Below are 57671 nucleotides of genomic sequence, written 5' to 3'. Positions count from 1 at the left end.
TCATGCCCAGGATTTAAGGTTACAATTAAAAGCTGATCAGTATCAAGATGCTGGAGATTATTCATCCAATAACTAACCGAGACCTTTGGATTACTATGATTTTTATTCTCTGAAAGATAAACCCAACTAGCCCAACACTTCTTTCGTTTAGGCATAAAACTAAGATCGTCGTGCAAAACTACGCGATTAGACTGATATCGAAACGCTGAAAGAATTTCTTTTTCTTCACCGCTCGGGTTCTCAATCATGGCAAGAGCATGATCAGCATGACAAGCAAAAACAACCTCATGATAATTTTCCTGATTTCCATGAATATCTTTGATTACGACATAATCCTTGTCACGCCATACTTGTTTCACTCCATGATTAATACGGATACGTTCTTTAAATTTATCTATTATAAGTTTTATATATTCATTACTTCCATTTTTAATAGTGTACCATTGCAGGTGATCATTAACGCTTAAAAGGCCATGATTATCAAAAAAACGTATAAAAGTACAAGCCGGAAAGTTAAGCATTTCAGAAAGTGGTACGCTCCAAATCGCACCACCCATAGCCAAAAGAAAATAATATCGAAACCACAGACCCACTTTTAAGTTATCAAGGCAATTCTCTAAAGTAAAGGACGGATCTTTTCCAAGATACTGCTTAGCATACGCATTGAACTTGAGAATATCAAAAAGCATTTTCCAAAAAGACGGACTGAAAAAATTCATTTTTTGTGTAAAAATATTATATAGATTTTGCGTGCCATATTCGAGCCAACCATTATCAATACTTACACTAAAAGACATATTGCTTTTTAAAACCGGAACCGACAGATACTCAAAAAGGCGAGTAAGAAGAGGATAATTGATCTTGTTGAATACAATAAAACCTGTATCTACGGAAATAGGTCCATTTTTTGTCATGACTTCTACAGTACGACTATGTCCACCGATATAAGAATTTTTTTCGTATATAGTAATATCATGATAAGGATGCAAAAGCATGGCTGCTCCAAGTCCAGAGATGCCAGTTCCAATAATAGCAATTTTTTTTCGAGTTAAATATACCAACAACTCCCTCCTCTTTAATTGCTTTAGAATCTAAATATTCACATACAACTTACTTAAATCTTAATTATTAATAAGCTTAAAAAGCAATCCTTATTCTTAATCCCGGATATAAATCTTCAAGTTTAATTGTAGTAGCTTGATGTTGTTTAACCACAGCCATGACTAGGCTTAGACCATCACCAAGAACGCTATGGCTGGCATTAACGTAATAAAAACGCTTAAAAACTTTTTCTTTGTCCTCCTCAAGAATTCCAATCCCTGATCTTCTATCACCACTATAAGCAGATAAGATTCTTGAAAAGATTGTAACGTTTGATAAGTTTATGCGAGGCTGCTTTGATGACTGCAATTAAGATTGGTCAACGGGAAGAAAATACTGGAAAGCAGATTGTAGTTATTTCGTTTTCTGAACGGTATCTTTTAACAGCTTTATTCGAAGGCATAGACAATTGATCTTGGCAGTAATTACTAGTGAAAATAGAGTCGGGTTATCAATTTAAAAAATTGTTCATCAGAGATTAATTTAGTGTGCGATAGACAATCTTGATATTTTTTTTAAAAGAGAAACATATTATACTTTCAAATACTTCGAAGGTAGAGGTTGATAACTCTGGTACGTGATGCTCAAGTGCCCATGATACCTAAGGTGTTTTATTGTTTAAACGTATTTTATTAAATGAGAAATATTACATGAAAAAATCGTATTTATTATTATATCCTATCTGTTTTTTGTTTTCAATTGCAGCTTCTTCTGTACCTCCAGAAGTTATTGTATATGCTAAACAAAAAGAAACAGGAAGTATTTTTAGTCCACACAAGTTTACTTATACAAAAGATTTCGATGTCACTGTAGTTAACTTTTCTCAAGGAGAGATTGATCTCTCTAAGTATTGTTTTAAAGCCATGCTAGGAATGAAAGAATTCAATGTAGATACTATTGATGAAAAATTAGCCTCTAAAAAACTAAAAAATGGCGAACGCCTTAGAGGAGTTGTCGTGTTTTCATCCAATAATAGCGACGTTACACAAGCAAACATAGTTCAATTAACAGACAAATGTAAAAAAAATTAATACAGAACGCAGCCATACGGCTGCGTTTAAAACATAATAACATTCAAGATTTTTCACTAATGAAAACTCTCAACTATCCTCTTCAAGTTAGAAGTTATTGTGCTTTCAATATCATAGCCATATCAGAAAAAGCATCAGAAGAAAGATCTTGATTAGGCAATTGTTTTAAAAATTCATAGATAACAGGTACCTGTTGAACTGCTATATCAAGATCCAAATCAACTCCAGAGCGATATCCCCCTACAAGGCGAAAATCCCGTGTCTCCTCAAATCGAGAAATAAGTAACTTTAGACGAGAAACAAGTTGTGATTCCTCTAAATTCCACACCTTATGTGCTAATCGGGAAATAGAAGCGAGTGGATCTACAGGAGGATAACGCCCCTCTTCTGCTAGAGAACGCTTTAAAACAATATGACCATCAAGAATACCACGTACACTATCAGAAATTGGGTCATTGTGATTATCTCCATCAACTAAAATGGAAACGATTGCTGTAATATTCCCTTTACCCTCTATTCCAGGTCCAGTTCTCTCTAAAAGACGGGATAATTCAGTAAATACTGAAGGGGGGTATCCTCGAGCTACAGGTAATTCACCAGAACTCATTGCAAGCTCACGGATAGCATGAGAAAATCTTGTAATACTGTCTATAATTAATAATACATTATCTCCTTGAGAACAAAAATATTCAGCAATCGTGACTGAAGTAAGTGGAGCCATTCTACGAAGAATAGGACTCTCATCACCAGTTGCAACGACTATTACAAAGTTTTCCAGATCATTCCCAAGAACATCTTCTATAAATTCACGAACCTCACGACCACGTTCACCTACAAGAGCAATAACAATCTTATCAAAAGTATTGACATGCACGAGCATTGATAACAAAGTCGACTTTCCAACTCCCGAGCCAGAAAAAACACCAAGGCGTTGTCCATGACAAAAAGGAGTAAAAATATCGATAACACGTATTCCTGTTTTAAATCCTCTCTCTACTCGCTGTCGATTCATTGAAAGTGGAGCATTGGAAGAAATTGACATAATTGACCTTCCTTTTTCCAAAGCAGGTCTACCATCAATAGCTTCACCTAATGCATTGATAACACGACCACACCAGGAACTGGTTGGAGCAATCTTAAAAGGTCCCTGAAATAATACTAAATCACCCAGACTTATTGGTTTACTAACCTCCAGAGGACATACGCAAATAAAATCCAACTCAACACGCATTACCTGACCTAAATTGTTAAATTCACGTCCTTTATGAACTACAAAATCGCCTAGACATACATGTTTTGATAAACCTGATACTGTATAATACCCAGATAAAATACTCCGAACATATCCCCCATGAATAAGAACTTTTTGAGCATATTCTTCAGTTAAGCGTGCTAATTGATTCAATTTCCCTTTCGGCACTACAACACCTCACCTATCTTCCTTAACAATTTTTCTTTTTATCTATCAGCTGGAAAAAATCTTGATGGCTTCTAATAATGAGCTTTCACTATTGTTAATTACTGAACTTATGTTTTCAAATTCATTTTGTATGCGAATAAGTTTACTTATCTCATGAATAGAATTAGTGTTTGACTGTTCTATGTATCCTTGCTTCACTGAAATATATGAGCGTTCTAAAACCTGCAATGGTTCTTCTTTAGGAACAAAACCACTGTTGTTATGACGGATAAACCCTCCTGATAAATCAGCAGAATAAAATCCAAGTACTCCAACGTTTTTTCCACTTTGATAAAGTGTTCCATCAGAATAAACTTCAAAGTTTTTATCTTTTTGATGAAGATGAATAGGCATATTCGTGATATCAAGAACTGGATACCCTGCCAATGAAACGAGCTCTCCATTTTTTTCAATCTTGAAACGCCCGTCACGCGTTAAAATCATACCCTGTGGACTTTGGAGCGCAAACCAGACATTACCTTTCAAGGCAAAATCTAATGGATTCCCAGTTTTTATAATATCCCCTGTATGGGTAGAAAGATACTCACTCCCTTGAGACACAAAAGAAATCTTGGTGCCCACATTATTTTTCATGTCTTGAAGAACTTCCATGAATTTTACCTGAGTAGTATGAAAGCCTGCTGTACTCATATTCGCTACGTTATCTGCAATTGTAGTCAATCGACGCTCTAACGCTATCTGCGCAGAAAGCGAAACATTAAGAGCTGCTTGCATTATTTTCTCCCAACGCTATATAAAAATTATAATGTAATATATTAAAACTTGCGCAAAACTTTTAATCCCTAAAATTCAAGATTTTTTTTGATAGGTTCACACAAGCCTTAAATTGTAAGCTTTTCAATGTCGAAGAAATGTTTCGAGTTTTATGGATTGTAAATGAATATCATCATAGGATTATTTGTAACGATTGGGTGTATCCTTGGTGGATTTATGGCGATGGGGGGGAATATAGCCGTACTCATACAACCATTTGAATTTTTGATTATTGGAGGCGCAGGAATTGGTGGTTTCATCATGGCAAATCCAATGAAAGTTATAAAAGATTCCGGAAAAGCCTTACTAGAAATTTTTACGCATAGTGTTCCTAAAGAAAGACACTATCTTGATCTGTTAAGAGTCCTTTACTCTTTAATGAATGATTTGCGATCAAAGCCTCTCCATGAAGTTGAATTTAATATAGATCATCCAAATGAATCGCCTGTTTTTAAATCCACACCTACAGTAATTAATAACAAAGAATTGATGACTTTCATATGTGATTATGTACGGATAATCATGATCGGGAATGCCCGTAGTTATGAAATTGAGGCCTTAATGGACGAAGAAATCAATACTATCATCCATGAAAAGTTGAAGCCATACTATGCTATCTTGGCCATGGGAGAATCATTTCCCGCTATAGGTATCGTTGGTGCCGTTCTTGGAATTGTGAAAGCTATGGCAAACATCAACCAATCCCCACAAATTTTAGGAGGATTAATTGGAGCATCTTTAACGGGAACAATGCTTGGTATTGTTCTATCTTATTCGATATGTAACCCTCTCGTATCCCAAATAAAAATTGTACGCTCTAAACAGTATCGACTTTATTTCATTATTAAACAGACATTAATTGCTTATATGAATGGTTCAATGCCACAGCTAGCAATTGAATATGGGCGCAAGACAATTGCATTAGATGAACGTCCTTCTATTGATGCCGTTGAAATGGAAATGCTGAATTTTAATGAAAACAAGAAAGTATCGTAGCAGCCATGCATAGAAAAAATTCTTGCAATGATGTTATATCTGTTTCTCCGATCTTGTTGGCTCGTCTTACTGGAAAGATTGGGGACAAGAAAATTATTGAAAAAAAATCTTTAGAATTTGGACAACTGTATAAGCATTATTTACCTAAAGTTTTAAAAAAAGAAACCGATATACATATCGAATTAGCCTACATTGGCTATAAGTCTGGAAAGTTTCACGAACTTATTTCTTTTCTCGAAGGAAATTTTTCTCTATGCACTGTATCCCAACCTAATTGCTTTTCTTATTTAATGATTGCCTGTGGTAATCATTTCATCATAGCGTTACTCGAAAAGCTCTTAAGTGCAGAACAAAGCACTATTGAAACTCTACCAAATCGCCCTCTTTCAATTATTGAAACAGATTTAGCAAAACTAATATTAAATAAAATGTCTAGTGTTCTAAGTTTATGCACCAGTCAATTAACAGATCTCAAGTATCACTTCGAAGGCTCTGCTACTTTTAAGGATCTTATCCAGAAAGAAAATCAGGAACATAACGAATTTTCAGCAGCAATTAATATGGAGATAATATTAGATGGAATACGGACACCCTTCATATTAATTATTCCACAAGAAAAATTGCTAAAAATTTCCTTAACATCATTTAATTCAAATCAACAAAAAATAAATCATAAAACAAAATTGAGCAATCAATTTATAAAACAAGTCAATCAACTTGATGTGTATATAGAAGCACGAATAGAACTACAGACAATTACACCTAGAAATATTTTACACTTATCCGTAGGTGACGTCATTCCTTTTATGGATAAAGATGATGTCAGTGTAATTATAAATGCAAATGGAAAAGAAATATACAGTTGTGAACTTGGACGCACAGGAGACAATTATACAGTTCGCATAAAAAATAAAATTAGCCTTGATGAAAAAACATAAAGACAGCTTTTGCTATAAAATCTCTCTAATAGTTCTCTGAAAAGTTTTAAATAGAAAGTTAAACTTATGGTTATTAACAAAACTCCCCATAATTCTTTAGATGAAAATCCAACAAATTCCGAAAAAGATTTGAATGATATGCGTACTCCTTTAGAACAACAAGAAAAAATAGATACAAATATGCCTTCTCTTGAATTAAGCGCAGAACATAAACTTAAAGAATTTAATGCTCAAAACAACAAAGATTTTAATAAAGATAGCTCTCCTGTGCCAGAAACACCTCTACCTCTCAATAGCTTATCTAACTCCAATCTTGAAATGATAATGGATATTCCTATAAACATGCAAATTATACTTGGTTCATGTCGCATGCAAATTTCTAGCCTCATGAATTTGTCTGAAGGAGCTATTATAACTCTTGATAAACGTATTGATGAACCAGTTGATATTGCTGTCAATGATCGAAAAATTGCAAAAGGAGAAATTACAATTTTAGAAAATAATGACGCACATTTTGGAATAAAATTAATAGAAATTTTAAACAGTAATTAAAAAAACCTATACCTCTCTTTACTAAGACATTTAATATTTATAGGTAGAGCGCTTTATAAGAATTTTTTCTTTTATAGCGCTATAATCAAGAAAAGGAAGCCACGATGGCCTTTAGTGATTTCTACAAAGAAAACTCACAAAGACCTTTAAATCAAATAGATAAAGCAACAGCCATTCTTTTAACAATGTCCAAGGAAACGTCTGTGCAGCTATTAAAACATTTTAGCAAGGATGAATTACAGGCAATCATTAATTCAGCTCAATCTCTGCCTGAAATTCCACCCGACGAACTCATGCACATTGTGAATGAATTTGAAAACCTGTTTATAGAAGGAATTGGTCTGACAGAAAATGCTAAAACTATAGAAAGTATACTAAAAGAGGGTTTAAGCAAAAATGAGGTAGATAATCTACTGAGACAACAAGAATCTGTTGAAACTTCTGAAGTCTCAGTATGGTATCGTCTTAAAACAGTTAATCCTGTTTTAATAGGAAAATTCCTACTTAATGAGCATCCTCAAACTGCTGCCTATATACTTTCTATGCTTCCGAGTGATCTCGGAGCTAAGGTTTTCCTACAATTTCCAGATACAAAACATGCTGATATCATGAAACGTACTGTTAATCTTAGAGAAGTCAGTCCTTATGCAGTAAAAATTATTGAAAATCGTATTTCAAAAATACTTTTAGAAGTTGAGGCTAATTCTGGCACTAGTGGATCTGAAAAAATTGCTAATATTATTAATGAACTTGAAAAATCACAGGTTGACACTTTACTGAAATCATTAGAAACTCTTAGTAAAGAAGCATTTGATAAAGTTCGCCCTAAAGTTTTTCTTTTTGAAGATCTCATTACGATACCTTCACCTAGTTTATCAACTTTACTCAATAACATTCCAATTGAAACTCTAATAACAGCTCTTTACAGCACTTCAACGGAGCTCCGAGAATATATACTTAACTCTACAAGTATACGTCAACGCCGTATTATTGAATCTGAGATCTCCATCAATACGCAATATGTTAATCCACAAGCAATATCTATTGCACAACGTATCATTTTACAGGAAGCAATACGCCTTGAAAAAGAAGGAAAATTTGAAATGAAAAAACAATAAAATAAAAACTTAATTCTAGAAAATTATCTTTACAGATTTTTAAAAGGAAATCCTAGTGTCTGAGGACAATAATAAAGATAATAAAACAGAAGCTCCTTCTACAACAAAAGTTCAGGATGCTATTGATAAAGGAAATGTGCCTATCTCACGTGAGTTAGCACTCTTTACTTCAGTATTAGGTTTCCTGATATATTTATCATTTTTTATTCCTTCAAGCATCATTAATCTTGCAGTAGATTTACGTAGTTTTTTTGAAAAATCAGAGCAATGGGAATTAAACAATAACGCAGATGTATTAGCTATTCTCATGAAACTTACTCTGAATTCTTCAAAACTAGTTATTCCTTGTTTTCTGTTACTAATGATATTCAATATTAGTGCTTACTTAATTCAAAAGTGTCCTTCTGTAAATTTTGACAAGTTAAAACCTAGTCTTAATAAACTATCAATCTATAAAGGTTGGAAACGGATCTACAGTATTAATAATCTCATTGATTTTACAAAAATATTCTTAAAAATAATTGTTATTAGTATCTTTATTACACTATCATTAAAAGACAACTTTTCTCAGATACCGGGTTTTATGTCCTCGGATCCTTTTTGGATTTTGAAAGAAGTGTATATAATAATACAAGAGATTTTAATTGTAATATTACTATTTATGGCTTGTCTAACTGCTCTTGATTTATATTGGACATACTATAATTGGTATTCTCAATTAAAAATGAGTAAAGAAGAAATCAAAGAAGAAACAAAACTACATCAAGGGAACCCTTTAGTTAAAAGTCGCCAACGATCTATTGCGTTTAATAGAGCAAAAAACAGAATGATAAAAGCGGTATCAAGCGCAACACTTGTTATTACTAACCCAACTCACTACTCTTTAGCACTGCGTTATAAACGCGAAGAAAACGATGCACCCGTGATGCTTGCTAAAGGTAAAAATCTAATAGCTCTGAAAATTAGAGAAGTTGCCGAACAAAATAACATACCTATATTTGAAGACCCTATTTTAGCACGATCTTTATTTAAACAAGTGCCCATTAACAAAGCAATTCCACCAGTCTTTTATAAGGCTGTCGCACAATTGATTCATAAGATTTACTCTAAAAAATTAAATTAAACTATCTGATAATAAAAATTATTATCAGATGAATACACGGCATCTTTACTTGATAAAACCTGTACACCTCCTAGTATATATAACCAAGCTTCATAGCTTTAGCAATTGCTTGCACACGATTAACAGCATCAAGTTTAACTGTCGCTGAACCAAGATACACATTAACGGTATGTATAGATAAATCTAATTTATCGGCAATTTCTTCACTTATATATCCATCACCTGCTAACTGTAAGCAAGCAATCTCACGATCTGTTAAATTTCTATTTGACATAGTACGTCGTTTAGAAAATTCCAGAAAATCTATCATCATCTGGAAACATTCTCCATGTGCCTCAATAATGACTTCGTTACTCAGTTTAATGTGATCTGCAGTGAATACAATATATCCATTTCCAGACAAAAAACCTAAACGCACAGGAAAAGCAATGCCAGAAACAGGCAGAATTCCCCCCTCTAAGTTCATAGAAAAATGCTCAGGTAATTTAGAAAATTTTGTTTCCTTTATCTTACTCCAAGTTATAGGCAAAAGCTCACGGTCAAAATGAAGAAGAAGTTGATCTCCATAAGCTTCAACTAAAATATCTGGAATGTTCTCTTTTGATGAATCATAATTTCCAAGCTCACGAATAAGACGTTGACGCCTTGGGACATTATGAACATATTGAATCGTATAAAGAATAAAGTTAGATGCACGTATCTTCTTTTGTAAAAGAGTTAACCTTGAAAAAACATCTAGTTGACTTGATAATCTTTTTCCTGTACTTGTGTCACTAGTAGGTACTTTTGATTCAGTAGATTGTTGTTGTGTCATATACTCCTCTTCAAACAATATTATTACGAACCGCATAGGCTATAGCATTAGATCGAGTCTTTGTAGCTGTTTTTCTCATAACGCTTGCAATGTAATTGTTAACAGTATTACGAGAAATCCCAAGTATTAGTGCTATCTCTTCACTAGTTTTACCCTCAGCAATCCAAATCAAACAATCTATCTCACGTCCAGTGAGTTCAAAATCTTTATCCAAACGTATATCACAATTCTTGAATATATTAGCTTGATACGCTGCCAATAAACCTACTTCCCACAATCGTTCTTGTAAAATAATATGTCCTTTAGGAAATAATAATATAAGGCCAATACGTACCCGCTCTACATCAAATGTCAGAGCACAATAACGTCTATCTATACATGAAGGTGGATTTGCATTCTCTGGAAGAGTATAAAAAAATGGACGGAATAATGCACCTGATCTCTGTAAAGAACCAATATCTCCTTGACCCATTCCGCCAAACGCCATACACTTTACCAAATCAAATGGACAATCAGAACTAACAACAGAATCAAGTTTCTGCTCTTGAAATGGCTGCCATTTAACTAATAAAAAATAACTTGCCCCAACGTACTCAGTAAGAGCATACATCCATGTTTGCCAACAATCTGTGTGATCAAGAGAAATCATCCGAGCAACTAAATCTCTACGTGTTGGAAGAGTTGCTGGTACAGTTGACTGATGAACTGCATTTATATTCAAATCAATATTTACGTGCCGCCCTGCGAAACCCATTAGAAGTCATCCTCGACGGTATAAAAAATATTTAGTACAAATTTTGGAACAATGCATATATGTATAAACTACTAAATTTTTATATATGTTATTAAAAAATACACTAATTTCTATTTTAAAAACCTATAGTATACCATCTATCTTATAATTTAACAACAAATTTATTTAAATACTAAATAAAGACCATAATAAAAAATAATATGCTCTAAAAAAAACAGAACTTTTTAAAATTCATTCTATACACTTCATACTTACGATTGATTCAAGGAATCATATTTCAAACTATCTGTTTCAGATCGAACCCATTTACGCAAAATTTTTGCAAAACGTTCTTCATTAAGATCAACCATATATGAAAGACGATACCCAGGACCTTCTTTAATATTACCCTTTATATCATCATTAGGATTATTGTTGCCTTTGACAGAAAAATCATCCCTTGAAGAACGAACTTTCTCTATAGCATCAGCACCTTCTAAAATATCTGAAGAAACCTTTGTTGGTACACTAAGAATAGTATCACTTGAAAACCCTGGGTGATTATTTTTATTAAGAGCTTGCACCAACGGACGTATAGCAAACCAAATAATTAAAAAAACAATGATCAAAAAAACTGTATAGTGAATAATAGTTGTGAAATGCTGAGACAAAATATCTATAATTTTTATTTCTGTGGACGTTTCGTTTAACAGCTGATCTTCTATAAAATCCATTGGTGTTATTGTTACAACATCACCTCGATTAACATTAAGACCAGAAGCAGAAGAAACAACTTGGCGAATATTATCAATATAAGAATCAATCTGAGTACGATCTATTTCTTTCCCCAAGATTTCTATAAGTCTCTTATTATTGATTACAACGGCAATAGATAATCTCTCTAATTTATAACCGCTATGTACTGTAGAAATATTCTTTGTATTAATTTCATAATTACTTTGCTCTTCTTTTTTGTCAGAATGCTCTGTAGAATGAGTACCCGCTGCATGATCTTCAGATGTATGAGGTATATTTTGCTCAACAGTAACTGCACTATCTTGTGGATGCGTTTCCACTTTCTGAATGTTTTTAGAAACATGCACAGAACGCTCTACACGAGAATCAGGATCATATATTGTTTCTTGAATTTTCTGAGTATCTGTATTTAATTCAGCTATTACTGTAGAACGGAAATTACCAATCCCAAGGAAAGGAGCCAAAGCTTTATCAATATTAATACCAATTTCATGTTGAACAGATTGAATAATATTGAATGAATGCGTAAATTTATTTTTATCTGTATCATCACCAGATAATAAAAGCTGTCCTGTAGAATCGAGAACAGTAACCCCACTAACATCAAGACCAGGAACAGCAGAAGCAACAAGATACCGAATTGCTGAAGCTGATTTATGGATAACAGAACTGGAAGCTCTAATCATTACGGAAGCTGTTGGCTTTGCATGTGTATATCGGAAATTTCCTGTATTAGACATAACAATGTGTACACGAGCCGCTGTAATTCCAGAAATAGACTGAATTGTACGGGCAATTTCCCCCTCTAGAGCACGTACTCGTGTTATCTCTTGCATAAAAGAAGTAAGTCCGAAAGAATTTACCTTATCAAAAAGCTCATAACCAGAACTAGAATTACTTGGCAATCCATGAGAAGCTAAAAGAAGACGCGCTTTATTAATCATATCCGACGGCACCATAATACTTGACCCATCATTACCAGGACGAAAACCTATATTAGCCTCAGATAGAGCTCTAGATATTTGATTAAAATCAGAACTCTCAAGCTTAATATAAAGACTTTCATATAGCGGCTCGTTAAAAAATACCTTACCAAGCAAGAGAAAACTTGCAGAGGCTACAATGAGCCCAGCTAATATTGCTATACGAATCCAACTTAACGATATGAAGTTTCTTAAAACTTTTATTTGACTTAAAATGTCCACTTTTTTTTGCAGCCAAAAAATAAAATATAATACTTTTTTCAAAGTATTAGCTTAAGCTTGTGCGAATATTGTATGAATATTTTTATTTATTAACAAAATACCCTAATGGTTTATCAAAAAATCAAGTCAATTGTATATTGATCTCAATACTAAAAATGAGCAGTATTCAATGTAAAAGATATATAAAAATTATCATATAACTAAATTTAATCATATGATTTTGATTATAAATCAATCATTTACCATTTAAAACTCTATACTTTTCAGCATTCTACAGGTACGTCATATTGATTATGGTTCAAAAAACATGATCAATTATTCAAAAAGAATGCCATTCTTTTTTGTCTCTATCCTGCATCTCTCGTTACCAAACTCATCTATCACTGCAGAACTCGTCAAAAAAACGAATAGAGATATCATAACAAAAAAGATATAACTGTTTCAGAATATAACACTATAATCAATTTGCTTAAAAGGACTTAGACAATCAGTCCCTTCAATCTACGAGATATTGAAAAAATAAACACCTCTCAGATCAATACCAAGAAGCAACATAAGTAGAAGCTCATATCCACAGGGCAATTTTTTCTAACCATGACACGTAAATCTCCTGCGAATATCTTTTATCAAACTTCTTTTAGGAGAGTCCAAGACGTCAGGAAAAAACTTTTTAGAGTTAAAGCTGTATTAACGGATATATGAAAAAAAGTGCTAATAGCATTTAGTAATCTTACAGATGTGCAATATTTATTACTGTATCGCATCCGACATAATTATATTATTAATCAGATTTATCTACTAGATTATTTAAGTCTATTATCATATTTTTAGGCAAAAAAGTTTTAAGGAACTGATATGCGAAAGATTAAAACTATAGCAATTCAGATGAATCATGTTTCATCTATTAATATAGATACTGATGCAACATTTGCTATAGGATTAGAAGCGCAAACGCGCGGTTATCAATTGTTTCACTATACACCTGATCAACTTTTTATGCGCAATAACAAGATTTATGCTCACGCTGAACCAATGATCCTACGAGATATCAAAGATAATCATTATGAACTGGGTGAAGCGGAAATCATTGATTTATCAAAAATAGATGTCGTTCTAATACGTCAAGATCCTCCTTTTAACATGGCATATATTACCTGCACCTATTTATTGGAACGACTTCATCCTCAGACTCTTGTCCTTAATAATCCTTTCTGGATACGTAATTCTCCTGAAAAACTTTTTGTTTTTGAATTTTCTGACTTAATGCCTCCAACATTGATCTCACGTAATATCGATGAGATTATGAAGTTTCGCGTAGAAATAGGTGATATTATTCTAAAGCCCCTATATGGCAATGGTGGGCATGGTGTATTATACCTCTCCAAGGAAGATCGCAACTTTGCCTCTTTGACAGAACTTATGCTAACAATATCCCAAGAACCTTTTATTGTACAAGCATACCTGCCTCAAATACATGAAGGAGACACGCGTATTCTACTTTTAGACGGGGAACCTGTCGGTGCTATTAATCGAGTACATGCTGAACACGATAATCGCTCTAATATTCATGCTGGGGGACGGGCAGAACCAAAAGAAATAACCTCTCAAGAACAAGAAATATGCCGACGTATTGGTGCAAGTTTACGTGAACGTGGCTTATTTTTTACAGGTATCGATGTAATAGGTGGATATCTCACTGAAATCAATGTTACTTCACCAACTTGTATTCGTGAGGTTCAAAAATTCGGAGGGAACGATATTGCTTCTTTATTCTGGAACTCTGTTGAAAATAAACTATAAAATATATAAGCCCAAAATAAAAATATTAAAATATATTATCACAGGTCTTTATTACTTAAAAAATTCTCTTATTCTAGATAATTACGACATCTTTAAAAATGGGAATATAAATTTACTGTTAACTCTATCCCTTATCAATACAGCTTAAGATATAAAAACACAATATTTTCATTAAGTATCACGCCAAGTGAAATATAATTTTAAATGACAGACTTTACTGCAGATTCAGTATCATAATCAACCGATAAGCGAAGGTCCCGCAATGATTTAACTCTAGCAATAGACTCCTGATATACAGGATGTGCTTTAAATTCTTTTAAAGCTTGTTGATCATAAAATTCTCCATAAACTATAAAGTCTATTTCTTTACTCCATTGATCAACTCGAAGATTAATCCCTATCTCTAAAAGATGTGCGTGTGGAATAGTAGTAAGGATTGACAGTCCAGAAAGTACAGATTGATGATGTTCAATTGGCGCAGTAAAAAAAACAATATGACGAATCAGCTTATGTTCCTTTTTTAATAAAATCTATTTATAGTGCTTAAGTAATTTTATATTATATATTTAAAGGCATTTCTTAATAACTAATTTCAGTTGATATACGTTAATTTATTAATTAAAACAATCACATACCATTGAAAAAATAATTTAGCTATAAATATTTATATATCAATCAATATCATATTTTATTACTTAAAAAATACATCACTTCCTTTCGTTGTCTAGTACTATTGGCTGAGATAGAAGATAATTAATCATTCCAGCATAAACCATTTTTAAAAATAAAAACTATGGAATCTATTTCTGTTTCTGTAAAAAGAGATTATTACAATAAAATATACTTATAGTATAAAGTTGTTATTAGCATTAACTCAATATTAATACTTACTCTATTTCAAATATGTATTTGATTTAATCAATAGCTTATTGAAAACCCAATGTAGGCTACAAAGATAAAAATTTATTGAAAGACCCAAAGGTAAAATATTTAGGGTTAAATTTGGGTTGCTCATTGAGATCATTAAGAAGCTGTCATTAAATTACTGAAAAATAAATTGTATATTTATTTTTTATGCAACATCAATTAATGGTACGGTTGAGTGGAATTGAACCACTGACCTCAGGTGCCACAAACCTGCGCTCTAACCAACTGAGCTACAACCGCATGATACAACATAGATCTTTTAGATTAAGACAGTTAAATTAATTCTGCAAGCTAATTCAGTTTACAAAATATAAAAACCCTTTATTTCTTCCTGAAGAAAATGACGTTAACCTTATTGCTTAATTAAATAAACCTTAGCAATAACAATGCTGGATTCAAAACAATATAACTATTATCTATTTAATATATTTAAAGAACAGTTAAATTAATCTTACTTTTCGTTTCACTTTAACCAAAAGAGTACAAAAATTCCTATGATGAAACACCCTTTCATAGATATCACTGTACATCCATTGATACGCAAGTCTTTTGTAGAAGGGAAAGCCGTTGCTTTATTGTCTAAAGACATGAGAAATCTTCTTTGGACAAATGGAATAGCTGCTAATTTATTTGGGTATTCGTCAATTTATAATTTTTTAAATAAAGGCCTAAATCATACCAGTGTTTATTTCAGACAACTACAAACAGCCGTTAATCAACTTAAAAAACCAGGAGATTTACGCAATTTTATAATGTTAATTGCTTTTAACTTTCAAAACTTTCTTATACAAGTTACTGTTGAAATGATATCTCTAAAAGAACATGAAGTGGTCATTCTCTTAGTAGCATCTCTAGAAAATTCAATTTTTCCTAAAATTACACAAGAACAACATATGATTTTAGGTCTTGATAATTCCAATATCAATGTTATTGCTCTTGGAAATGAAGGTCAGATTATAGCTGCATCTCCTCATTTCATAAAACTCAAAGTGAATTCAGAAGCAACACAGTTAATGGCTATGTGCTCAGAAAAACGTTCCAGACGATTAATAAAACAACCAATTCTCATACAAAATAACATAATGGAATTACCACTTTCTTCTGAAACTGAAACTAATCCTCTTCATTCTTTAAAAGAACTCACAAAAGAAATTTCTATATCTAGTCTCGAAAACTTCGATACTGGAAATAAAGATAATTTACAAACACAAATAACAGGAATGAATGACCAAGAACAAACCCCAGAGACTCTCTCAGAAGAGATAAAAATGCAATCACAACAATCTACTGAATTTGAATCAATGAAAATAAATACAATTGATCACCTAAACCAAGAAATAGATAATAAAACGCCTTTTACCTTCAATGCACAACCAAGAGTAGTTAGATTCGTATGGAAAGTTAATGCACAAACATGCTTCTGTGAAATTTCAAAAGAACTCCCTGAAACAATTGGCCCATATGCCGCAAGTATTATTGGCATTAATTTCAATGACTTAAATGTTATTCTAAATTTAGATCCTGAAGGACACATTCCTGAATTATTAAAACAGCAAAATACATGGTCAATAGAAAACACATATTGGCCTATAGAAAATACTGACCTAAAAGTTCCGATAGATTTTGCTGCTCTTCCAACATACACGCGCGACCGTAAATTTGATGGCTTTAGAGGCTTTGGCATTATCCGAATTTCTGAAGCCATCACTGATTCACTCAAAACTGGTCTTATGATAAACAATATTTTTAATTCTCTTGCAGAGAAAATAAAAGTAAAATATTCTTACGAAACAAACGCAAATCTTCCTCAAGATACGAGCTTTTCTCTGATACCTAAAGAGATAAAAGATAAAAAAGAACTCTCATTACTAGAACAACAAAATCCTTTCCTTTCAAATTCTGATGATATATCAGAAAAAATAATTTTGTTTTCTAAATATCAGATGCTGAACTTTGATACATTAAGTCATTCTGGAAAAGATGCTCTTGAAGATAGTAGCAACCATCTACGAAAAAATGATAACTCTGATGTACTCAATTCAACACCGAATACAAATACGCATAACAAACAAATCAACACACAAGAAACCACAGCCCTTCATCAACCTATAGAAAAAAATCAATCCTCTCAAAAAGAGACCTTTAAATATAAATCAAATTGCAGTGTCAAATTACCAAAATGGGTCCACGAAGGTTACGGTCTCTCTGTAGATAATATTGACAGTATTTCCATACCTTTACTTATATATTCCGGTCACCGTATATACTACACAAATTTAGCTTTCCTTATACTTACTGGCTATAAATCGCATGAAGAGATTGAAACTGCAGGAGGATTATCGAAATTATTAGAACCTCAACATTCACAAAAAAATAGCGAACACTCTAGTACAATCTCAATTCTATGTTCTGATGGTACATTTATTCCCGTATCAGTTCGTTTACATTCAATATTGTGGGAAGGACAAAAGTTATTGAGCCTAACAGTTGTTCCTCTCATTGAAGAATATGAATATCATGAACCTAATAATATCGCTCCAAAATACGAAAAAAGAATAAAAGCTTATATACATGCGCTCGAAACTGAAATAACTCAGCTGAACTCCATCTTGGAAACTGCATCAAATGGTATAGTTATTATAAGCCCTGACAGAAAAATCCAGTCCATAAATCACCCTGCCACCTTGCTTTTTAACTATACATCAGAAGAAATAAATGGAAAATCTTTTACAATACTCTTTTCTTCTGAGAGTCAAAAAATTATAACTGATTATCTTGATGATATTTCTACCGATAATGCCTTTCACCTTTTAAATCAGTGGAAAGAAGTCTTTGGGCGTAAAGCAAATGGCGATTCAATTCCAATTTTTTTAACTATAAAAAAACTTTTATCTTCTTCTGGTTACTATGCTACATTACAAGATGTCGTTCAATTAAAACACAATGAAGAAGCTGTATAAAACTCAACAGGTAGAAGAAGAATCTATTGATCAAAAAAGATCTTTATTAGCTTACGTTAGTAATGAGATTCGTCTCCCTCTTAATACTATAATAGGCTTCTCTGAAATACTGATTAATCAATGCTTTGGGTTTATTAGACATTCTCGCTATATTGAATACGCACATTATTTTGTAGTATCAAAATTTACTCCCACTCAATTGTTGCAGGTGGCTTTGAACTTATATCGTACACTACTCTGTTAACACCTTTTACCTCATTAACAATACGATTAGAAACATGGCTTAAAAAGCTCATATCATGATGATAAAAATCAGAAGTCATACCATCTATGGATGTTACAGCACGAAGTGCACAAACATATTCATACGTTCGTTCATCACCCATAACTCCAACAGTTTTCACTGGAAGCAATACAACAAATGCCTGCCATATTTTATCATAAAGACCAGCTTTAACAATTTCATTAAGATAAATTGCATCCGCTTTACGTAAAATTTCAATTTTATGCTGTGTAACCATGCCAACACAACGAATAGCAAGACCTGGCCCTGGAAATGGATGTCGTCTCACAAAATCCTTGGGCAACCCCATTTCTTTTCCAAGTAAACGTACTTCATCTTTAAAAAGTTCACGAATTGGTTCTACCAATTGTAAATTCATATGTTCAGGAAGACCTCCAACATTATGATGTGATTTTATAACAGACGAAACACTCCCATTAAAAGAAACACTCTCAATAACATCTGGATATATTGTACCTTGTCCAAGGAATTTTACATCATCAAGCTTTTTTGCCTCTTCTTCAAAAACTTCAATAAATAAACCCCCTATTATTTTTCTCTTAAGCTCAGGATCTCTAATGCCTGCTAATTTATGAATAAAACGCTGGGAAGCATCCACAGAAATTAATGGAAAGCCATAATATTTTTCAAACATAGAAACAACATCAGCGGCTTCGCTTTCACGCATAAATCCATGATCCACAAAAATACATGTAAGATTTTTACCTATTGCCTCATGTATAAGTAATGCAGCCACTGAAGAATCAACTCCTCCTGACAATGCACAAATTACTTTATTGTTTCCTACTTTTTCTTTAATTGCATTAACAATTTTACTACGATAGTCTGACATGGTCCAATAATTTTGAATACCAACCACATTGTGTAAAAAGTTTGATATCAATTTTGCACCATCGGGTGTATGAACTACTTCAGGATGAAACTGAACAGCATAATATTTTCTATTCTCATCAGCAATGAAAGCAAAAGGAGCAGTATCTGAAGTTGCAATTACCTCAAATCCTTTAGGAATAGCTGTAATTCGATCTCCATGGCTCATCCAAACTTGATAATGCTCATCTTTATTCCAAAGATCTTTAGTTAAAGAACACTCTTTTTTCATTTTAATGAATACACGACCGAATTCGCGTTTAGAAGAACTTTCTATTTTTCCTCCTAATTGCATACACATCACTTGTTGTCCATAACAAATTCCTAAAAGAGGAATTTTTGAATCAAATATTTCTTGTGGAATATGTGGACTTCCTTGATTGTATACGGAAGCAGGACTCCCTGAAAGAATAACTGCTTTTGGCTTCAAACTTTTAAACGAAACAGACGCATTCTGGAATGGAACAATTTCACAATAAACCTTCGCTTCACGGACACGACGAGCAATAAGTTGAGTTACCTGACTCCCAAAATCAATAATGATAACTGTATCTGGATGATCTATCTTAATCATAATTTAATCTTTAAAAAACTCTTCTAAAACTTTAATTGAACACAATCAATTCTGAAAACATTAGCATAAAAACTAGCTTTAAGTAATTTTATCATAAGAATATAACACTTCAATTATACCAACATTAACTTTATATACATAATGACATCACAACCTACTAACTTTTACACGATCAATATTACGTCCATTAAGTTTTACAATCTCAAATTTAAGATATTTTTCTGTAAAAAACTCTCCTTCTTGAGGCAAATGTCCAAGTTTCCAGAGAATAAACCCAGCTAAAGTAGAGTAGCGATCATCTTCGTCTACAAGATTAATACCAAAAAGTTTTGAAGCATGACGCACATCAATCCAACCATCAACTGTTAATGAACCATCCTCTGCTGCTGCAATATCAAGTTTTTCATCGTCTTCTCCAGGAAATTCACCAGCAATAGCTTCTAGAATATTAGCAGGCGTAACCATTCCTTCTAAAGCTCCATATTCATCTAACACCATGGCTACTGTTTGAGATGATTTACGAAGCTGCTCCATCAACTTTAAAGCACTAGTACTCTCATGAACCATTAAAGGCTGCCTGATGGATTGCTCTGGGTTGATTTTTCCATGTTCAAGAAGATCCCGAAGTAAATCCCGTGCTGAGACTACGCCAATAAAAGTATCAAGACTGCCTCTAGCAACAGGAAAACGAGAATGACCTAACTCAAGAATTTGTCGTTGTAAATCTTTAGAAGAATGATCTATATCAAGCCATACGATATCTGTCCGAGGAGTCATGATTGACTTTGCAGGACGATCAGCAAGAGTCAAAACTCCTTGAATCATATCTTTTTCTTCTTCAGAAAAAACTTGCATATTATTTTCCTGCTCTTCAAGAGTTTCAGCCTTAATATTAAGACTTGATTGCTGTACTCGCTTACCACCTAACAAACGAAGTACTGTATCAGCCGTTTTGGCACGCAAATTTGAAGTAATAATAATCCGCTCACGATTACGCCTGGCTATCTGGTTAAAACCCTCAATGATAATTGAAAAACCAATACCAACGTATAAATATCCCTTAGGAATATGAAATCCGAATCCTTCAACAATAAGAGAAAAACCTATCATCATAAGGAATCCAAGACAAAGAATGACCACAGTTGGGTGACGAGAGACAAAACCTATTATTGGTTTTGAAACCGCCATCATCATGAGAACGGATACAACAATAGCGATAACCATCACTTCTAAATTCTGCACCATTCCAACTGCAGTAATAACACTATCAAGAGAAAAGATTGCATCCAGAACAACTATTTGCACAATTACTTGCCAAAAAACAGGATGGATAAATTTTCTTTTTTCATCAAAATCATCTGGACCTTCTAAGCGCACATGTAATTCCATAGTCCCCTTAAAAAGGAGAAATAAACCACCAATTACTAAAATAATATCACGCCCAGAAAAGTTAAAATTATAAACAAAGAAAATTGGTTGTTTTAAAGTAACAACCCAAGATATAAATACCAACGAAGCAATACGCATAAGCATTGCAGACAAGAGTCCAAAAATCAATGCCTTGTATCTTTGAAATTGAGGTAACTTATCAGCAAGAATTGTAATAAAAATCAGATTATCTATACCGAGGACAATCTCAAGAATAATTAAGGTAGCAAGACCAACCCATGAAGAAAAATCATATATCCAGTTAAACAACATCTAATTATATTAGCTTCAGTGCCTTAACCAAGCAAGATACTCCTTGTGTTATAAAAAATTTTGCAGAATTTACAATATTTTTCAAATACTGTAGACCAACATGATTGGCTACATATTTAAATTACAGCGCAAGAACTTTAAAACATCATAAACCCAAAAACCCTAAAGCTCATTAATACGAGCCATCTACTGTTAAAAACTACACTTTAAATCTTAAATTCCTATCGATTGATTAAAAAAAGAAAGCTTGTCAAAAAATACTCTTTATTGATTAGAAACCTTTAAAAATGCAACTAAAATTTCACTTCTGAAAATAAAATAGCACCTGCCACTCCAACAAACTCCAAAAGAGAGTAGTTGTATAAAAATACTTCTAATTATTAAAGATAATAAGCTCATAATCAACACTAAATCTTTAAAAAAGAACTTTATACTTAGGGATGAAATTTTAAATAAAAATTAAAAAAATGCAAGCTTTATCAACTTACATTCATAAATGAAAACTGTTATCTTTTGATAATCTCTTCATTTAAAAATTATAAAAACATACTATACATAGTATAAACATTACTGAAAATCAGTTTTTTAACTTACAAAAATAAAAAATGGTTTTTTTCGGTTATCTTTACATTAATTCACATGACAAAATATTTTTTAAGCATTAAAAATTAATGATAAGGTTTAAAAAAATATAGCAAGCATAAAGACAGTTTTTATATAAATACAACGAAAAAGAACATAATCTATAATAGATAGCATAATCATATTTATACCACGAAAAACGGAGCTGCCAATGACATATGTAGTCACTGAAAATTGCATCTGCTGCAAGTATACAGACTGTGTAGAAGTATGTCCTGTGGATTGTTTTTATGAAGGCGAAAATTTCCTCGTTATAAATCCTGATGAATGTATAGATTGCGGCGTATGTGAACCTGAATGCCCTATAAACGCAATTAAGCCTGATACCGAACCTGGACTTGATATGTGGCTAAAAATAAATGCAGAATTTTCTAATAAATGGCCAAACATAACAACTAAACATGAACCATTACCCGATGCAAAAAAAATGGATGGGGTTGAGAACAAATACGAAAATTATTTTTCTCCCAACCCGGGAGCAAATGACCAATAGTAATTAACCATTACTTGATTAATTTAATGGGCTTAAAAGTTAACTATTGATTTACATTTTTTTCTGATATACGTTACCTCTGTGGTATAGGCTGTTTCGTTATAAAACAGAGTGTTATTATTTTATTTATAAAGCTTTTTATGCGGCTTTTTAGGTGATTAGAATGATTCTCTGAATGTTTCATGTAATTAGCTAGCATTTTCTTTTGTCATGGGTGTTAATTCTGATATCAAAAATGATGTTTAGTGCGTAAGGAGGGTGTTTGGAATGATTTATAAACAAAAGAAGGCTGCAGTCAGCCAAGGATTCAAAACTGGAGAGTCCATTGTTTACCCAGCTCATGGTGTTGGAACTATTACAGCGATAGAAGAACAAGAAATTGCAGGAATGAGACTAGAGTATTTTGTCATTGCATTTGATAAAGACAAAATGTGCCTTAAGGTCCCGGTGAGTAAAGCAATAAATATTGGAATGCGAAAGCTCTCAGAAACTCAATTTATAGAGCGAGCTTTAAGATTAGTGCAAGGAAAAGCACGTGTAAAGAGGACAATGTGGTCTCGTCGGGCTCAAGAATATGATGCAAAGATAAACTCTGGAGACTTAATAGCTATTGCAGAAGTTGTACGTGACCTGCATCGAACAAGCAATCAACCTGAAAAATCATATTCCGAACGTCAACTCTATGAGTCTGCCCTAGACAGGATGGTTAGAGAAATAGCCGCAGTAAACCACATATCTGAAACAGAAGCAGTTCGTTTAATTGAAATAAATCTGTCCAAAGGATCTAATCAAAAGAAATCTGTAGACGGAAGCCAAGAAGTTGCAGCATAAGTAAAAAATTATTTTTATTTAGGATTTTTATAAGTAATTATTTTCGAATGTTTTAAAAGTTAATAAACAGTTTAATAATAATTTTAAAGATTTTTTCGACGTTTCATACGTAAAGTTTAAGTAAGTTTAGTGAACACGTATTATAAAATAGTTATCTTAAAAATTCTTTTATACTATTGAACGTATACTGGATTTTATTTTTTTATGTATTGTCAATTTTAAAGATTGATGTATTAATCATATTAAGAAATATATATTATACACACTTAGATCTTTTCTTCAAATAACACAGGTTTAAACATGATGGATCTTTCTTTGTAATCTCCATTCCTAATTTTGTAAGGTTGACTATTTAAAAGCAAATGAAAGGAAATAATATGATGGAGAAAAAATATTACGAGCTTGATGCAAAGCATCGAGGAAAAGTTGGTAAGGGCTCTTCCCGAGAACTTCGTAGAAAAAATCTTATTCCTGCTGTAATTTACGGAGACAAGAAACCCCCTACATCTATATCATTGTCTACTCGAGAAATCGTAAAGAGATTAAATAATGGCGGATTCATGACCACCATCTTAACCGTCAATATTGAAGGAAATAAGGTTCTTGTTCTTCCAAAGAGCTATCAGCTAAATCCTGTAACCGACTCCATAATTCATGTTGATTTTTTACGCATTTCTGAAAACTCAAAGGTATCAGTGCAAGTTCCTATACACTTTATAAATGAAGACAAATCCCCTGGAATCAAACAAAGCGGCATTCTCAATATTGTTTGCCATGAAATCGAGTTAAGATGTCCAACCAATAATATCCCTAATTTCATTACAGTCGATCTCAGCTCTCTAAAAATTAGCGATAATATACATATTTCAGACATAGAGTTACCAAATGATGTTTCTCCTGTGTCACAGGATAATTTTACTATAGCCACAATTGTAGCACCAACTTCAGAAGAGTTAGAAGAGCCTACTGTGGGAGTATAAAATAAACAAAAAGTATTATTATAAATCTTTATAAGAACATTTCTTTATTAAAAGAGCTTATGATCATACAAAATGATTAAAATTGATGATTGCAGTTATACGTATTTTAGTAAATTTTATCTGCTCTTAAATTTTATTAATATATCAAAAGCAAGGAATATATGCTTTTTTAACTTAAGCTTCCCTCATAATAATCTAAACGAATAAAAATTCCATAAAATGATTAAATTTTATGTTTTAAAGTCTTGTATAATACGCAAGCCTAAATCTTTAAGCTGGCTTGGCATAACTGATGTAGGCGCACCTGTAAGAACATCACGACCATTTTGATTCATTGGGAACAATGATATTTCTCGAAGATTTTTAGCACCAACTAAAAGCATCACTATCCTGTCAATACCTGCTGCCATGCCACCGTGCGGCGGCATGCCATATTGAAAAGCACGATATAATGCTCCAAAGCGTTCCTCGACAACTTCTTGACTTAAACCAACATTATTAAATGCTTTAATCATCAAATCAGGCTTATGATTGCGTAAGCCGCCTGAAGCAATTTCAAATCCATTGCAGACCAAATCATACTGAAATGCCTTTATAGATAGGAGATCACCCTGCTCTAAAGCTTTCATACCTCCTTGTGGCATAGAAAAAGGATTGTGAGCGAAATCTAACTTCTTTTCTTCCTCATTCCATTCATAAAATGGAAAATCTAAAACCCAACAAAATTCGAAGAAATCATTATTAATAAGGTTTAATTCCTGAGCAATATAATTACGGGTTTCACCAATAAACTTATAAAATTTTGAAGGGTTTCCTGCGACAAAAAAACACGCCTCACCATTATCTAAATTTAAATAAGTACGCAATGCATTTGTACAATTTGATCCCAGATTTTTGGCTACAGGCCCTGCCCCTTCCAGAAGATCATTTTCATAGCGCCAAAAAATATAACCAAGACCAGGATATCCTTGTTCTTGAGCCCATAAATTCATGCGATCACAAAAAGCACGACTACACTTAGCTTTAACAGGAATTGCCCAAACCTCAACTTTTGGATCAGATGAAATCATATTAGAAAATATTTTAAAGCCTGAATTTTTAAAATATTCTGTAACATTCTCTAAAATAATTGGATTACGTAAATCTGGTTTATCTGATCCATATTTTCGAATTGCATCATCATAAGAAATTCTTGGAAATTTTGACTTTACTTTCCTGTTTACCGCGAATTGTTCAAATATACTACGTATTACAGGCTCAATAGTTACTAATATATCTTCCTGCTCAACAAAACTCATTTCCAGATCAAGTTGATAAAACTCACCAGGCAACCTATCAGATCTAGGATCCTCATCTCTAAAACAAGGTGCAATTTGAAAATATCGGTCGAATCCAGAAGCCATTAACAACTGCTTATATTGCTGAGGAGCTTGAGGAAGAGCGAAGAAAGAACCACGATGAATCCTGCTTGGAACCAAAAAATCCCGCGCTCCTTCTGGAGAAGATGCCGTTAGAATTGGTGTGGAATATTCAAGAAAATTTGCTTTTTCCATACATGTACGCATTGCAGAGATAATTTGTGTACGCTTAACAATATTGCTATGTAGCGTTTCACGCCGCAAATCAAGAAAGCGATATTTAAACCGTATATCTTCAGGGTAATCTGGCTCACCAAATACTGGTAATGGTAATTCTATAGCTACAGAAATAATCTCTATATCTTGAGCATAAAGTTCAATTTCACCAGTAACCATATTAAAATTAATTGCCTCATGAGCTCGCGCCTTAACAACACCATCAACGCGAATAACCCACTCACTACGCACAGTCTCAGAAATCTTAAAACATACCGAATCAGGTTGTACTACTATTTGTGTTATGCCATAATGATCTCGCAAATCAATAAAAAGCACACCACCATGATCACGAACTCGATGAACCCAACCAGAAATTCGAACAGTCGAATCCACATCAGATTTCCTAAGAGCACCACATGTATGACTACGATAACGATGCATAACAATCAATCCAGAAACTTCACTTGAAATAACATCCTTAAATATAAAAACGTAAAATATAAAAACTTACATAAAAGAAGGCATACCTAACAAACATTCTTAAGTCAAATTATACTAAAAACTATTTTAGTAGATATTTAAAAATAGATGACAATTATAATCGGTTATAGTAATTCTATTAAAGAATACAATTAATAAGGTAATTTATGTATATAAATCGACGTAAATTTATAATAGGCAGCACAGCCGCTGCAATATATGGATACCTAGGAAAGAAAAAAGTACAATCCTCTCCTCTTGATTATGAGCCTCTAAAGTTAGAAACACGTATTATTAGCGCTTTACTGACAGAAAAAAATCACACTCAAGGTATTATGGTGTATGGTAATAATAACATACCACCAGTCATAAAAATGCAGCGCGGAAAAAAATTCCATGCACGTTTATATAATGGTATTGGAGAACCAACAACCATTCATTGGCATGGATTACGTATTCCTAACAACATGGATGGTGTACCGTTCTTAACGCAGTCTTATGTGTATCCTAACGATGTATTTGATTACACTTTTATCCCTCCTGATGGAGGAACATTCTGGTGCCATCCACATGGTAATGCACTAACACAAATGGATCGGGGATTAACAGCTGTTGTAGTTGTAGAAGATCCTAAAGATCCTAAATTTGATGAAGAAATCATCCTCAATATTCGTGACTGGCATCTTGATAAAAATGCGCAATTCATAGAATTTAATGCCAACAAATCTAATGAATATAGCTCTTTAGAAGCCATACAATTAACAAATTGGAAAAAAGAACCGCAATATGATATACCAACCAATGGCTTTACAAGGGTTAGAATTGTTTCTACTGATACAAAACGTATAATAAGATTAAAGCTAAAAGGGGCTCAAGCAAAAGTAATCGCATTAGACGGTTATCCTATAAAAGAGGATTTTGTGCTCGAACATCTAATGATTGCTCCTGGGCAAAGGATAGATCTCGCAATGCTTATACCTAATGAAGGGGATATAGCTCAACTATGGGATATAGGAGGGAAAAAACCCTCAAAAATTTCGTCCTTTCGTGCTATAGGCTCATCTCTAAAAAGACACTTAAATGACCTCGGCCCTCTAACTCCTAACCAACTTCCTGAGCCTGATCTATCTTCTTTAAAAGAAATATCTTTTACACTTGCTTCTATAGAAGAAAAAAATCTACAAAATAATAACATAGGTAATTCATCAAGGAACTCTTTCTGGGGAAGAAACGAGAACCCTTGGGGGAACGATTTAAGTCCTCTTGCTGAAATGAAAATAGGAAAGACCTACGTACTGAATATTGACAACCCTACACCCCAAGCCCATCCTTTGCATTTACATGGTTTATTGCTCAAACCAATCTATTCTTCTATTCAACAAGTAAAACCATATTTTTCTGATACATATCTAATACTTCCGGATGAAAAGGTTCGTCTCGCAGTTGTAGCTGATAAGTTAGGAGATTGGGTATTTCATTGCGATATTATTGAACAGCAGAAATCTGGAATGAGTAGCTATATCCGCGTAGCTTAACAACAAAACAATATTTTAATATATAAAATTATTAATGATGATAATTACCTCAACTCTTGAGCTAGAATTAGCCTGTGCTGAACTCACAAAATCGAATTTTGTAACGGTAGACACAGAATTTTTACGAGATGTTACTTTTTGGCCACAGTTGTGCTTAATACAAATAGCCACGCCAAAGATGGGAATTATTATAGACCCACTAGATTCTGAAATCAATTTAAGCGCTTTTTTTAATTTGATGCTTAACCCTTCCATCGTAAAAGTTTTCCACGCTGCACGACAAGATATTGAAATTATCTTTCATATGAGTCGTCAGATTCCTACACCCATTTTTGATACTCAAGTTGCTGCTATGGTTTGCGGCTTTAGAGAATCAATATCGTACGATACTCTTGTGAGAAAGCTTCTCGGCCAACAGATTGACAAATCATCCCGATTTACTAACTGGCACCAAAGACCATTATCTTCTAAACAGCTCGATTATGCATTAGCAGATGTAACTTATCTCTGTGAGATTTATACCATCCTCAAAGCTGAATTAGAACAAACCAAACGAAGTGAATGGTTAAAAGAAGAAATGTCTATCTTAGAAAATCCTCAAACTTACAATCTCCCTCCTGAAGAAATATGGAAACGCATTAAAAATCGTCTAAAAAAACCACAAGAATTAGCTGTTTTAAAATATATCACAACTTGGCGCGAACATGAAGCACGATCACAAAACGTACCTCGAAATAGAATTATCAAAGATGAAACCCTTATTGAAATTGCACAACAACAACCAAGAACGTCTAAAGATATAGAAAAATTGCGATCTATTCATGGTAGTTGGAAACACTCTGATCAAAGCAAAAAAATTATAGAAGCAGTCAACACTGCACTTGCACTTCCTATAAATGAAATGCCTCAACCATCATATAAAACACCTTATTCTGAAGAATCAACAGCAGCTACTGAACTTTTAAAAGTACTCTTAAAACTTACCTGTGAAAAAAACAAAGTTGCACCAAAATTAATTGCCAATGGGAATGATCTTGAAAAGATTGCTACAGAAGGAGATAAAGCTAATGTTATAGCTTTATCTGGTTGGCGACGTGAAATCTTTGGTGAGAAAGCATTAAAAATGATATCAGGCCACTTGGCCTTAGGGTTTTTAAACAACAGAATTGAAGAAATAAAAATATAAACTTACCATAGAAATTTTGGATTTCTCTTAAATGTAAGACCTGATATAACAACATAATACACATAATGAATAATTACATATTTTCAACCGTTAAGGAAGAAGCCGGATTGATGAATAAAACCAGAAGAAAATATGCTTCTTTCCCGGTATAAAATACATCACTTAGTATCATGATTTTTGCTTTTTTTCTAAAATATTTTCCATAAAAAGACTAAAAAGATAATAGCTATCTTGAGGACCAGGAGAAGCTTCTGGGTGATATTGCACCGAAAAAACCGGCTTATCAACAAGACGCAAACCGCAATTGCTTCCATCAAAAAGTGAAATATGAGTTTCTTCAACCCCTTTAGGAAAAGTGCTTGAATCTATTGTGAAGCCATGATTCATAGATACAATCTCTACTTTTCCTGTTATACAATTTTTAACAGGATGATTAGCACCATGATGTCCTTGATGCATCTTCTTAGCCACAGCTCCAAGCGCTAATCCTAAGAGTTGATGCCCTAAACAAATACCAAAAATTGGCAAACCTGTATCAATAAGCTTACGAATAACAGGAAGAGCATAATCAATCATAGCAGAAGGATCACCAGGACCATTTGATAATACAACCCCATCAGGAGTAAGTGCCATAATTTCTTCAAAGGACGATTTTGCAGTAACAACTGAAACTTTGCAACCTAAATTAGCCAATACTCGCAATATATTACGCTTAACACCATAATCAATGCAAACAACATGACATTTAACATCATTTTCACATAACAATGAATATTTTTTATTCCATTGCCAAGAACGTTCCAGCCATTTTATATTCTGTTCTGAAGTTACAACCTTTGCTAAATCACAACCTTTCAAACCACACCAAATTTTTGCTCGCTCTCTAAGAGCGCCAATATCGAAATCTCCTGATGGATGATGAGCAATAACAGCATTCGGTACTCCTTTTTTACGTATCCAAATAGTAAGTGCCCTTGTATCTACACCTGATAAGCCAATAATACCATGTTCTTTTAACCAAATATCGAGATGGGAAACCGAACGATAATTAGAAGGTTCTGTAATATCTGCCTTAATAATAAGACCGACAGGACCTTTAAAACTACCAGAAAATAGGGTTTCGCAGTCTTCATTATTAACTCCGACATTACCGATATGTGGACAAGTAAAGGTTACTATCTGATCTACATAAGAAGGATCCGTCAAAATCTCCTCGTATCCCGTCAAAGCTGTATTAAAACAAACCTCAGCCTGCACGGACCCTATGGCTCCAAATCCTTTACCTTCAATTACACTTCCATCCTCAAGGACTAAAATCGCAGTAGGTTTTTTAACTGTCCAAGGAGCTGTTATAGTCATACACTTCTTTTCCTCTAATAAAAACTTAGACGATTATTATCTTTATTAATCTTTTAAAACAAGCAACAGGAATTAATAAACTGTGTTCATAATTCGACTTTTTAAAAATAAAAATGGAGTGTATTAAGAATTTCTAATTTTTACCAAAAATCTCTCATCCTCTCAAAATCTTTGATTATAGTTCAAAAATCTAAAATTAACTCCTGATGAAAAAAGCTTCCTGAAAATTCAGGCAATTCAATACCCAATTGACTGCTATAATACATATATTATATACTGTTAAATTATATACTTAGACAGAAAAATTAATAAACATTAGGTTAATTATCTAAATATAAAAGTTTTAAACATTATTGTATAGCTCACTGTTCCTTAGATAATTTCCTCTTATTTCTAAAATAAAAAATACTGCATTGATGTATTGAATAGAACGCTGGAGAAGGAAATGGTAATTAAGGAGGGAACTAATATTAGAGAACTTCAAAATCAAATGTCTATTGGAAGGATACGATTTTTATCGCATAAATATGTTCTTATAATTGTTAGTTTATTAATGTTATTTCTTCTTATGATAGCAAGTTGGTTTGGGTATACATATTGGGAACAAAATAAGAATGATAAAATAGGAGATGCTCTTATAGAAGCAATAAAACTTTCTAATGAAAATAAGTTAGAAAAAGCCCTTGCTGCTTTTAAAGATATATCTTCCAAGAATAACAAATCTTATGACATGATGTCACGTATGTACACTGCATCCACATTAGCTCGTATGGGAAGAATACAAGATAGTATAGAAAAGTTTTCTGAAGTTTTTAATGATATCTCTTTTCCTAATGTTATTCGTGATATCGCAAGGCTACATTCTTCTTGGCTTTTCATCAGTATTGAAAAATATCCACAGGCAATAGCAGTTTTAAAGAATCTAGATACTCCTAATAACCCATTACGTTATTCTGCAAGGGAAGCACTAGGTCTTGCAGCTCTCAAAACCGGAGATATTAAAACTGCAAAAGAAACCCTCCAAAAAATTATAAAAGATAAGAATCCTCCTTCCGGAGTCGTGAGTCATGCTCAAATGATGCTCAGTAATATTCAAGCTTCTGGTAAATAAAATAGATCAACGATGACTTTTATGATCGCAATTGTTGGGTCTCCTAATGTAGGAAAGTCCACGCTTTTTAACCGTCTTGTTGGAAAAAAACTAGCACTTGTAGGTGATGTACCGAATCTAACACGTGATCGACGTTATGGTGTAACAAAAATAGGCGACGTTAATTTTAATATTATTGATACAGCAGGTCTCGAAGAAAGTAAGCCTAAAACACTTATAAGAAGGATGTGCAAACAAACAGAAATAGCGCTCCATGAAGCGGATTTAGCTCTTTTTGTGGTAGATTGTAAAGTTGGAGTAACTCCTTACGACAGAACAGTTGCTCAGATGCTACACAAAAAAAAATAAACCAATAATTCTTGTTTATAACAAAGCAGAAGCGTTTTTTTCAGAAAATAATTCTTATGAAGCCTTTTCTCTTGGATTTGGAAAGGCTGTAGTAATTTCAGCTGAACATGGAAAGGGTATATTTGACTTACATGACGCCATTTTAGAAGAAATTAATAACAATAAACATCTTACTAATAAAATATTCGCCATTCCCAGGCATAATACTGACGACAAAACACTCCACGCTGAAGAAAAATTACTTCGTATTGCAGTAGTTGGACGACCAAATGTTGGGAAATCTACTCTTATAAACCATTTCCTTGGAGAAGATCGTCTTTTAACAGGAGATGAGGCAGGAATTACTCGCGATTCAATCAACATTGAATGGAATTGGAAAAACTACTCTGTACAAATTTTTGATACCGCAGGTATACGTCGTCAAAGTAGAATTACCGAAAAAATAGAAAAACTGTCTATAGAAGATAGCTTAAAAGCGATACGCTCTTCTGAAGTAGTTGTTGTTGTTTTGGATGCAACAAATGAAATTGAAAGACAAGATTTTCGTATTATCACTTCTGCTCTATCCGAAGGAAAAGCTACTGTTTTAGCATTTAACAAATGGGACGTTATTCAGAATCGTGAAGAAAGATTTATGGCTTTACACCAAAAAGTCATGAATACATTATTTCAAGCACAGGGAATTCATATAATAACTATTTCAAGCAAAACAGGAGAAGGATTAGATCAGTTAATGCAATCTATTATAAACAGCAAGGATTTATGGAACAAACATATTTCAACGAGCCAACTTAACAATTGGCTAAATATGACTCAAGAAAAAAATCCACCTCCATCTGTATCAGGTCGCCGAAGACATCTAAAGTACATTACACAAGTGAAATCAAGGCCACCTTCCTTTATAATATTTTGTACTTGCAATGTAGATATTCCAAAGTCATATGTACGATATTTAATCAATAGGATGCGTATTGACTTTAATTTACCTGGAATTCCTATCAGGATTCACTTTCGTTTATCTAAAAATCCATATGTCTAGACAATAAAGGCTATGTACTAATAATTTAAAACTTCTTATTGACCATGCTTATAAAAGCATAGAAGTATCTATTATCAATAAAAAATCTTTTCACCTTTACAAAAAATGATCCTATTTTTTGACTTAACAATCACATAGAAAATTGTTGATTGTAATATCGACTATAATCTATAAAGCTTGCGCTTTTTCTGATATAAAGAATATTAATGTTTTTTCTTTATCAATATAGAGTATAGAAGAACATATCTATGCAAATAAAAGAAAGAAGCAAAGACAATGTTATTACAACAAATAACCACGAATTTATCTCAAATAGAATTTGCTCATTTAGGAATCGGGAAACTAGCATATATTCGTAAAATATGCTCTCACGAAATTCTTCGTCACTTTACAAATGTAGCTGAAAATATTGATCCTGATCTGGATTTATGGGCTTTATTTGGAGCGGATGGAACCCCTATTCTGTTCACTGGTAACCGATCTTCTACATTTTTCAAAGCTGCTGAAGAAAAATTAAAAACTGTTACTCTTCACTAAAGATGGTGTAAAACACCTCTGATTAAACACGCTGAAATGCAAGATACGTTGGAGTTCTCCCTGAAAGCTTTCCTTTGGCTTCGTAATAAGTACTAGTCCAATTTGGAAATGGACGAGACCAATCTAAACTTTCTTCTGCAAGCCACTGAAAAGAAAGATGATTACAAAAAGCTAATAGAGTCCAATTTATATAACTCTCTACATCAGAAACGAAATAAAATACCCCACCTGGTTTCAAAACTCTAGAAAATCTATTAAGATTAATCTCAGATATAAAACGCCGTTTCCAATGCCTTTTTTTAGGCCAAGGATCTGGATAAAGAAGGTAAATATCATCAATACTGGTATTAGGTAACCAGTCCAAAAGCTTTACAGCATTATCATTATAAACACGAATATTATTTATATTTTTTTCTTGTAAATTTTTAATAAACTTTACCATAGACATCATAAATGGCTCTACGCCAATAAACCCAGAATGAGGCATTAAAAGAGCGCGATGAAGCAAATTCTCTCCTCTTCCAAATCCGATTTCTAACCTTACTTGATTAATGTCACTACCAAAAAATGCCTCGAAAGGTACTCGTGGAGGCACGTTAAGATCAATTTCTAAACATGGCAAATAATTTTGTATAAAAAAATCCTTAGAGATACCTAGAGATCTACTACGACGACGCCCATAAAATATTTCAGACGCATCTAATTTTTTAAAGTCCTTCATAAATCCTACAATTTAATTGCTGCATTTAAAGCATCAACCAAATCTAACTTCTCCCAAGGGAAAAAACCGTTTTCATCCGGTTTGCGACCAAAGTGGCCATATGCAGAGGTTTTTGAATAAATAGGACGATTAAGATTAAGATGCTTTCGAATACCTGAAACAGATACATCCATAACATCACGAATTGCCTTTTCAACACAATATTCACTAACCTTATCCGAGCCATGAAGATTTACATAAATTGATAATGGTTGGGAAATACCAATAGCATAAGAAAGCTGTATTGTACAACAGCGAGAAAAACCTGCTGCAACAATATTTTTTGCTAGATAACGTGCTGCATAAGCGGCAGAACGATCAACCTTTGTTGCATCCTTTCCAGAGAAAGCTCCTCCACCGTGTGGAGCAGCTCCGCCATATGTATCAACAATAATTTTTCGTCCTGTTAAACCTGCGTCTCCATCAGGACCTCCGATGATAAACTTTCCAGCAGGATTTATATACCAGACACAATCATCAGATATTTTAATATCATTCAAAGCCATGCGTATATAAGGTTCTACTATAGAACGTATTTTATATGAATCCCAAGAAGGCTCAAGATGTTGCGTCGATAAAACAATAGACGTAACTTCAGAAACTTTTCCATCTATATAACGCAAAGTAATTTGACTTTTTGAATCAGGACCAAGTTTAGCAACATCTCCATCACCTTTTTTACGAGCTTCAGAAAGTATACGAAGAATTCGATGTGCATAGTAAATAGGAGCAGGCATAAAATCTATTGTTTCACGACAGGCATACCCAAACATTATGCCTTGGTCGCCTGCACCTTCACTATTATGATTATCAGTTGCCCTATCTACTCCACGAGCTATATCAGCAGATTGAAAATGTAATAAAATATCAATACATACCGTTTGCCAATGGAATCCCTTCTGCTCATAGCCGATAGAACGTATTGCTGCACGAGCAGTTTCTTCAAATCTCTCTGTGTTTATAACATATAAACCATTGTTATCTTTTTTCATAAGAGCTTTAGGAAGACGAACTTCACCAACAATGAATACCTTATTTGTCGTTACTATAGTCTCACATGCAACTCGAACATGCTGTACTACACCTTCTTTTATAGCTTCACGGTAAATCAAATCAACGATTTCATCAGAAATACGATCACAAATTTTATCTGGATGTCCTTCCGAAACCGATTCACTTGAAAAAAGGTATTCTGAACGCATTACTAAACTCTCCTAGAAAGGCTCTTAATTATAAAAATGGCTTTTATTGGAGTAGGATACAATACTTTTAATCTTTTTTATCCTTATCTTCCGATGCTAACACTTTCACTAATTCAATTACTTTTTGACGTACTTTATGATCCTCTATACGAATGAAAGCTCGGTTAAGATGCAATCCTTCTGATGAAGAAAGAAAATCTACAATATAGTTTGCTTCAGATGAAATACTTGGACTATCTGAAGGTGCATCCTCAAAGAAAAAAGATACAGGAACATTAAGTATAGTGGAAATATTTTTAAGCCGACTTGCTCCAACACGATTAGTTCCCTTTTCATATTTCTGAACTTGTTGAAAGGTTATACCTAAACTTTCTCCAAGTTTTTCTTGACTCATGCCAAGCAAAGTTCGACGCAAGCGAATACGACTTCCAACATAAATATCAATTGGATTAGGACTGCTTTTTTTAATTTCACTCATATTTATTGACCTGACTATAAATTTTTATACATTATTATGATTAATAACTTTCTTCTCAAAAACCTTTGAAAAGAAAATACCGAAATAAACTAGTACTCAAAACAAACCCTTAATATGTCTACTCACTCAGGACCTCACTATACGAAGAAACTAAGCAAGCACTTAAAAAGCGGTAAAATACTTATAAACACAAACATGCCTTTTATTTCTACCAATTAAGTAGAACGCCTAAAAAAAAGCAAACTATATCCTATGAAAGCTCCAAAAAGTAATACTATTTCAATAAGCCAAAAATTTCTTACACGAGCTGTAGTACTAATACCTAATGTTATCTCAGGTTGGAAGCATATGTCAATGGATCCTATTCTATCAATACCAAGAGATGATATTATTTGACCTTTTTCATCAACAAAAGCCGAAATACCGTTATTTGCAGCACGAATTAAGGGCAACCCCAACTCTACTGCCTGTATTCGTGCGTATCTAAAATGTTGATAAGCTGCTGTTATATTTGAAATCCAAGAATCATCTGTTAGATTTAAAATTGCATCTGAAGAATTACTATCTACCTTAATGTTATTAGAAAATAAAATCTCATAAGAAATAAATGAATACAGCTTAGTGCCATTAGGTAATATAAGTCTTTCTGATCTTCTGGAAGAAGATGAATAATCTCTTAATTTTAAAAAAGAACTCAAACCAAAAACCTTAAAAAAATCCTTATAAGGCAAATATTCAATAAAAGGTATCAAATGTATTTTATCTGATGCAGCTAAAATTCTACCTTTATTATCTATCACATACACTGAATCATAATATATAGGCTTATTTCTTATGCCATGCTCTTCCTTGCGCACAACTCCAGAAATCAATATTTGCCCTTCCTTTAAAACTTCGGCAACACGTAATAAAACATCTGGTTTATCTGTAACAATAAAAGGAATAGCTTTTTCTGGCCAAATTATTACAACAGGTTCTGGATTTCCTGGAATAGGAGCATGCGCTGTCATATCTAAATATTGCTTGAAAACTTTCTCCCAATTATCCTTATTCATTTCCATATTTTGATTAATATTAGGCTGAATTATACGTATTGCAAAAGGTTTGTGTATATTCTGCGAGATATTTGGAAAAAAATTTAATACCCAAGCTCCATACGAAATATGCATTATTAATAAAAAAGCACCTAAAAAAACTCCTGTTTTCATACCTTGTCGTGTACCAATTAATGCTGGTACAGAAAAACAAAACACGCCCAAAGCACAAATACCAAATAAACCAATCAAATGAACAGATTGCATCATCATAGGAATTGGCATAATAGCATATCCTATGCAATTCCATGAAAAACCTGTGAAAATCCAACTTCGCAGCCATTCACAATAACCAAAAGCGCAAGCAAGAGCACATATGCGGCCTATACCATCAGACCATAAAATTGCCGCTAAAAATGTAGCAATTCCATAAAAAGATGCTAATAAAACAACAAAAGCAATTAAAAGTACTTTGGGCGAACTTAAAAAAATACTTATATTTGTAAACTCTGCCAGTGCTCCGTTAAAGCAAAAAAGTCCAACTAAAAAATACCCGAATCCAAAAAGCCATCCAATAAAGAAAGAAGACCAAAGTCGACTGACAATACCACTTCTATATCCTGCAGAAACTCCGTCAAGCAACCAAACCAATAAGGTAAAAGATATAAAAAACGCTACGAAAATGTCAAAAGGAGGTAAAGCTAACGCACCTAAAGCCCCAGCAATCAAAGCAACTAGATATTGCCTTGTCCCTGCCAGAAGCATAATTTTTCCAGCTAGCTTTTCCAATACTAGTTCCTTTCCTATCTAATAATAATTTCCAGTCCTGTAATACTATTTACTCATCATCAGAGACATACTCTATAATATCTTTTGTTTTTCTCTTATAATCGACAATATTTCGAATTCGAACTCGATGAACACGACGTGAATCTGATTCTAAAATTAAAAACTCAAATCCAGGAATAGCATGGACGATTTCTCCTCGTACTGGTATACGCCCCAATACTGAAAAAATTAATCCACCAAGGCTATCTACATCATCCAACCATTTACGCACATCGAAATCTGAACCTATAACTTCTGCAAGTTCCTCCAATTCAACGCGAGCATCAACCACAAAAGTATTATCTGAAATAATAGAAATCATTACCTTCCTATCATCATGCTCATCTTCAATATCTCCTATCAATATCTCTACAATATCCTCATGAGAAGCAAGACCATCTGTCCCGCCGTATTCATCTATTACAAGAGCCATTTGTGTGCGATGTACTTGCATATGACGCAACAAATTGGAAGCTAGCATTGATGGAGGAACAAAAAGAACATTTCTTATCAGCCCTGATTCAGCGAGCTTTAAACTAAGGTTGACTTTATCAAGATTAATAACACTATCTTCTTTAAAATCCTGTGCAGCTCTCGAGATATAGGCCATTAAGTCTCGTATATGAATCATACCTGTTGGGTTATCTAACGTCCCACTATATATTGGCATACGCGACCTTCCGAATTTCTCTAACATTATCATCGCTTCCCCAATTGTGACAGTATCTTCCATAGCATCAATACCTGCACGCGGAATCATAACATCCCTGACACGAACTTCTCGAAACCGTAAAATATTAATAAGCAATTCTTTTTCTTCAGAAGAAAAAGCCGTATCTGATACATTATTTGTAAGCAATGCATTTGCAAGCTCTTGTCTTAAATGCATTCTCTGAACAGGCCATAACATACGCGCAGCACGACGCCAAAATGAAGAAGTTTCTCTTTTTTCTTCTCCTCCTGCAGAAGAAGCTTCTTCACCATTCAGTTCAACATTGGAATTAGTTTTTAGACTACTCATTTTAAAAATTAACTTAGAATAAAATATAGCCTTCATACGGATCAGAAAATCCAAGATTAGCTAAAATACAAGTCTCTAATTCTTCCATTATACAAGCATCCCTATCATTTACATGATTATACCCTAAAAGATGTAAAAAGCCATGTATAATTAAATGAGTTAAATGGTTTTCAAAAGTCTTTTGAAATTCAATTGCTTCCTGTTCTATCACTTCATAGGCAAGGACAATATCTCCTATTACACTTAAACACTTGCTATCCATACAAAAATTAGACGGGAAAGACAAAACATTGGTTGACTTATCTACCCCACGCCATATAGAATTAAGTTCTCTAATTGAAATTGAATCAGTAAAAAGAAACGATACTTCAATAGCTCTTTCAACGACAAAGGGCCTATCTTTAGAAAAAAGAAACCGTAGAGCTTCGTTAATAATTTTATCACAAAATACATATAAATTGTTAATTCTTAACCATGCTGTACTCTCTACAGCTATCTGTATATATAGCTGCGGGACATTCATATCTTAATTATTCCTTTTAAAAATTACAATAACATAACCATAATAAATATGAACATAAAACAATGATGTAACGGAGAACTTCTTCTTTAAAGATCAATATCAAAATACATAAATATTATCCTTGACACTCTAAAAACAATCTACCTACTCTACTATTTATAGATAATCATCAGCCTTGATAAAGAAACTTGAAACATTGACTTTAAACTTAAAATAATATCATTAAAATATGATATTACAACTCATTAATCAAAGAATTTAATATCATTCACTACAAAAATAATTTCAATACTTAAGATTTGTTATAAATTAAATCCTGAAAGAAAAAATCCAATGGATATTGGCTCTCAAATTACTTTATGGTTCACTAATAAAGACTTTCCTTTTTATACAAAAAACTCACCATACAAAGTATTAACCCCAATACCTGTTATACAAACATTTACAATATCTCCAATATTACAATCCTTAGAATCAATAATTACGGACTGCAGCCACGGAGAACGCCCTATAAGCTGACCTGATTTCCGACCTTTCTTTTCTATAAGCAACTCTATTGATTTACCTATACAAGATTGATTAAAGGCTGTTTGTTGATTATGAAGAGTCTCTTGAAGTCGTTTTAATCTTTCGGATTTTACAGAATCACTAATTTGATAACACATATCAGCACTTGGAGTGCCAGGACGAGGGGAATACTTAAATGAGAAAGCTTGTGCATAGCCTACTGCTTCAACAAGATGCATAGTCTCTTCAAAGTCACTATCTGTTTCTCCAGGGAAACCAACAATAAAATCACTTGAAATAGCTATATCAGAACGAACAGCCCTAACCTGTTCAATAATACGAATATATTCTTGAACAGTATGGCGCCGATTCATTGAATGCAGTATCTTATTCGAACCAGATTGTACTGGTAAATGCAAATAAGGCATAAGAATATCCAAATCTCCATGTGCCTTAATCAAATGATCATCCATATCACGAGGATGACTCGTAGTATACCGCAACCGCCTCAATCCCGGTATCTCTGCAAGAGAATATAACAAATCTCCAAAACTACATTTCTTTCCATCTAGCCCTTGCCCACGCCAAGCATTAACATTCTGCCCTAATAAAGTAATTTCTCGAACTCCTGACTGCACCAAAATAGAAGCTTCTTCGAAAACCTGTGCAACTGACCGAGATACCTCATTTCCACGTGTATACGGTACAACACAGAAAGTACAAAACTTATCACAACCTTCTTGTATTGTAAGAAAAGCAGCTACACCTCGCGATTTAATACGTCCACCATCAACATCTGAAAGACGCTGAAATTTATCCTCAAAAGAATAATCTGTATGTACAACCTTTTCGCCAAGCTGAACTCGGTTTAAAAATTCTGGCAAACGATAATAAGTCTGTGGGCCTACTACTATATCAACCACAGGCGCACGGTTCAAAATCTCCTCTCCTTCGGCCTGAGCAACACATCCTGCAACCACAACTATTATATCTTTTCCTTGTTCTTTTTGACGAGTTTTCCATTTACGCAATTTACCAAGAGCAGAATAAACTTTATCTGCAGCTTTTTCTCGTATATGACAGGTATTCAAAACAACAAGATCCGCTTCCTCTTCAAACTCGGTGAGTTCATAACCTTTACATGATAACATATCGACCATACGCATAGAATCATAAACATTCATCTGACAACCATAAGTCTTTATAAAAACCTTACGTAATAAATTTTTCTCAATAGTCTGATCCATACTATAAAAGTTATTCCTTTATTATGAGATGTATGATCTTAAAATAATTCAAATACGCTAACTTATTAACAAGCAACTTTTTTGTCTATGTAATTTTTTTAATTAGAATAAAAATATTTATATAAAAGCTTCTCTGAAAAGAGATTATAACTTGCAAATCAAAAGTTTAAACATACGAAACTCTTCAACAGAAGTAAATACTCAGCGTTTCTTATTGGATATTGATATGCCATACAATTCAAGACGGTGACCAACCAAGGAAAAACCATTGTCTTTGGCAATTTTTTCTTGCAATGCCTCAATCTCTGGTGAGTGAAACTCTATTACTTTCCTGCTCTTAATATCTATTAAATGATCATGATGCCTAGCAGGTATAAGCTCATAACGAGAGCGACCATCTCCAAAATCATGCCGCTCTATAACTCCTGCACTTTCAAAAAGCTTCAGAGTTCGATAAACAGTAGATATTGATATATTAGAATTAAAAGCTACTGATCGGTTATAAAGCTCCTCGACATCTGGATGATCTTCAGATTCTTCTAAAATACGCGCTATTAACTTACGTTGCTCTGTCATGCGTATACAGCGACGAGAACAGTTTTCTTCTAAAGTATTCTTGAAAGAATTTTCTAACTTCTTCGTTACAGACATTTATAAATCTCTACCTAAAGAAGTAATAATCACCGTTGAAATCATAAGAAGAAGCCTCAATCACACCACATAAAAACATATTTCATAATATCTGTGAGATTCACAAGAATCATGAATTTTTTATACTGCAAAAATGTAACATTATACTTTAATTCTCCTATACTATCAACTATATAAAAAATTTTTTATAAAATCTCTTTAAAAAAGAAATTGTACCTAAATGATAATCATCAAAATGAGGCTATAATATAAATACTCTATGGCAGAAAAAAATAAATCGGCCTTGGCGATTGTGGTAATCTTAAAGCTCCTAACCGTGCAATAACATCAATGGGATAGCGATCAATTTTCATATCAAGCTCCTTGAAAGCATCAACACCATACCCCACAGTAACACCATTAAAATTTTCTATAAAAACACAAGCCTTCTCATAAGAAACAAGCATAGCTTCAGATAACGGAGATCCGTCTATAGAAAAACTTTGCAAATAAACATACCCTATACGCCCATTAATTAATGCCATAACAGAATTTTTAGAAGATCGTTCAAGATATGCATGCGCCAAAACCTCTAAATTTCCAATTCCAAGAGCTGGACAACCAAGAGCTAAAGCAAACCCTCGTGCAGCAGATACAGCAACACGAACTCCTGTAAATGAACCAGGACCTACCGTTGTAACAATACATTCAACTTGTGAAATAGAAAGGCCTGATTTAATAATAGCGGCATCCACAGATTCTATTAAATACTCAGCATGACCACGCCCTAAAACCTTGACATCAAAACCCAAAACACCGGTGCTTAAACTATCATAAACAGCAACAGAGCATTCTACAGAAGATGTGTCAAGCGCAAGGATTATCAAGTGAATATATGATTAAGTAGACTGAATTTCTTTAACTTCGGGAACAAAATGGCTTAACAGTCTCTCAACACCATGCTTAAGTGTAGCTGAAGAAGAAGGGCAACCTGAACAAGAACCCTTCATGCTCAAGAAAACAGTACCATTACGGTATCCTTTGAATGTTATATCGCCTCCATCCTTAGCTACGGCTGGACGGACACGTGAATCCAAAAGATCTTTAATAGCTTTTACAATCAAAATATCAGCCTCATCAAAAAACTCACTTTCACTATCGGAAGATTGCACTAAATCTACTTCAGTAGACATAACAGGATTCCCAGACATGAAATGTTCCATGATTACACCAAGAATAGCAGGCTTAAGATGCTTCCACTCATACTCTTTGTCTTGCTTTGTCACAGTAATAAAATCATATCCCAAATAAACAGCACAAACGCCATTAATAGAAAAAATAATAGATGCCAATGGAGAGACAGAAGCTTGCTCTAAACTATAAAAATCAGCTGTACCCCTAGGAAGAACAATTTTTCCTGGAATAAATTTCATCGTGGCAGGATTGGGAGTAGACTCAGTTTGTATAAACACTTTTATCTCCTCATATTTTTTTATGCAAACAAACAATATTAATGATAAAGGAAAAGACCGTTTCAAAAAACCTAGATAAAATTAAAACAATAATATCCTTCAAAAAACTCATTAGCATTAACATACTCGCGCGTTTTATTTTATAGAAATCTTATAAAAGATAGAGCTAAATGATTAAAACTTCAATATAAATATCTTCACATAAAAGGAATATTAAAAAACATGCAGAACATTGATTACATTTCCCTTGGATTGTTTATACTGTTGTGGGTTTCTCTATCACAAATTACCAAAAAAGTAAAAATATTTGGACGCATTAGCCTTAGTCGAGCAATGAATAAAAAGCGAAAGGAATGGGTGTTTAACTCTCTTCATCGAGACTTAAAAATGATCGATACTCAAATATTTTCTGGGCTTCAAGTTGGCACTTCATTTTTAGCATCCACCTCTATATTTGCCCTTGGAAGTAGTTTTGCTCTCCTTGGCGCTGCGGAAAAAGCTGACGCTGTGTTACATGACTTACCGTTTGTTCGCAATGGAGAACTTACAGCTTTCGAATGGAAAGTTATAGGACTCTCTTATATTTTTGGCTATGCTTTTTTTAAATTCTTATGGTCATATCGTCTATTCAATTATTGCACGATATTATTTGGAAGCATACCTATTGTTAAAGAAGTCGAAGCTAATCGACAAGTTGCAGAAAAAATCGCAACACGTGTAGCTTATATGAATATCATTGCCGCAGATAATTACAATGATGGATTGAGAACACTTTTTCTATCTGTGGGATATTTAGGATGGTTTATCAGTTCCTATATTTTCATGATAACGAGTACATTTTTAACAGGCATACTTTTTTTCAGGGAATTTTACTCTAAAGCACGGTTAGTAATACTTGATTCTATAAACTTAGAAGAATAACAATGCCCTTAATTCATCTATTTTACTTAATGAAATTACTTTTTTCCTTTAAAGAAATTCATTTTAAATTTTAATTGCCCCACTATATTACAGATGGTATATTTTTTATTAAAATTTCTTTTTAAACAACTTCCGATCATCACAATCAATAAAGGAAAAATCAACTTTACAAAAAATTTACCAAGATTCAAAAAAACTCATACAGTTACGAAGACTTAACCTGACTTTTACGACGTTCAGGAATTTGCTGATAAGCAATACGTGTATGATATTCACAATAGACAGAAGAAGCCTCAACCCTACAACCACAAAAATAAAAATCGTCTTTAAGAGGATCTCCAAAAGGCCATTTACATGTACTTTCTGTAAGCTCTGTCAATTTTAATTTACAAGAAGTAACCATACCCTTATCAAGTAAAGAAATCTCTGAACTTTCAATTTCCTTAACTTCTTCTTTAACAGTTTTTGAATCTGTTTTCTGTAACGAATCTTCTGAATGCGCAGATAAAGAATCAGCTGATTGTTCTTGAGTATCATCAAGAGACCGTATCCCATGATCTGCTGGAGCCTTATTACGGCCCAACAATGCCAGCCGATGCACTTTACCAATAACAGCATTTCTACTTACACCACCAAGCTGCATAGCAATTTGACTGGCGCTTAATCCTTCTGACCAAAATTTTTTAAGTTTATCAACTCTTTCTTCTGTCCAGCTCATTTATTCCCGCCTGTCAGTCAACAATTTTATCAACATTTTATTTCTTGAAAAAATAATAGCATATTCACAGAATACAATATTATAACAAAGAACCTAAAACGTATTAGATATTAACTATTTATTAACTAGTAATATTAGTTCGCATTTGTTACAAGTAAAAACAGATATAAATTATATCAATTTTTATTTTTTTCTAAGTTAACAGGAATGTGTTGTAGGGTTGCAATAAATTCTAGCTCTTACAAAAAAGTGCTTTCATGCAAGAATGTATGTTTATTGACATGCATTCAATAATAATATTATTATTAACATCATAAATTATGATTTTTTAAGGTTTCTAGTCTGTTTCTAGGAAGCACTGGATGATAGAGAGTAATTACCTTTTTAATGCTTATGCACGCATAAATCTTCGCTTTAAAAAAGGTAATGGTGCATGGCTTATTACTGAAGATGGCGATCGTTACCTCGATTTTGCATCAGGTATTGCTGTAAACTCTCTTGGCCATTGCCACCCAAAATTAGTCAAAGCATTGATAAAGCAAGCTGAAACTCTTTGGCATACCTCTAATCTTTATCAATCAACAGAACAAGAACAACTTGCTGCTCTATTAGCACAAAAAACTTTTGCTGATAAAATTTTTTTCACGAATTCTGGGGTCGAAGCAGTAGAATGTGCAGTTAAAACAGCTCGCCGCTATCATTATACAAGAAACGAACCCCATAAATTTCGGATTATTACCTTTGAAAAGGCTTTTCATGGACGTACCCTTGCCGCGATTTCAGCGAATGGACAATCAAAATATCTACAAGGGTTTGAACCAAAAGTGCCTGGTTTTGATCAAGTTCCTTTAAATGATCTAAAATCTCTTCAAAAAATGATCACACGTGAAACAGCAGCAATCTTGATAGAACCTATACAAGGTGATGGTGGAATCAATGAGGCTACAAAAGATTTTCTAGAAAATATCAGAAAAATTTGCGATGAAAACGGTCTTTTACTTATTTTTGATGAAGTCCAAACGGGAGTTGGACGTACCGGTAAGCTTTTTGCTTATGAATGGTCAAATGTAAAGCCTGACATTATGGCAATAGCCAAAGGCTTGGGAGGAGGTTTTCCTATAGGAGCTTGTCTTGCAACTAATACGGCTTCATCTGGGATGACTCCAGGATCTCATGGGTCTACCTACGGAGGCAATCCTCTGGCTATGGCTGTAGGGAAACAAGTTCTTACCATCATTTTAGAAAAGGGTTTTCTAGAGCGTGTTTGTAATATTGCTGATGTTTTCTATAAAGAATTAATTTTAATTAAAAATTGCTTCCCTAATGTTATAGAAGAAGTTCGTGGTAAAGGTCTCATGCTAGGCTTAAAAATATCAGGTGACGCAAAAGAATTTATAAAAACACTCCGGGAGGAACAACTTCTAGTAGCGCCAGCGGGCAATGATGTCTTGCGGCTTCTTCCACCTCTTATCATAAGCTTAGAAGAGCTTCATGAAGGGTTAGCGCGTATATCACGGGCCGCGCTTATCTTTTCTAATAACCAAAAAACTTAGAAAATAGCCTGATTGATAATAGTATAAATAAAGGTTTCCAATATTATGGCTTCTCCTAGGCATTTCATTGATCTGTCAAATGTATCGGCATCTGATCTTAAGCTTATTGTAAAAAATGCAAGAAAATTCAAAAAATATTCAAATGAAATGTTTTCCAAAAAACCATTAGCCGGAAAAATGTTAGCAATGATATTTGAAAAACCGTCTACTCGTACTCGTGTCTCTTTTGAAGTAGCAATGAAACAACTCGGAGGAGAAACAATGTTTTTATCAGGAATAGAAATGCAACTTGGTCGTGCTGAAACCATTGGTGATACTGCAAGAGTATTGTCACGCTATGTAGACATAATTATGATACGTACCACAGATCACAGTCGTCTTTTAGAACTCTCTGAATATGCTACAGTTCCTGTTATTAATGGTCTGACAGATGACACACATCCATGTCAAATTGTAGCTGATGTTATGACTTTCGAAGAACACCGTAACTCTGTTGAAAACAAGATTTTTGCTTGGACAGGTGATGGAAACAATGTGTTACATTCTCTTATAGAAGGTGCAGCACGTTTTGGTTATCATATCAACATAGCTGTCCCTATAGGGTCAGAACCTAAAAAAATGTATTTAAACTGGGCACGCAGTGAAGGAGCTGTAGTTTCTCTCTTTCATTCAGCTGAAAAAGCAGTGAAAGATGCCCATTGTGTACTAACAGATACTTGGGTATCTATGAATCAAGAGCATAGGGCCCGAGCCAAAGATGTATTTGAACCATTTCAAGTGAACTCTCGACTAATGTCCTTAGCCGATGCGGATGCTTTATTTATGCATTGTTTACCTGCTCACCGCGGTGAAGAGGTTACGAATGAAGTAATTGATGGTCCACAATCTGTTGTATTTGATGAAGCTGAAAACCGCCTGCATGTACAAAAAGCTATTTTAGCTTGGTGTCTTCATATTATTTGAAATGATTATTTTAACAATGTATAGCATGATTAATTTTTTTAAAAAAAAAGCATATCAAAGTCTTTTTTTGTTAGATCCTGAAGTAGCACATGATTTATCAATTCTTGCATTAAAGTCAGGTTTGACTTTTACTTGTTCTAGCAACAACGATACAAGACTAAATTTAACAGTTGCAGGCATTAATTTCCCTAACCCACTTGGTATAGCTGCCGGTTTTGATAAAAATGCTGAAGTACCTTTGCAATTATTAAATCTTGGCTTCGGTTTTGTAGAAGTTGGAACCCTTACTCCCAAACCACAATATGGAAATCCTCGTCCACGAGTATTTCGTTTGGTTAAAGAACGTGCAATTATTAATCGACTTGGATTTAATAATAAAGGTTATGATACAGCCTTTTTAAAGCTATCAAAAATAAAAGCCACAAGTCTTATAGGAATTAACATAGGTGCTAACAAAAACAGCACCGACCGTATTGCTGATTATACATTAGGTATTCATCGTTTTTATTCAGTTGCAACGTATTTTACTATTAATATTTCTTCGCCAAATACTACAGATTTGCGTAAGCTTCAAGAACGTGAAAACTTAAGCAAGCTTCTTTCTTCTATATTAAAAGCACGTCATGAAGAAATTGAAAAAACAGGGAAAAATATTCCTATATTTTTAAAGATTTCTCCTGATCTCACAGAAAGAGAACTTGACGATATAGCTGCTGAAGCAATTGCATATTCAATTGATGGCTTTATTATATCCAACACAACTCTTTCTTATGATGATCTAAAGAATAAAGTATCATCCGATACATCTGGTGGACTTTCTGGATCTCCCCTCTTCCAAAAATCTACAACAGTTCTTGCAAAAATGAGGAAACGTGTTGGACCTGATATGGTGATCATTGGAGTTGGTGGTATATCTTCTGCAGAAGATGCTATAGAAAAAATAAAAGCAGGAGCAGATCTTTTACAACTTTATTCAGCAATGATCTATGAAGGACCAACATTACCTCAACGTATTTTGAAAGCTTTATCACTTTTTTTAGAAAAAAACAAAATTCTACATTTACGTGAAATTCGTGATTCAACTACTGAATATTGGTCTCAAAAAAATCTCTAGGTTTCTTAGTAGATTAGACAAAATGTCATATTAACTTCATATAACTAAAATACGTTGTATCAACTCCTAACGTAGAGCGAATTTAATATGAATTTTATTTCAAATTTAATCTTAAAGCACATAATCAATCTTATTGGAACCTGCATGATTATGTTTTGGATAACAGGATGCATATTCAGCGAAAAAGTCCCTCAAGGAAATCTATCAGATGCCTGGAATCAAACAAACAAAGCTTTATTGATTGTTAATAAAATTAGACATGAAAATCATCTCCGTCCTGTGATGGCACATAAAAAAGTTATTTTTGCAGCACAAATGCAAGCAATACGTATGGCAAAAGCAGATAAAATGTCTCATTTTATTGGTTTTGGTGATAATTTCAGAATGAGAATGAAATCTCAAGGAATACTTCCACCTGCAGCAGAAAATATTGCTTATCACCAAAAAGATGTGCAACAGGCTGTTATGAGCTGGATTCACTCTCCCAAGCACTTAAAGAATATTCTAGGCCAATATTCTTTTATTGGAGTTGCAGTAGCACGTGATCCTGCATCAAATTTCCAACCATATTGGGCAATGGTACTATCAAAATAGGATTGAACAACTTAAACACATAAAAAGTTAACACTTACCTATCGCTATAATATTTTGTATTGACCATAGAAATTAGAACATTTGAGTCCACACTTCCTCTAAAAATGCAAAACGCTTATTCTAAAGGCTCATCCCATGATTTATTCTCAACAACTTCATACCACATTGCATTAAGAATTGAAAATGTAGCTGCAAATGGCATTCCTAATAACCAACAAAAGTACCACATCTCTCAAACTCCTTATCAATAACTATGATTATTATTATCCTTAATTGTTTCTTCGGTTACCTTTCCTCGAAGGACATAATATACCCATGTCGTATATGCAATAATGATAGGCATAAAGAAAACTGTGACTCCTAACATCACAAAAAGAGTAAGATGACTTGATGAAGCATCCCATATTGTAAGCCCAGAATGGAAATCATTAGAAGAAGGCAATATAAACGGATATATAGAAACTCCTACCGTCGTAATAATTCCAAATAATGATACACTACTGCTTATAAAGGCCAAAGTTGAATAATTACGTTTAATAAAGTTAAAAGATAATAACGCTCCTGACAACCCAAGTATGGGAAAAATAACAAAAAATGGATATTGGATATAATTTGCAAACCAAACACCTTGAGAAACTTCTACTTCTTTTAAAAGAGGATTAGACGGAGCATCAAAAATAATTGGACTGGTAATTTTATAGCCATCTATAAAAAACCAAACAACGAAACCACCAAGTGAAAAAAGAATAAAAGTAATTACAGAAGAGATTAAGCCAAATCTACTTGCACGCACAGCTAACATTCCTTCTGTTTTAATCATCAACCATGCCGAAGCGCGCATTAAAAACATTGACACTGATAAAAAACCACAAAGAAAAGAAAATCGATTCAACAATCCCAAGAAATAACCATCATAAAACATTCTAAGAGCTTCATTAAAATGAAAAGGTACGCCTTGAAGAACATTCCCTACAGCTACACCAAGTATTAAGGATGGTACAAAACCGCTCAAAAATAAACCACAATCCCAACAATGACGCCATGTCTTGCTTTCTTTCATAGAACGGTATTTGAAACCGACAGGGCTTAATATAAGAGAAAAAACCACTAAAGCCATTGCAATATAAAACCCTGAAAAGGATACTGCATAAACAGCAGGCCAAGCAGCAAAAATTGCCCCTCCTCCTAGAATAAACCAAACTTGATTGCCTTCCCAAACAGGACCAATAGTATTAATAATAATACGACGCTCTACATCACTCCGACCCAAAAACGGAAGAAGGATTGCTACTCCAAGATCAAAACCATCCATAATAGCAAAACCGATTAACAAGACACCAAGCAATACCCACCATATAATCCGTAAGCTACCATAATCTAATAACATATGCAGAATCATTATTCTTCTCTACTTTTACTACTTTTCAAATATTAAGCGCTTTAATTCGTACTCAATCTTGGTCCATGAGATACAACTTTTATAATCAAATGCATTTCTATAAAGAACAGGATACTATAAATTACAGAAAAACAAACAATAGTTGTAAGAACGGTCATAGCCCCAATATTAGATACAGCTGCTGCAGTAGGTAAGATACCCTCAATAACCCATGGTTGACGTCCAACTTCTGCAACAACCCAACCCATTTCTGCTGCTATCCATGGTAAAGGAATTGATATAACTGCAAGTTTCAATAGCCATGGATAATAATCAATCCTATGCCGTATAGAAAGATAGAAAAAAATTAATGTAAGAGCAAGAAAGAAAAGACCTAATGCCACCATTATGCGAAATGACCAAAAAAGTGTTGGAACATTTGGTATTGTAGTGATAGCAGCCATTTTAATTTGTTGATCTGTCGCGTGAAGAGGATTATCGACATATCGTTTCAGCAAGAGAGCATAACCCAAATTATGACCATGAGCTTCAAAAGCTTTACGCGCTATTTCTGAATTCCTTCCCTGCTTTGAAGCATTTCGTATACCTTGAAGTGCATTGTAAGCAATGAGCCCTTCTCTTATATGTTTTTCTGCATTTTTTACAAGTTGATTAATACCAGGAATTTCTTGAGTCAAAGATCGAGTACCAATAAATCCCATCATCCAAGGAATACGTACAGAATAATAAGTTTCTCGATCTTTTTGACTAGGAAAACCAAAAGCTGTAAAAGCTGCTGGAGCTGGTTCTGTTTCCCACATAGCCTCAATAGCAGCAAGCTTCATTTTTTGATGTTCATTAGCAAGATATCCACTTTCATCTCCTAACACAATTACAGATAAAGAAGATGCTAACCCGAAGGATGCAGCAACAACAATGGATCTTTTTGCTAACTCTATATACCTTTTTTTAAGAAGATACCACGAAGATATGCCAATGATAAAAATTGAAGCAGTCACGTAACCTGCTGATATTGTGTGTACAAATTTTGCTTGTGCTACAGAATTTGTAAATACCAAGAAAAAATCAGTGACTTCCATACGCATGGTTTCTGGATTAAAAACTGAACCAACAGGATGCTGCATCCAACCGTTAGCAATCAAAATCCATAATGCCGAGAAAGCAGAACCAAAAGCCACACACCATGTCGCGACTAAGTGGCCTACAGGTGATAACTTATTCCAACCGAAAAAAAACAATCCGACAAAAGTAGCTTCCAGAAAAAAAGCCATTAGTCCTTCAATTGCAAGAGGAGCACCAAAAATATCCCCTACGTAATGAGAATAATAACTCCAATTCATACCGAACTGGAACTCCATCACAATCCCTGTAGAAACTCCTAAAACAAAATTAACACCAAAAACTTTGCCCCAAAATTGTGTTATTTGTTTCCAAATAGGCTTCCCTGTCATAACATAGACAGTTTCCATGATCGCAATAAGAATTGAAAGACCAAGGGTCAAAGGCACAAACAAAAAGTGATACAAAGCTGTTATAGCAAACTGAAGCCTTGATAAAGTAACTATATCGAATTCCATTACAATTATCCTATTCTTCTTGATATTTTAAATAAATTAACAAATTAATTTAATTTTGTATGTGGAAATAAAAATCGTCCACCTTAAACCTTAATGAAATTTTAAATTTGATAAAGCAACTTCAAATTCAGGCTCACCTCTATAATAATGATCAGAGATACTTCCTTTACCAATCAATACAACATGATCTGCCATTAAAGCATCCCGACGAATATGTGTTGCAATAACAAGAGTACGATCCTTAACATAATATAAAATACGATCGATAATATCCTGTGCCGTTGAAGAATCGATACCTTCAGTAGGTTCATCAAGCAACCACATGGGAGTATCTTGTAATAAAAGACGAGCAAGGGCAACTCTCTTTAATTGTCCTCCAGAAAGACCTATTCCACCTTCTCCAAGCTTTGTATCCAGCCCATATGGCAATTCTTTAATATTTAAACCTATATCAGCTAATACCTGATATAAAGCCGCATCGCTCACAGTAGGAGCTGCCAACTGTAAATTATCTCTTAAATTTCCTAAAAAAAGCTCAGAACGCTGAGGCAATAGAGTAGAATTAATAGATAAAGCTATACCTTTTTCTAAACTTATTTCTCTTGAAATTACTGATAATAAAGTGGACTTTCCAGAACCATTACATCCCAATAAAGCAACATGCTCGCCTTTCTTAATTTCTAATGAAAGGCAAGAAAATACAGCTTTGGGATTTTCTTCATGCCTTACACAAACATCAGAAAGCTGGACAGCTAATCCAAAAATTGATGGTTCTTGGAAACAACGACCAAGAGGAGCTGATGTTAATCGTGGAGAAATACGGCGAATAGCAAGAAGAATATAACCTAGATCTAATATACCACGCTTTAAAGCCATAAAAGGATCAATAGCTACTAAAGTTATAAAAATAAAAAAAACAATTTTAGATATGTTAAAGCTGTTTTCTTGTACCAAACTTTCAAACTTCAGCAATATAATTGAAATAAACGCAGTAGAAACTGCACCAAATCCAAAAATTAAATATGTTTCAATCTTGTTTAAATGACTATTTGCATGAGCTAAACGGCTTTCAGCACTACAAATGATTTTATTATGCAGATCAAGGCGTCCAGACATTACAATATCCTTTTTACCAATGACAAAATCTATAATACGAGCACGCAATGCTTCCATGGCATATGCTCTCCGGCGACAAGGTTTAAAGGAATTGAAAGCAGAAATAAAAGATAACCCAAACCCCATAGAGATAATAAATAAAAAGATCAAAATACCGAATAATGGAGAAAAATAAAACAACCCTACACCTAAAATAAAGGAGCTAGAAATTGCCACGACCATCGGAACCAACCCTCTTAAATAAAGAGTATCTAGAATATCAATATCTGAGGTAAGACGAAAAAGAATTCGAGCAGGTCTTTTTGCTAAAACCTTTGATGAATTTGGCGCAGCCCACCCTCGAAATAAAGCCTCACGCAAATCAGATAAAACAGAAAGAGTAGCATTATGAGTTACATATCGTTCAGCATACCGAGAAATTGTACGCGCAATCGCTAGAAAGCGAATTACCGCACTCGGAGTAATAATATCAAAAGTAAACTTTGTAATACCCGAAAAACCTGCTATCGCAGTCGAGGTAATAAGCCAACCCGAAAAACCAAGAACGAGCATGGCTACTAAATTTGACAATAACGATAAAAATATCCCTGCAATCAAAAGTTGGAGATATCTTCCAGAAAATAGAAGATAAAGGATTTTTAAAAAATTTTTTCTCATATCAAACTATTTTTAATATCTTCAATGGGAATAACTCGGTCCATTAAAGAAGCAAGTTTTATATCATGTGTTGACACTATTAATGTATGATTTTTGGTTACAGACAGCAAACTTTTAGTGATGAAGGAAGCTGTTTCAGAATCTAAGTGTGCTGTTGGTTCATCAATCAAGAAAATATCTACGTTTGGTTTTAACAAGGTACGCGCTAACGCCAATCTTAAGGCTTCACCTCCTGAAAGACCCATACCTCCTTCTCCAATAAGAGTGTCTGGGGCAATATCCAAAAAAACATCCTTCAGTGCATTCGAAATCTGTTGATCATTGGCTTCTAATAAAGCCAATCGCAGGTTAGATTTAATGCTACCAGAAAAAAAATACGGATTTTGATCAACCCATGCCATACGAGAACGGGCTGATAATATTGTGTATCCATTTATTGCAATATTCCCTACCCTAATATGCCCCTCTTCAGGAATTACAAATCCTGCAATCAAAGAAAGTATAGTAGATTTACCGCACCCACTAGGGCCAAACAAGGCTATATGTTCCCCAGGAAAGACTGAAAGATTAAATTTATTAAATAAAAGCCTGTCGATTTTATTATACCTAAAGCAAATATCTTGCAAATGTACTGAAGGAGGCCCTTTACAAGAAATCATCTTATGATCTACCGGGACCATTCTTAACGCTCTATTCCCTAAAGTTTCAAGTTGTTTAAGCGCGACCTCTCCAGCAGCCCTCTCATGCCAAACAGAAGACAATTCACGTAATGGCTCAAAAAAAGCTGGTGCCAATAACAAGATAAATAAACCCTCATACAATGTTATTTGTCTACCCCATGCACCAAAATTAATCTGACCTAGTAAACTAAAACCTACATAAACAGCAATCATTGCAACAGATAAGGAAGAAAAAAGCTCTAGAACAGCAGAAGATAAAAAAGCTATCTTTAATACTTCCATTGTCCTTCTACATAAATTCTCAGAATGGTCTCTCAATTTTTGAGCCGTTATCTCAACAGCATCAAGAGAACGAATAGTCAACAAACCTTTTAAGCGATCAATAAGCATAGCATTTAATTCACCAACTTCAGAAAGATGCTTTTGACTAGCTTCTTTCGCATGCCAACCAATTAATATCATAAAAAGAGGAATTAAAGGTGCTGTAATAAGAAGAATAAACGCTGCTATCCATGAATAATACAATACCAAGAAAAAAATAATTATAGGCAATATGCATGCTTTTAAAGCTATGGGTTGAAATCGTGATAAATAAGATACTACCATCTCAGATTGCTCACTAAAAACACTTGCAACTTTTCCTGAAGAAGGACAATTAATATCGAGAGGAGAAATATTTCTCCATCGCTCTAGCATTTCCTGTCTTTTTTGTGACACAAAAGAATAGGCAAACTTAAAAGCAACCCGACACCCTAAAGCATCAATTGCAAACCTCATTAATCCAGAAATGAAAAAGATCAATACCATAAAAACAACTTTATATTGTCTTTCTAGAACAACAACTCCAATAATTTTAGCTATTAAAGCAATTTGAATGAGCCCAAAAATACTCGCTATAACCTGTAAAATAGCTGCCCATCTTGGTAAGTGTGCTACTTTAGTCTGAGACATGGAAATTCCGTAGTATAATTTTATATCTTTATTCTGATAAAGAGAACCCTATGAAACAAAAGACCCGACATCCTTTTTTTATAAGATCATATTCTTACGTGAAGCTAATATCTTATATATATTTTTTTAAAAAATGCTCATAACAATAGTTATATTATAGTATAATACAAAAAACATTACCTGTATTTATAAGATACAGCTGCTCTATAAAATTTTTCAAGATCTATACAGATTTCTAATCTACAACATCAAGAAATATTTATATGATTTTAACCCAGTTTAAAATTATCCATATTTAAAACCTACAGATAGTCTCATAGTAGAAATATATATTACATAATTTTAATTCTAAAAAAGGATTTTAATAATTATGCCGACCCAAAAAAACAGACTCAAGCATGCTGTGTCTTTAATAACAACTACTCTATTCTTATGTTTTATAATTTTTCAAGCATACGCAAGCCCTTATATATTGATTGACGCAGACACAAAGAAAATCATACTTGAAAATGAATCATCAAGGTTATGGCATCCTGCTTCCCTTACCAAATTAATGACAACTTATATCGCTTTTTCCATGATACGAGATGGCCAAGTAACTTTTAAAACTCCTATTGTGATCAGTAAGCATGCGGCTAACCAGCCACCTGTAAAGATGCATTTTCAACCAGGATCACAACTAACACTTGATAACGCTTTAAAAATAATGCTTATTAGATCGGCAAACGACATTGCCATAGCAATAGCTGAAAATCTTAGCAAAACAGAACAATCTTTTGTTTTACGTATGAATCAAGAAGCAAAAAAGCTTGGACTATTGTCTACTCATTTTGTAAATCCTCACGGCCTTACACAAAAAAATCAATATAATTATACTACAGCAAGAGATCTGGCAATATTATCTTTAGCTATAAGAAATGAATTCCCTAACTACCTTAATTATTTTTCGCTACCAGGTTTCAAAATCCATGAGAAAAATTACTTTAATTCTAATTGGCTTATTGGACACTTTCCTGGAGCAAACGGCATGAAGACAGGCTATACATGTTCTTCTGGATTTAATTTAATTTCTTCTGCTACTCAAAAAGGACGTACTGTTATTGCTGTTGTTTTAGGTACTGAAGACTTAAATAAACGTAACACTATATCTCAAAAATTACTGCTTGAAGGATTTTTACATTATCCAACCAGTAACATGAAAACATTGTCATCTAAAAAAAATATCTCTAACAATCTCCCAGATATTAAAGAAAAAATTTGCAATAAAAAGAATGATCTCCTTAATAGCCAATTGTTAGCAGAAGAAAAAAACATACAAGAAAGAGAAAACCTTAACCTTTTAAACATTAATCTTTTAAAGGATACAAAAAAAATTAAAAAAAATAAGATCCCATCTCGAAAAAACAATACCAAAAAGATTTCAAGATATTAAAAAAGAATTGCTTCACCAAAAGTGTTATTTTTATAAAAAAACAATTCAGAAAACTTAATAAAAGTCTTATTATTTTCTTAATCAACGCAAGATAAATGAAATTACTTTACTCAAAAAACAACCCTCTATTCCCAAGAAACATTTAAAATTCTAATTATTATATTAATTCATATTACTATTCTTAGGAATTTTTTGATTGTGCTATATATAAATCTCCTTCCTCTCGATATTTTGTTTTCATTTCAGAAAAGTTTTTCTCTTTTGCTACTGCTCGAATATCATGAGAAATCTTCATTGAACAGAATTTAGGGCCACACATTGAACAAAAATGCACACGCTTATGCGCTTCTTTTGGTAAAGTCTCATCATGAAAAACACTTGCTGTTTCAGGATCTAAAGATAAATTAAACTGATCCTCCCAACGAAACTCGAAACGTGCA

At 33.5% G+C, this 57671-nt stretch carries 49 protein-coding genes, 1 tRNA gene and 2 pseudogenes (2 of these 52 running past the window's edge); 23 read left to right on the top strand and 29 right to left on the bottom strand.

The features are described 5' to 3' along the window. Window positions 1-1061 carry the 5' portion of an NAD(P)/FAD-dependent oxidoreductase gene (locus B488_RS00945; RefSeq protein ID WP_041770530.1) on the bottom strand. It extends 205 nt beyond the left edge of the window, so the window shows 1061 of its 1266 coding nt (coding positions 1-1061); the start codon lies at window positions 1059-1061; its stop codon lies beyond the left edge, outside the window. A 330-nt stretch (window positions 1062-1391) separates the two neighbouring features. Here B488_RS00945 and B488_RS07065 point away from each other — a divergent pair. Both B488_RS07065 and B488_RS00940 read left to right on the top strand, forming a co-directional pair. Beyond that, a pseudogene (locus B488_RS07065) lies at window positions 1392-1514 on the top strand (cysteine synthase A); the annotation flags it as partial. 237 nt (window positions 1515-1751) lie between these two features. Continuing rightward, on the top strand, window positions 1752-2132 hold the full coding sequence (locus B488_RS00940) for a DUF4354 family protein (protein WP_015272608.1): 381 nt from the start codon (window positions 1752-1754) through the stop codon (window positions 2130-2132). Window positions 2133-2226: 94 nt separating this feature from the next. On the opposite strand, the gene B488_RS00935 is transcribed toward B488_RS00940, so the two are convergent. Both B488_RS00935 and flgF read right to left on the bottom strand, forming a co-directional pair. Continuing rightward, a complete protein-coding gene (locus B488_RS00935; RefSeq protein ID WP_015272607.1) occupies window positions 2227-3552 on the bottom strand; it encodes a FliI/YscN family ATPase in 1326 nt (441 codons plus the stop codon). Between the two features lie 45 nt (window positions 3553-3597). Next, a complete protein-coding gene (gene flgF, locus B488_RS00930) occupies window positions 3598-4326 on the bottom strand; it encodes a flagellar basal-body rod protein FlgF (protein ID WP_015272606.1) in 729 nt (242 codons plus the stop codon). A 162-nt stretch (window positions 4327-4488) separates the two neighbouring features. Between flgF and motA the strand changes: the two genes are divergently transcribed. From motA to B488_RS00905, 5 genes are all read left to right on the top strand, one after another. After that, window positions 4489-5361 carry a flagellar motor stator protein MotA gene (gene motA, locus B488_RS00925; protein WP_015272605.1) on the top strand — a complete coding sequence of 291 codons (873 nt, stop codon included), beginning with the start codon at window positions 4489-4491 and terminating at the stop codon, window positions 5359-5361. 5 nt (window positions 5362-5366) lie between these two features. Beyond that, complete coding sequence (locus B488_RS00920; RefSeq protein WP_041770527.1) at window positions 5367-6299, top strand: FliM/FliN family flagellar motor switch protein; 933 nt, start codon at window positions 5367-5369, stop codon at window positions 6297-6299. A gap of 66 nt (window positions 6300-6365) precedes the next feature. Continuing rightward, window positions 6366-6851, top strand: coding sequence for a flagellar motor switch protein FliN (fliN, locus tag B488_RS06775; RefSeq protein WP_015272603.1), 486 nt, complete (start codon window positions 6366-6368; stop codon window positions 6849-6851). 104 nt (window positions 6852-6955) lie between these two features. Next, window positions 6956-7969, top strand: a complete 1014-nt coding sequence (locus B488_RS00910) for a flagellar motor switch protein FliG (protein WP_015272602.1) — start codon at window positions 6956-6958, stop codon at window positions 7967-7969. A 55-nt stretch (window positions 7970-8024) separates the two neighbouring features. Beyond that, window positions 8025-9092, top strand: a complete 1068-nt coding sequence (locus B488_RS00905; protein ID WP_015272601.1) for an EscU/YscU/HrcU family type III secretion system export apparatus switch protein — start codon at window positions 8025-8027, stop codon at window positions 9090-9092. Window positions 9093-9162: 70 nt separating this feature from the next. On the opposite strand, the gene B488_RS00900 is transcribed toward B488_RS00905, so the two are convergent. From B488_RS00900 to fliF, 3 genes are all read right to left on the bottom strand, one after another. Then, window positions 9163-9906 (bottom strand): helix-turn-helix transcriptional regulator, encoded by a 744-nt coding sequence (locus B488_RS00900; protein ID WP_015272600.1) that lies wholly within the window; start codon window positions 9904-9906, stop codon window positions 9163-9165. A 10-nt stretch (window positions 9907-9916) separates the two neighbouring features. Continuing rightward, a complete protein-coding gene (gene visN, locus B488_RS00895; RefSeq protein WP_015272599.1) occupies window positions 9917-10660 on the bottom strand; it encodes a transcriptional regulator VisN in 744 nt (247 codons plus the stop codon). 251 nt (window positions 10661-10911) lie between these two features. Next, window positions 10912-12600 carry a flagellar basal-body MS-ring/collar protein FliF gene (fliF, locus tag B488_RS00890; protein WP_041770908.1) on the bottom strand — a complete coding sequence of 563 codons (1689 nt, stop codon included), beginning with the start codon at window positions 12598-12600 and terminating at the stop codon, window positions 10912-10914. An 855-nt stretch (window positions 12601-13455) separates the two neighbouring features. Here fliF and gshB point away from each other — a divergent pair. Beyond that, on the top strand, window positions 13456-14400 hold the full coding sequence (gene gshB, locus B488_RS00885) for a glutathione synthase (protein WP_015272597.1): 945 nt from the start codon (window positions 13456-13458) through the stop codon (window positions 14398-14400). A 200-nt stretch (window positions 14401-14600) separates the two neighbouring features. Here gshB and B488_RS06970 read toward each other — a convergent pair whose 3' ends face one another. Beyond that, window positions 14601-14906 carry a Dabb family protein gene (locus B488_RS06970; RefSeq protein WP_081583184.1) on the bottom strand — a complete coding sequence of 102 codons (306 nt, stop codon included), beginning with the start codon at window positions 14904-14906 and terminating at the stop codon, window positions 14601-14603. Between the two features lie 584 nt (window positions 14907-15490). Continuing rightward, window positions 15491-15567: transfer RNA gene (locus tag B488_RS00880), tRNA-His, on the bottom strand. 254 nt (window positions 15568-15821) lie between these two features. On the opposite strand from B488_RS00880, the gene B488_RS00875 reads away from it, so the two are divergent. Beyond that, window positions 15822-18287 carry a PAS domain-containing protein gene (locus tag B488_RS00875; RefSeq protein ID WP_015272596.1) on the top strand — a complete coding sequence of 822 codons (2466 nt, stop codon included), beginning with the start codon at window positions 15822-15824 and terminating at the stop codon, window positions 18285-18287. Window positions 18288-18472: 185 nt separating this feature from the next. Here B488_RS00875 and guaA read toward each other — a convergent pair whose 3' ends face one another. Together guaA and B488_RS00865 are read right to left on the bottom strand one after the other, a co-directional pair. Continuing rightward, entirely contained in the window at window positions 18473-20035 is a 1563-nt protein-coding gene (gene guaA, locus B488_RS00870; RefSeq protein ID WP_015272595.1) for a glutamine-hydrolyzing GMP synthase, read from the bottom strand. A 147-nt stretch (window positions 20036-20182) separates the two neighbouring features. Beyond that, complete coding sequence (locus B488_RS00865) at window positions 20183-21736, bottom strand: TerC family protein (RefSeq protein ID WP_015272594.1); 1554 nt, start codon at window positions 21734-21736, stop codon at window positions 20183-20185. Window positions 21737-22529: 793 nt separating this feature from the next. Between B488_RS00865 and fdxA the strand changes: the two genes are divergently transcribed. The 3 genes from fdxA to B488_RS00850 all read left to right on the top strand — a co-directional run bounded on the left by fdxA (window position 22530) and on the right by B488_RS00850 (window position 24682). Then, window positions 22530-22871 (top strand): ferredoxin FdxA, encoded by a 342-nt coding sequence (gene fdxA / locus B488_RS00860; protein WP_041770524.1) that lies wholly within the window; start codon window positions 22530-22532, stop codon window positions 22869-22871. Between the two features lie 267 nt (window positions 22872-23138). Next, the gene (locus tag B488_RS00855) at window positions 23139-23702 is read left to right on the top strand and encodes a CarD family transcriptional regulator (protein ID WP_015272592.1); all 564 of its coding nucleotides are present in this window, start codon (window positions 23139-23141) and stop codon (window positions 23700-23702) included. A gap of 380 nt (window positions 23703-24082) precedes the next feature. Beyond that, on the top strand, window positions 24083-24682 hold the full coding sequence (locus B488_RS00850; protein WP_041770521.1) for a 50S ribosomal protein L25/general stress protein Ctc: 600 nt from the start codon (window positions 24083-24085) through the stop codon (window positions 24680-24682). 230 nt (window positions 24683-24912) lie between these two features. On the opposite strand, the gene aspS is transcribed toward B488_RS00850, so the two are convergent. After that, window positions 24913-26700, bottom strand: coding sequence for an aspartate--tRNA ligase (gene aspS, locus B488_RS00845; RefSeq protein ID WP_015272590.1), 1788 nt, complete (start codon window positions 26698-26700; stop codon window positions 24913-24915). A gap of 206 nt (window positions 26701-26906) precedes the next feature. Between aspS and B488_RS00840 the strand changes: the two genes are divergently transcribed. After that, window positions 26907-28274 carry a multicopper oxidase family protein gene (locus B488_RS00840; protein ID WP_015272589.1) on the top strand — a complete coding sequence of 456 codons (1368 nt, stop codon included), beginning with the start codon at window positions 26907-26909 and terminating at the stop codon, window positions 28272-28274. Window positions 28275-28314: 40 nt separating this feature from the next. Next, window positions 28315-29460, top strand: coding sequence for a ribonuclease D (gene rnd / locus B488_RS00835; RefSeq protein WP_041770904.1), 1146 nt, complete (start codon window positions 28315-28317; stop codon window positions 29458-29460). Between the two features lie 168 nt (window positions 29461-29628). Here rnd and carA read toward each other — a convergent pair whose 3' ends face one another. Then, a complete protein-coding gene (gene carA, locus B488_RS00830; RefSeq protein WP_015272587.1) occupies window positions 29629-30819 on the bottom strand; it encodes a glutamine-hydrolyzing carbamoyl-phosphate synthase small subunit in 1191 nt (396 codons plus the stop codon). 445 nt (window positions 30820-31264) lie between these two features. Here carA and B488_RS00825 point away from each other — a divergent pair, with 445 nt between their 5' ends. From B488_RS00825 to B488_RS00815, 3 genes and pseudogenes are all read left to right on the top strand, one after another. Next, the gene (locus B488_RS00825; protein ID WP_041770519.1) at window positions 31265-31930 is read left to right on the top strand and encodes a tetratricopeptide repeat protein; all 666 of its coding nucleotides are present in this window, start codon (window positions 31265-31267) and stop codon (window positions 31928-31930) included. A 12-nt stretch (window positions 31931-31942) separates the two neighbouring features. Further along, a pseudogene (der, locus tag B488_RS00820) lies at window positions 31943-33317 on the top strand (ribosome biogenesis GTPase Der). A gap of 276 nt (window positions 33318-33593) precedes the next feature. Further along, window positions 33594-33854, top strand: a complete 261-nt coding sequence (locus B488_RS00815) for a BQ00720 family protein (protein ID WP_015272584.1) — start codon at window positions 33594-33596, stop codon at window positions 33852-33854. A 22-nt stretch (window positions 33855-33876) separates the two neighbouring features. Here the strand turns inward: B488_RS00815 and trmB are convergent, their stop codons facing one another. The 10 genes from trmB to B488_RS00765 form a co-directional block, all read right to left on the bottom strand. After that, the gene (gene trmB / locus B488_RS00810; protein WP_015272583.1) at window positions 33877-34575 is read right to left on the bottom strand and encodes a tRNA (guanosine(46)-N7)-methyltransferase TrmB; all 699 of its coding nucleotides are present in this window, start codon (window positions 34573-34575) and stop codon (window positions 33877-33879) included. Between the two features lie 5 nt (window positions 34576-34580). Beyond that, the gene (metK, locus tag B488_RS00805; protein WP_015272582.1) at window positions 34581-35816 is read right to left on the bottom strand and encodes a methionine adenosyltransferase; all 1236 of its coding nucleotides are present in this window, start codon (window positions 35814-35816) and stop codon (window positions 34581-34583) included. A gap of 67 nt (window positions 35817-35883) precedes the next feature. Further along, window positions 35884-36294 (bottom strand): helix-turn-helix domain-containing protein, encoded by a 411-nt coding sequence (locus tag B488_RS00800; protein WP_015272581.1) that lies wholly within the window; start codon window positions 36292-36294, stop codon window positions 35884-35886. Between the two features lie 215 nt (window positions 36295-36509). Continuing rightward, complete coding sequence (gene lnt, locus B488_RS00795; RefSeq protein WP_015272580.1) at window positions 36510-38117, bottom strand: apolipoprotein N-acyltransferase; 1608 nt, start codon at window positions 38115-38117, stop codon at window positions 36510-36512. Between the two features lie 49 nt (window positions 38118-38166). Next, complete coding sequence (locus B488_RS00790) at window positions 38167-39177, bottom strand: hemolysin family protein (protein ID WP_015272579.1); 1011 nt, start codon at window positions 39175-39177, stop codon at window positions 38167-38169. A 13-nt stretch (window positions 39178-39190) separates the two neighbouring features. Then, window positions 39191-39700, bottom strand: coding sequence for an rRNA maturation RNase YbeY (gene ybeY, locus B488_RS00785; RefSeq protein WP_015272578.1), 510 nt, complete (start codon window positions 39698-39700; stop codon window positions 39191-39193). A 386-nt stretch (window positions 39701-40086) separates the two neighbouring features. Further along, a complete protein-coding gene (gene miaB, locus B488_RS00780; protein ID WP_015272577.1) occupies window positions 40087-41454 on the bottom strand; it encodes a tRNA (N6-isopentenyl adenosine(37)-C2)-methylthiotransferase MiaB in 1368 nt (455 codons plus the stop codon). 201 nt (window positions 41455-41655) lie between these two features. After that, the gene (locus tag B488_RS00775; RefSeq protein WP_015272576.1) at window positions 41656-42105 is read right to left on the bottom strand and encodes a Fur family transcriptional regulator; all 450 of its coding nucleotides are present in this window, start codon (window positions 42103-42105) and stop codon (window positions 41656-41658) included. A 257-nt stretch (window positions 42106-42362) separates the two neighbouring features. Then, the gene (gene tsaB / locus B488_RS00770) at window positions 42363-42971 is read right to left on the bottom strand and encodes a tRNA (adenosine(37)-N6)-threonylcarbamoyltransferase complex dimerization subunit type 1 TsaB (RefSeq protein ID WP_015272575.1); all 609 of its coding nucleotides are present in this window, start codon (window positions 42969-42971) and stop codon (window positions 42363-42365) included. Between the two features lie 12 nt (window positions 42972-42983). Further along, window positions 42984-43556, bottom strand: a complete 573-nt coding sequence (locus B488_RS00765) for a NifU family protein (protein WP_015272574.1) — start codon at window positions 43554-43556, stop codon at window positions 42984-42986. A gap of 222 nt (window positions 43557-43778) precedes the next feature. Between B488_RS00765 and B488_RS00760 the strand changes: the two genes are divergently transcribed. Then, window positions 43779-44477 carry a DUF599 domain-containing protein gene (locus tag B488_RS00760; RefSeq protein ID WP_015272572.1) on the top strand — a complete coding sequence of 233 codons (699 nt, stop codon included), beginning with the start codon at window positions 43779-43781 and terminating at the stop codon, window positions 44475-44477. A gap of 205 nt (window positions 44478-44682) precedes the next feature. On the opposite strand, the gene B488_RS00755 is transcribed toward B488_RS00760, so the two are convergent. Then, complete coding sequence (locus B488_RS00755; protein ID WP_015272571.1) at window positions 44683-45195, bottom strand: GcrA family cell cycle regulator; 513 nt, start codon at window positions 45193-45195, stop codon at window positions 44683-44685. A 362-nt stretch (window positions 45196-45557) separates the two neighbouring features. Here B488_RS00755 and B488_RS00750 point away from each other — a divergent pair, with 362 nt between their 5' ends. The 4 genes from B488_RS00750 (at window position 45558) to B488_RS00735 (ending at window position 49419) form a co-directional block, all read left to right on the top strand. Further along, complete coding sequence (locus B488_RS00750; RefSeq protein ID WP_015272570.1) at window positions 45558-46748, top strand: aspartate aminotransferase family protein; 1191 nt, start codon at window positions 45558-45560, stop codon at window positions 46746-46748. Window positions 46749-46793: 45 nt separating this feature from the next. After that, the gene (gene argF / locus B488_RS00745) at window positions 46794-47711 is read left to right on the top strand and encodes an ornithine carbamoyltransferase (RefSeq protein WP_015272569.1); all 918 of its coding nucleotides are present in this window, start codon (window positions 46794-46796) and stop codon (window positions 47709-47711) included. A 25-nt stretch (window positions 47712-47736) separates the two neighbouring features. Then, window positions 47737-48825 carry a quinone-dependent dihydroorotate dehydrogenase gene (locus tag B488_RS00740; protein ID WP_015272568.1) on the top strand — a complete coding sequence of 363 codons (1089 nt, stop codon included), beginning with the start codon at window positions 47737-47739 and terminating at the stop codon, window positions 48823-48825. A gap of 144 nt (window positions 48826-48969) precedes the next feature. Then, window positions 48970-49419 (top strand): CAP domain-containing protein, encoded by a 450-nt coding sequence (locus tag B488_RS00735; protein ID WP_015272567.1) that lies wholly within the window; start codon window positions 48970-48972, stop codon window positions 49417-49419. A 115-nt stretch (window positions 49420-49534) separates the two neighbouring features. On the opposite strand, the gene cydX is transcribed toward B488_RS00735, so the two are convergent. The 5 genes from cydX to cydD all read right to left on the bottom strand — a co-directional run bounded on the left by cydX (window position 49535) and on the right by cydD (window position 55799). After that, on the bottom strand, window positions 49535-49648 hold the full coding sequence (gene cydX / locus B488_RS00730) for a cytochrome bd-I oxidase subunit CydX (RefSeq protein WP_015272566.1): 114 nt from the start codon (window positions 49646-49648) through the stop codon (window positions 49535-49537). 15 nt (window positions 49649-49663) lie between these two features. Further along, on the bottom strand, window positions 49664-50818 hold the full coding sequence (gene cydB, locus B488_RS00725; RefSeq protein WP_041770514.1) for a cytochrome d ubiquinol oxidase subunit II: 1155 nt from the start codon (window positions 50816-50818) through the stop codon (window positions 49664-49666). A gap of 41 nt (window positions 50819-50859) precedes the next feature. Beyond that, on the bottom strand, window positions 50860-52395 hold the full coding sequence (locus B488_RS00720) for a cytochrome ubiquinol oxidase subunit I (protein ID WP_015272564.1): 1536 nt from the start codon (window positions 52393-52395) through the stop codon (window positions 50860-50862). Between the two features lie 90 nt (window positions 52396-52485). Next, window positions 52486-54081: an amino acid ABC transporter ATP-binding/permease protein gene (locus B488_RS00715; protein ID WP_187287613.1), complete on the bottom strand. Its 1596-nt coding sequence runs from the start codon at window positions 54079-54081 to the stop codon at window positions 52486-52488. A gap of 83 nt (window positions 54082-54164) precedes the next feature. Continuing rightward, window positions 54165-55799, bottom strand: a complete 1635-nt coding sequence (gene cydD / locus B488_RS00710) for a thiol reductant ABC exporter subunit CydD (protein ID WP_015272562.1) — start codon at window positions 55797-55799, stop codon at window positions 54165-54167. A gap of 370 nt (window positions 55800-56169) precedes the next feature. On the opposite strand from cydD, the gene B488_RS00705 reads away from it, so the two are divergent. Next, window positions 56170-57231: a D-alanyl-D-alanine carboxypeptidase family protein gene (locus B488_RS00705; protein WP_015272561.1), complete on the top strand. Its 1062-nt coding sequence runs from the start codon at window positions 56170-56172 to the stop codon at window positions 57229-57231. Window positions 57232-57412: 181 nt separating this feature from the next. Here B488_RS00705 and thiC read toward each other — a convergent pair whose 3' ends face one another. Continuing rightward, window positions 57413-57671, bottom strand: partial view of a phosphomethylpyrimidine synthase ThiC gene (gene thiC, locus B488_RS00700; RefSeq protein WP_015272560.1) — the final stretch only. It continues 1559 nt past the right edge of the window; only the last 259 of its 1818 coding nucleotides appear in the window; its start codon lies beyond the right edge, outside the window — the gene reads right to left on this strand; its stop codon occupies window positions 57413-57415.

This window comes from Liberibacter crescens BT-1 (assembly GCF_000325745.1).
Taxonomy (GTDB): domain Bacteria; phylum Pseudomonadota; class Alphaproteobacteria; order Rhizobiales; family Rhizobiaceae; genus Liberibacter; species Liberibacter crescens.
The sequence above is the reverse complement of the archived record's forward strand: the minus strand, read 5'-3'. Positions and strand labels throughout refer to the sequence as shown.

Excerpts from the sequence above, each read along its gene's own strand:
- B488_RS00940 (WP_015272608.1), top strand. The coding sequence starts at position 1,752 with ATGAAAAAATCGTATTTATTATTATATCCTATCTGTTTTTTGTTTTCA.
- flgF (WP_015272606.1), bottom strand. The coding sequence starts at position 4,326 with ATGCAAGCAGCTCTTAATGTTTCGCTTTCTGCGCAGATAGCGTTAGAG.
- motA (WP_015272605.1), top strand. The coding sequence starts at position 4,489 with ATGAATATCATCATAGGATTATTTGTAACGATTGGGTGTATCCTTGGT.
- B488_RS00920 (WP_041770527.1), top strand. The coding sequence starts at position 5,367 with ATGCATAGAAAAAATTCTTGCAATGATGTTATATCTGTTTCTCCGATC.
- fliN (WP_015272603.1), top strand. The coding sequence starts at position 6,366 with ATGGTTATTAACAAAACTCCCCATAATTCTTTAGATGAAAATCCAACA.
- B488_RS00910 (WP_015272602.1), top strand. The coding sequence starts at position 6,956 with ATGGCCTTTAGTGATTTCTACAAAGAAAACTCACAAAGACCTTTAAAT.
- B488_RS00900 (WP_015272600.1), bottom strand. The coding sequence starts at position 9,906 with ATGACACAACAACAATCTACTGAATCAAAAGTACCTACTAGTGACACA.
- visN (WP_015272599.1), bottom strand. The coding sequence starts at position 10,660 with ATGGGTTTCGCAGGGCGGCACGTAAATATTGATTTGAATATAAATGCA.
- gshB (WP_015272597.1), top strand. The coding sequence starts at position 13,456 with ATGCGAAAGATTAAAACTATAGCAATTCAGATGAATCATGTTTCATCT.
- B488_RS00875 (WP_015272596.1), top strand. The coding sequence starts at position 15,822 with ATGATGAAACACCCTTTCATAGATATCACTGTACATCCATTGATACGC.
- guaA (WP_015272595.1), bottom strand. The coding sequence starts at position 20,035 with ATGATTAAGATAGATCATCCAGATACAGTTATCATTATTGATTTTGGG.
- B488_RS00865 (WP_015272594.1), bottom strand. The coding sequence starts at position 21,736 with ATGTTGTTTAACTGGATATATGATTTTTCTTCATGGGTTGGTCTTGCT.
- fdxA (WP_041770524.1), top strand. The coding sequence starts at position 22,530 with ATGACATATGTAGTCACTGAAAATTGCATCTGCTGCAAGTATACAGAC.
- B488_RS00855 (WP_015272592.1), top strand. The coding sequence starts at position 23,139 with ATGATTTATAAACAAAAGAAGGCTGCAGTCAGCCAAGGATTCAAAACT.
- B488_RS00850 (WP_041770521.1), top strand. The coding sequence starts at position 24,083 with ATGGAGAAAAAATATTACGAGCTTGATGCAAAGCATCGAGGAAAAGTT.
- aspS (WP_015272590.1), bottom strand. The coding sequence starts at position 26,700 with ATGCATCGTTATCGTAGTCATACATGTGGTGCTCTTAGGAAATCTGAT.
- B488_RS00840 (WP_015272589.1), top strand. The coding sequence starts at position 26,907 with ATGTATATAAATCGACGTAAATTTATAATAGGCAGCACAGCCGCTGCA.
- carA (WP_015272587.1), bottom strand. The coding sequence starts at position 30,819 with ATGACTATAACAGCTCCTTGGACAGTTAAAAAACCTACTGCGATTTTA.
- B488_RS00825 (WP_041770519.1), top strand. The coding sequence starts at position 31,265 with ATGGTAATTAAGGAGGGAACTAATATTAGAGAACTTCAAAATCAAATG.
- B488_RS00815 (WP_015272584.1), top strand. The coding sequence starts at position 33,594 with ATGTTATTACAACAAATAACCACGAATTTATCTCAAATAGAATTTGCT.
- trmB (WP_015272583.1), bottom strand. The coding sequence starts at position 34,575 with ATGAAGGACTTTAAAAAATTAGATGCGTCTGAAATATTTTATGGGCGT.
- metK (WP_015272582.1), bottom strand. The coding sequence starts at position 35,816 with ATGCGTTCAGAATACCTTTTTTCAAGTGAATCGGTTTCGGAAGGACAT.
- B488_RS00800 (WP_015272581.1), bottom strand. The coding sequence starts at position 36,294 with ATGAGTGAAATTAAAAAAAGCAGTCCTAATCCAATTGATATTTATGTT.
- B488_RS00790 (WP_015272579.1), bottom strand. The coding sequence starts at position 39,177 with ATGAGTAGTCTAAAAACTAATTCCAATGTTGAACTGAATGGTGAAGAA.
- ybeY (WP_015272578.1), bottom strand. The coding sequence starts at position 39,700 with ATGAATGTCCCGCAGCTATATATACAGATAGCTGTAGAGAGTACAGCA.
- miaB (WP_015272577.1), bottom strand. The coding sequence starts at position 41,454 with ATGGATCAGACTATTGAGAAAAATTTATTACGTAAGGTTTTTATAAAG.
- B488_RS00775 (WP_015272576.1), bottom strand. The coding sequence starts at position 42,105 with ATGTCTGTAACGAAGAAGTTAGAAAATTCTTTCAAGAATACTTTAGAA.
- B488_RS00760 (WP_015272572.1), top strand. The coding sequence starts at position 43,779 with ATGCAGAACATTGATTACATTTCCCTTGGATTGTTTATACTGTTGTGG.
- B488_RS00755 (WP_015272571.1), bottom strand. The coding sequence starts at position 45,195 with ATGAGCTGGACAGAAGAAAGAGTTGATAAACTTAAAAAATTTTGGTCA.
- B488_RS00750 (WP_015272570.1), top strand. The coding sequence starts at position 45,558 with ATGATAGAGAGTAATTACCTTTTTAATGCTTATGCACGCATAAATCTT.
- argF (WP_015272569.1), top strand. The coding sequence starts at position 46,794 with ATGGCTTCTCCTAGGCATTTCATTGATCTGTCAAATGTATCGGCATCT.
- B488_RS00740 (WP_015272568.1), top strand. The coding sequence starts at position 47,737 with ATGATTAATTTTTTTAAAAAAAAAGCATATCAAAGTCTTTTTTTGTTA.
- B488_RS00735 (WP_015272567.1), top strand. The coding sequence starts at position 48,970 with ATGATTATGTTTTGGATAACAGGATGCATATTCAGCGAAAAAGTCCCT.
- cydX (WP_015272566.1), bottom strand. The coding sequence starts at position 49,648 with ATGTGGTACTTTTGTTGGTTATTAGGAATGCCATTTGCAGCTACATTT.
- cydB (WP_041770514.1), bottom strand. The coding sequence starts at position 50,818 with ATGATTCTGCATATGTTATTAGATTATGGTAGCTTACGGATTATATGG.
- B488_RS00720 (WP_015272564.1), bottom strand. The coding sequence starts at position 52,395 with ATGGAATTCGATATAGTTACTTTATCAAGGCTTCAGTTTGCTATAACA.
- cydD (WP_015272562.1), bottom strand. The coding sequence starts at position 55,799 with ATGTCTCAGACTAAAGTAGCACACTTACCAAGATGGGCAGCTATTTTA.
- B488_RS00705 (WP_015272561.1), top strand. The coding sequence starts at position 56,170 with ATGCCGACCCAAAAAAACAGACTCAAGCATGCTGTGTCTTTAATAACA.